Below are 57671 nucleotides of genomic sequence, written 5' to 3' on the forward strand. Positions count from 1 at the left end.
CTTTGAGAGACTGGGCTTATCCTGTGCATCAGGCACATTGCTGACTATGAAATAAGACTGGTTCGGTTGGAACCGCAGTTCGACCTGAGTCTTTGTTCCCACTCTTTTACCCTCGATCTTTGTATATTCGCAGGTCTCCTGGTCAAATATTGCGGCGTCTGGGTAATCCTTGAGCATAGCCATCACTTTGCGGTGCTTTTCGGACCTGTTGAGCAGGAATGTGATCTTGCGGCCGTCCTTCTCTCTACGATAGGCCATAATATCGTCCGATCCGCCGCCGGTTATCTGTATATCGTCGTTGAGCTGCTTGCGCAGGATTTCAACATACGAGACCAGCTCTTCCGACCGCACAAAACTCGCGCTCCCCATGCCGTTGGGCAGGTTCTGAGGCAGCGGCTCCATCGCAGTGTGGAAGAAAGTTGTGCTCACACCCGAGGCAGCAATTTTTCTTAGCAGTGTGGCCTCTTCCGGGCGCATATAGGGCGAGGACGGCACGATCAGCCCCATATACTCTTCATCAGCCAGCTTCATCCTGCCGTTTTCGATGTCGGCATTTGTGATCGCCTTAAAGTCGAGCAGGTCGAAGTCGATCTGGTTCTTGATCAGCTCAAGGCACAGCGAGTTCAGAAAGTTGTCTATCTGCGTGAAACCGGACGTAGCGGCGTCTGTCTGGTAGCTGGACCACAATCCGCTCAGCGGATACATTACCGCCACTTTGCATATATGCCTGCCGCCGCAGAGCATCTTCTCCATGTTGTGCAGATAGTCAGTAAAGTAATCGAAGTCGTCCCAGTGAGGGGACTGATAGAAAAAGCTCGGCGGCGATTCCCGCTTGCATGTGCTCGATATCGTATGAAAGATCGCATGCGGGATCATCAGGTTTATGCCGAGCGCGTACTGCCAGTCGGTGACACGCTTCAGGTTGGTGAAGGTGGTGTCCCAGTCCATAATTCCGAAGCTCTCGCTCATGCACCGCGCCTTGCCTGATATATGAGCCTCCGACGAGCATATCTTGTGGCCTATGATCGAGATGTACCAGTTGCCCAGGGTCTGTTTCGTGAGATGGTCGACACCCGGTATATCCTCATTGCGCATAGTATCGAACATATTGCCCTGGAAGCGTATCTGATAGCGCAGAGGCTCTTCATTGTTGTTGTGGCCGGTATAGATCACCCCATGCTCGCGGCACCACTTACCAAGATTGGCATGATACCTCTGATTAAACAAAAAGCCCGCATGGTCCCAGTAATCCGCCCTGAACGCGGTTCCTTCGCGCCCGGGGTAGAAGAGATACGGGATCATCGGGGCAGGGCTGTAGCCGAACCTTGATTCAAAACTCTCGAAGTAATCTTCAGTATAAGGCAGGTTCCAGTCGTCATAGCCCACGCTGACCCAGTATATTGACGGCTCGTCCGTAAAGACCGCGCGGATAGTTTTGCCGAACTCGTCGCCGAATCGCTTAAAATACTCTTCGTAGGTGATTTTCTTGAAGTAGTCGACCGCTGCGTAAGAGAGCGTGTCCACATAGAACCTGTCGTATTTGAGCGTGCAGTTGAATATCGTCCAGTCGCCAGTGAGCGCCTTGATGCCGTCTATATCGGTCAGCAGGCGGGTCTTGGTCACATTGCCGCCCTCTATGTTTGCCGCGACCATATACTTGCCCGGCTCGAAAGTATCCAAATCGATCTCACTCAGGGGTTTCGCGTCGACGTGCAGATACTTGCTCTGATAGTTTGGATCGTGTTTCTGGACGGTCATCCCGGCGGTTCCGCTCGGCCAGTTGAACTCGTCATATATCCAAACGTGCATATCGCGCTTTTTGGCTTCTCGCAGGCACGATCCGAAGAGGTCGAACCACTCATCTGATAGATATTCGCACTGCAGGCCGTAACGCGGGTGCACGATAACCTCGTTGATGCCCTTCTCATGCATCATCTCGAATTCCCGCGCCACATGCCATTCCTCCATATAGCCGTTTAGGAACCAGAACGGCACAGGCGAGGTTATTAATTTACTGCTATTGTTAAGTTCTTCAGAATTCAAATCAATTCACCACTTGTTGAGCCTTTATCCGCGCGACGCTCTCTTCAAACTCAGCCACTTCGTCCGCATTTGCAAGCGCGCCTATTTCTATGTGATATTCGCGTGTCTCGCCCGGCTTCAAAAACTGCAGCGTTCCGCGCTCGCGCTCCTTTGCTCGTCCTTCCACCAGACAGTTCGCCGGTTCCATCCCGACGACATATTCCCGCGTCCCGTTCATCTTCCATTGGGTGAAAAACGGCAGTTCGTTCTTGTTATACCGCACATAGAACCCAAACTGCTCGCCTGCGGGCATATTCTTGTTGACCAGCGCGGCCTGCACCCAACCGTCTGAGTCGGCAGCCATTTCGTGATAATAACATCGTTCGGCAAATTCAGCCGTCGGAGCGTCAGCACGATAATAATGCTCTTTGTCGACCTCCGCGTCGGTATCGCGAGGTGTCGAGTGCAGCGTGGGAGAAATAAACAGCGAACCCTCATCGACTGCCGGGAATCCGCCATTGATGTGATACAGGAACATATGCGGGACTCTGCGAGGGCCTTCATTGGTTACTATATCATGAATGGACAGTTTGTTTTCACCCATCAGCGCCGAGACTTTGCGCTTGAGAACTATGTTCTCGCCGAACAGTCGCGACTGGCGTACTTTGCCCATAGCCCACATCTTATATTCATCGCCGTACCACTCGCCGTCCACATATACGTTCGAGGCGGGGGTGTTGCCTACCCGCCCGTGAAGACCAAGGCTTTCGCCCATGTCCTCGCAGGGCGCGCCCGCATATGTCAGCCCGCATGTAGCGACAAGTCCACCGGGAAACGATCTGAGCCAGCCAAAACCGGGCTCTTCGAAAAGCGCAGGAGTGACTTCTCCCGCAGCCGACCGCCATGCCAACGGCCTGCCGTTATGCTCAGCTATCGTAATATCCATCCCTCTGCCCGGCGCGACCATAAAGCTCAGCCCACTGCCCGTGCGAAACTCGACCGCCTCGACGCCCTTGTGCGGGCCATCATCGAGCACGATCTTTCTCGCTCCGCCGATCTGGGATATGTCTCCGACTCTATCGATCAGTTCCTGTTTAGTGTACTTCCTTCCCCAAAGTATAGGCATCGGCCTCACCTCCACTAAATGGCTAATTAGCGATCAGGCGGTCACACTCCTACCCAAGCAGGCCAGTTTCGTGTAAAATATAAATGAAGTGCATTTACCGAAATGCTGCGCCTTCATCTACATAGAAAAATGCAAGACGTCCTTAGATGTCCGGGTTCTGACTTCGGACATCGGACGTCAGTTTATGGGGAGGACTTACCTTAATGGATGACTTTTTAGATAGCTTGCGATATGACGCAAACGGTCTGGTTCCTGCTGTGGTGCAGGACTGCGAAAACGGCGATGTACTTATGGTCGGTTATATGAACCGCGATGCGGTGAAGGCCACACTTACTACGGGCAGGACCACGTTCTGGAGCCGGTCCAGGCAGAAGTTCTGGATAAAAGGTGAGACATCAGGCAATATCCAAGCAGTTAAGAGTGTCTATGTCGACTGCGACAAGGACTGCCTGCTCGTCAAGGTCGATCAGAAGGGCGCGGCATGCCATGAGGGTTATAGAAGCTGCTTCTTCAGAAAAGCAGATTCGGATGGCAGTGAAGAAATAATCAGCGAAAAACTGATGGAGTCGTATTAGAGTGGAAAGCTGAAAGTGGAAAGCACAAACCAACTCATTCCGGACTTTCCACTTTCCACTATCAGCTTTCAGCATAAAACTATGGAACTATTCAATCCCTCCGGGTATCTTACCTGGAGGGTTTCAAAGGACTATGGAACTATTTGGACTTAACAGAGCCGAGCTGGAGTCATACTGCAAACAGCTCGGCCATTCTACTTTCAGGGGCAGGCAGATAGCGGACTGGCTCTATAAAAAGGGCGTCCGCCATTTTGACGAGATGACCAACCTGCCCGCCGCCCTGCGTGAGCAATTGGCAGGCTCCTGCACGATCTATCGTTCTCAGATTCTGCGCCGGTCAAAGTCACCTGACGGCACCACGAAATTCCTGCTCAAGCTCTCCGATGAAGAGACAATAGAAACGGTCCTCCTGCCCTATGTGGACCGGCTGAGCGTATGCGTGTCGAGTCAAGTCGGGTGCTCGGCAGGATGCAGGTTCTGCGCTACGGCTATGTGCGGCCTTGTCCGCAATCTTACGGCGGGTGAGATAGTCGACCAGGTGCTCACCCTGCAGGAGCAGGCCGGGTCCAGAGTGACGCATGTCGTCTTCATGGGCATGGGCGAGCCGCTCATGAATATGCCAAATGTGCTCAAGGCTGTTCATTTGCTTAACGATGAAATAGGGATATCCATGCGCAGGCTCACTATATCCACTGTCGGCATCACACCTGCCATCAGGAAACTCGCCGAAATGGACCTTCAGCTCACTCTTGCAATCTCACTGCATGCTCCCGACGATGAGATAAGACAGAGTCTGATCCCTCTGGCTAACAAATTTCCACTGCAGGATCTGATCAAAGCATGCAAGGATTATGCTGACCGCACCAGCCGCAGGGTTACGTTCGAATATCTATTGATATCCGGCATAAATGACGGCCCCGCGCACGCCGCAAAACTGGCGGCTCTGCTCAAGGGGATGCTCTGCCATGTAAACCTGATTCCATATAACGAAGTCCCCGGCAAGCCATATAAAAAGCCCTCAAAGAAATCGATTGCCGCGTTTCGCGATATTCTCGACAATAATGGCATTGACGTCACACAGCGCTTGGAGCGAGGACATTCGGTGTCCGCCGCCTGCGGTCAACTCCGTCGCTCCACGTCCTAAAACTATGCTGCCTGGCTGGTCACAAGTTTTCCGACATCGGTGCCCCTGCCGACAGTATGACGAGCCTGGACCTGTTCGAGATTACGAGACACATAACGCAGCAGGCAGCCCGGTGAACACAAGTCAAGATCGATATTCGAGCAGACAAGTTCCTCGTGTGTTCCCGCAGATCTTATTTCGATGCTCGACATTACAAGCCATGAGTCACCGTTCGTGGTCTGTTTTCCACATTCTTCGCAAACTTTTACCGTCCGTATCGACATCTTTGTTGCCACCTTTCAATAAGCGCTAGCTCTATAATACCCAAGAAAAGTTGCGCTAATCTTATTTTCATAAAACCCGGTAATAACCGTCTTTCCAAGAAAGCTCATACTTTACTGTCTTTAATTTTGAACTCAAAGACATTTGCATACGTATTAGTTGTGAGAACACCTACTCGAAAAGATGAGATTAAATGAGAGCAATATCAGTTTTTGTAATGATCGCGATAGTTGCAACTGCCGCATTCGCGTTCAGCGCTGCAAATAACGTTTCCTATCCATATCACTCTGAGCGTTTTACACGGTTTGTCAATGAGTCATACAGTGTAAATTGTGCAAAGGGCACCACCGACTTTTACACTTGGATGGAAAAAGCTTACAAGTCGTCGAACCGCGCCTATCCGGGTAAAGAGAAACTCGGCCTTGAAAGCCTTATGTATGCAAAGCGGCTTGATTTTGATCGCATTAAGAATGCTAACATAAAGACAACTGCACAGATCAACTTCGCCTCCTGGCTGCACCGGACAATCAAGACAATAATCCCCAGGTTCAGCCTGGATCGCGGTTTCGAGTTCTGCAATGTAGTCAGATATGGTGAGAGGCAGTGTTTCCTGCAATCCGTGCTGATAGCCGGGCTGCTGCAAAGGGCAGGAGTCAACGCCGGTGTGGTGATGGTCTATAAAAACATCCGAGGCGAGCAGACAAATAACGGTCATGCCGTGGTGCTGGTCAAACTGCCGGATAAAAAGGATATCATTGTCGACGCATCAGAGCCGGAGCCGTTCGCCCGTCAGCGCGGGCTTTTTGTCAGGACAATGGACTATCGTTACGTAGACCCCGTATATGAAGATAAATCCGACAAAATTCGCTGTTTCAAACCTTCATCGGGCAGCGGTAAGATCGAGACCGCTAGAGTAAAAACGCTCGATACGGCATTTCTTGATTCGCAGTTCTGGTATTACAGGGGCGAGCGCGCCAATGGAGGTCTGCTTGCGTCAAAGAAGACTCATGAAGGTCTGGAGAAATCAGCGAGGTGCTTCGAGACAAGCATGAAACGCTGCCCTCAAAACCCGCTCACTGTCTACATGCTTGGCCGGGTCTATCTGGATCAGGGACGCACCGCACTTGCGAGGCAAACGCTATACCGTGCGAAAAGCCTTTACATGAGGTTCGGCTGGGTACCCGAAGGGCTCAGAGTGTTCCTGGCTAAGGCTAGAGGCTGAATAATTCAGCGCAAATAACTCTTGTATTCCCTCTCCCACAGCGCTCTCCCCTTATGTGGGAGAGGGAATACACCTCAATTACTTAAAACGGCCACCGCTTAGACTTTGGCCTGCTGCTGTTTTTGCCTATCTCGATCAGCTCAGGCACGGTCACAAAGCGATAACCTTTCTTTCGCAGTTCCTCTATTATCAATGGTGTCGCCGCGACATCCTTCCACCTGCTGGGGAATGAACCGTCGTGCGCCAGTATCACGGCCCCTGGGCGTATATGTTGAATCACGCGCTTGGCCATTGCCTCGGGTGTCGGCGCATCATGATGGTCTGCGCATACTGTCCAGAGCACAGTGCGATAACCTTCCTCTTCAGCGATAGTAAAGACCATTCCGTCAATCATCCCGCGCGGCGGCCTGAATAGATGTGCGCGCTTGCCGGTCATTCGCTCAATTACATCCTCGCACTTTTCGAGTTCTTTTATTACCTGAGCCTGGGTATTGGCTTCTATGTTGCGCGGATGCGTATATGTGTGGTTTGCGATCACATCGCCCTGTTCGAGCACGTCCTTCACCACGTCGGGGTACTTCTCCATGTCCCGGCCTATCATAAAAAATGTAGCCTTGACATTATACCTTTTCAAAATAGCCAGTATCTCGGGAGTGTATTTGGGGTGCGGGCCGTCGTCATAAGTGAGAGCGCAGACCTTTTCCTTGGTCGGGACCCTGTATATTACCTCGCCTCGCCATGACTGCGTGCGCACTTCCTTGTGCGCGGTCGATATTACCAGCAGCACTATCAGTATAAGCTCGAAGATCGTGCGAAAGATGCCGATATTTCTCCTCATTTGCCCCTCATCATCTCGTCGATGGTCACAAACTCATAACCCTTGTCTTTCAGGGTTTGAATGACCTTCGGCAGGACATCTATAGTCTCCTTCACGCCGTCATGGATGAGAATAATCCCGCCCGGCTCTACCTTTTCTATAATGCGTTGTGTGATAACGTCAGCGCCGGGGCTCGCATAGTCGCCCGGGTCGTCAGTCCAGAGAATCAGCTTGTAACCCAGAGCCTCTGCCACTTGAGCCACGTTGTCATTATAGTCGCCGCCGGGTGGACGAAACAGATGCGGCGGCCTGCCGATTATCTTACTCAAGACAAGCCCGCAGGCCTTTATCTCCGTGGCTATGTATCCGCTGGGAATCTTGGTCAGATTGACATGATGATATGTGTGGTTACCCACATTATGGCCGCCGCCGACTTCGGCTTTGACCAGAGCAGGGTTACGTTCCGCCAACTCACCGACAAGAAAAAACGTTGCTTTTATGTTATATCGCCGCAGTATTTCGAGTATCTTGGGTGTGTATTTCGGATGCGGGCCGTCATCAAATGTAAGGGCAACCTGCTTTTTTGCCGGGTCGCCGCGCATCAGCAGCGTCCGCGCTATTCCTCTCGATAACTCCTCGTTGTGTTGAGCGATAAGCTCCGGCACACTTTTGTATGCCTCTGTGCGGGCATGGACCCAGTAAGTATCATGCTCCCTGGCATCTACCAGCAGCGGGTTCGCAACCACCGGGACAGCTTTCTTCTTGGCAAATGCATTTACATTCGACAAAACAAATAGCATGCATATAAACATGCATACTGCGGTCAATCTATTTCTCATTCTTTCTCCGTCAGACTCTCAGATATATACGCTTATGGTGCAGCCATAACAAAATCAGCCACCAGAATGCGAGGTAAGAGATCGTGTACAGCCATCCGCCCGCGATCTTGCCTGTATGCATGGTAAAGAAGCGAAGGAACGCCGTCTGTATTGAAAGCGTTGACCCATTGTGGCAGGTCCAGTGCCATTCCCACAATACAAACACTTTAACCATGATCGGCAGCACATACGCAACAATCGCGTTGGACCCATAGACAACAAGCGGGAATGCCCATGCTTTCCATTCAAGTACATCGATCATATAGTATAGCACACCCAGCACGCCACATGCCCATCCCGCTGTAAACAATATATATGATGGCGTCCACACAGGCTTGTTAAATGGCAGATCAATATTCCAGAGCAGCCCCAAACCCGCGAGAACCAACCCGCCGGCAAGCAGATATACTACTTTGCGCACAGGGCGAATATTCTCGCGGCGCAGCATGTCGCCGACTGCGGTGCCGATCAGCACCAACGCTGAGGTTGGTATAACTGAGATCAGACCACTCAGGTGATATGCTCCCAGATACACATCGTTTATGTGCTTGATGATATTCTGGCTCTCGCTGAAGACTCCCGAGCCCACACCCGGAATCGGCACAAACCTGATAAGCGCCCAGTGAGCCATCAGGAATGCGGCAGCAATGACAAGCCTCCAGACTGTCGGCAGCGAATATAACAGCGCCGCTGCGAAAAACGCCAGACCGATCAATTGCAGCACTCCAAGATCGAATAAGGGCGTCTTTGCAATGCTTGAGTCTATCAGGCAGCCGAGAAAGACCAATGCCAGCATTCGGTTACATGCCCTCATATAATAACGAACAGTAGAGAGGCCCTTTTTCTTGTGTGAAGCAAATGCATAGGGTATTGCTACCCCGACTATGAACAGAAACCATGGAAACACCATATCGGCGAAAGTCACACCGTTGTTCCAGCGCGCATGCTGAAGATGGCTTGGCGTAGCAGTATCCAGGGCAATGTTGTTAACCAGCAGCATGCCCAGTATAGTAAGTCCGCGAAATGCATCAAGTGATACAAGGCGTCTTTGTTGAGAGCCAATCTGTTGCTCCAACTTATGCAATATCCTCTCTAAATCGGATCACATTTATTTTACGTGTTTTTGCCCTTATGTGATCCTGTATTTTGAAAAAACCATGGAACGCCATGCATTTCATTAGTGTATTATTAGATAGGGGGTTTGTTTTGGATACATGCGCACAAAAACAAATTGGCGGCAGGTTTCTCGCGCTGGACGCTCTGCGCGGCCTGAGTGTTTTTTTAATGCTGCTGGTCAACAATTTCGGCGTCGGGCCGGATACGCCCAAATTTCTGATGCATGCACAGTGGTCGGGCGGCGTTCGACTTGCGGACTTCGTATTTCCCTGGTTTTTGTATTGTGTAGGAGTTGCGATACCGTTTTCAGTCGCATCTGCACGAAAACGGGCTGTGCCGGTGTGGAGATATGACTTACGCTCGGTCCGACGTGTTATATTGTTGATTGCATTGGGAGTGCTGGTAAGCAGCGCTGCTGAGCACGGCTTAGACTTCACACTCGGCACACTGGCCCTCATCGGACTCTCATATGCAGCCGGATCACTGCTTTATGATCTCCCTGCCCACAGAAGAGCGATTATTGCACTATTGATGCTGGCCGCATACTGGGTTGTGATCAAATTTTTGCCTAACCCGGGTGTGCATGCAGGCGCATTTGACGAAGGGCGCAACATCATCCACCACATCAACCAAAAATATCTCGCCCCGTTAAATCTCGATGGTCTTCCACTGGTGATCCCGACATCAGCTCTTGTGATGATCGGCAGTCTGATAGGTGACCTTACACGAACGGACAGAATCAGCCGGAATTGCAAGGCATCCGTTTTGGCCGGATGCGGTGCCGCGCTCGTCCTGGCTGGCTATCTCTGGAGCTTCAGCATACCGTTCAACAAGCCGCTGTGGACGTCATCATACGTGCTTTTTGCCGCAGGCACGGCGACTATTATGCTAGGCATCTTTCACTTTGCAATTGATATGCGGGGCAGGAAAATCTGGGCATACCCGCTTTTGGTTTTCGGATCAAATGCGATAGTAGTATATGTAGCGCCTATAGTTTTCAAATCGCTGGTGCTGCATCCCGTTCATATAAGCACAGGCGGCTGGCTGCGCTCCCTGGGCTATGCAGCATTCTGGTGGATCATACTATGGGTGCTTTATAGAAAGAGGCTCTTCCTGAAAGTATGAGCCAATTGCAAAATTGTCCGCTGTCTTTTTTCGCTTATTGTAGGAGCAGGAAAATCGGCGAAAAAGAAATCCCGTGCTACAATACAATCATAATGAGCGTATAACTGAACTCACTCGTAAATGCCGGTCGCACAAAATATTTACGGCGCGAGAGATGACCCTCGCGCCGTATTTGACTATTCACCCGCTGGAGGCTTTCATTAAGGGTAGTATGTCAGGTCCGATTTTGTCCTGGGTCTTACTGCTCTAAGCGTTGAACCTTTATCCGACACTATAGTAGATATACCAGTCACAACAGCCAGCTTTCCAATTGGCGGAGCAGGCGCATCATCCGGCAGATAGACCCTCACATCATTGAGAGACCCGTCATTGATCAGCATATATGGGCGATTACCTTGAATAACTTCTTTCACCTTTCCCCAAGTAGTCACCAGCAGACCAACGTTATTGAGCCCGCCAGCGGATTTCCATTTTTTTACATGCTTGCCGTCCGGACCGGTCACAAGTTCCCAACCCCATACTCCCGGCTGACCCTCAAATGTGCCTCCTCCAAGAGCCGAGTTGCTCATAGACAGCGGTTTTACCTCTGCGGCCACGGCTTTTAATACAGCCACTTTCGGGTTCATGATCTCGCGCTCTATGCCGGTAGTTGTAGTTATACCTTCGATATTTACCATCTGTCCCACGCTTACATTCGGAGAAGATGTCCTGACTTTAATCCCTGATATGCGATTAACGTCCTGCACATAGAATCCGTCGTCAAAGACAGCCGTCACCACCACTCCCGACACTTCTACAAGTACTCCGCTGCCGAGTTTTTTTGCCTCGCTGATGCTTACAGGCGGGTCTTCTTCCTGGAATGCTCCCATGTTTTGAGGACCGTCCGCAGGGTCACCCGCTCCAATCAAAGGCGAGCCGACGGCCAGCCTGTGATTGCAGTTAGTCCCGGGAGCCATAAACTGCGGGTCTAAAGCAATGTTGGTTAATGGACAAATGAGCGGAATTGGAGATGCGCTTGTCGGGTCAGGCAGACCCACAAACTGAGTTGCCGAGTTGCTGTAGAAATCTGAATATGTAATCCAGCACCATGGCTCGGTCGTCACGGGATCTGTCCCGCTGGTGAATATCGCTCCACCTTTTTGCGTCGAAACGGTATGTCCCGCGGTATTATTGGCCAGTATAGAGTTTCTTAATCTGAAGTTTGTGTCCGCCGCGTATATTCCGCCTCCCTGTCCTGTTGAGCCGTCGGCTCTATTTGATACTATGGTGAGTTTGTTCAATGCTGCATTCGATTCGCTATCCAGATATATTCCGCCGCCTTTGCCATCGCCGGTACCATTGCCTGCTGCGATATTTGGCTCCGACACACAGCCTATCAGGTTTTGGATTATCCTGGTAGCCGAACTGCGCGCTGCGATTCCGCCGCCATAAAACGCGTCGTTGCCCTGGATTCTATTTGCAAAAATATACGGTGAGCCCTGTTCGGCATATATTCCACCTCCGTAACCGGCATATGAAGCGACACCCGCAGCGGTATTGTCATATATGGTTGTGTCTCCGCTGAGGAGAGTCGCTGGAGGAGGTGTCAGGCCGTCACCTATAATCGAGGAGCTGTCATATATGTATACGCCTCCTCCCAGAGCAGCGGTGTTGTCGTTTATCCGACAAGTAGAGACATCGGCATATTCTTTGTATATACTAATGCCGCCGCCGAGTTCGGCCTTGCCGTTTGTTAGTCTAAACGTGTCGAGCACGGTGGAAGTGTTGTCGTAAGCGGTCTTTAGTGGCTCGACAAGATATCTGTCCTGCGGTAAATGCGCAATGACTGCGCACGAATCGAACCCGTTGCCGTCAATAGTCGTCTGATTATTATTGAAATCGCGCAGCGGATACGGGTTTGGCGAATCAGTGGGTGCAACAGGTTTGCCGGACCATGCCCCATATACCGCAACCCCATGCCAGATTAAAATATTCTGGTAATAGGTCTTGGTTGCCGGACCGCCGCGCACCCAGACAGCATAGTTTTGTGTCCATCCTGCCTGATTGTGGCTGTCAGCGGCGTCAATTGCTTCTTGAATTGTTTCGAATGCGGTATCCCATGTCGTGCCGTCACCACTTATCATATGGCTTGCGTCAACATAGTAAGCCAGAGGATTCGCGCCGGTTGAAAGCGGTGTGCAGGCGTCTCCTTTGCCATCGCCATTTGAGTCAAGCTGATCCGGGTTAGCAGCGGAAGGACAGTTGTCGTATATATCGGCAATTCCGTCGCCATCCAATGTGTCGCTTTCCGAAAAAACGGTCGGGTCAGAGTCGATGATGTCAGCGCCGCCGTCATTGTCCTGGTCACAGAACTCATCAGCGCCTATGTCTATAGCTCCACCTACTACTCTGGGTTCGCCGTCTATATCAGACGACCCCGCTGCAGATGTATTGTAGCCTGCGTTTTTGGCAGGAGAACCATAGGTGAGGTGCAAATCACCATCATATTTGTCGTAGTATTGCGGGTCTTTCATAATATTAAAGTCTTTATTGATCGCAGGGTTAGTGCTGTAGAACGGAAAACTCAACCCGAATATATCTCCACCCGCATTGTGCCAGAGCAGGTTATAATTGAAGCTGACCGACATCCCGTCATTAACGACCGCCGTCCCGCGAGATTGAGATATTATATTATTGAGGATGTTCGCAGGACCGGAACCTGAGAGGTATATCGCCGCCCCGAAGCCATATGGACGGTCGGTATCGGTGACCAGACCGGCATTGGGCGTGACTGAATTGCCGTAGAATGAATTGTTGATGATATTGGGAGTGCCCGGGTTTTCAAAAGCGATTGCTCCACCATAAGAGGTCTCAGCATCACCCGTGCCGAGAGCGCCGCAGTCGTAGAACATATTATTCCTGATCTGCGCATCAGCGCCTATGCTATATATTGCCCCTCCGTAGGAGTAGCATGTTGCAACGCTCCCCGCTTTTTTTGAATAGCATAAGCTAAATTTGGAACGCTGTATTGTAATGCCGGGGCCTCCTTGGGCATATATAGCGCCACCTTTTGCAGTCCCTGAGTTGACAGTATCGATTTTGGCGACGTTCAAATAAAAAGTGCAGTCCGATACTATGAGTGTGGATCCATTCACATAGATAGCGCCGCCGCTTGCGTTCGGATTACCTATAGAATCGATAGCATAATTGTTCGTGAATTTTGTATTGCCTACTGACAGATAGCCATCGTCCGCATAAATACATCCGCCATAATGTGAAACGTTGCTAACAAATTCGCAGTTTGCCACTATAAGGCTGGTGCCGGTGGCCGTTTTTATCGCTCCGCCAATCGACGCAAAACCGTTTGCAATCGTAAAACCGTCTATTCGGTTTGTACCGGAGGTTGTGAAAATACTGATGGTGGCGACAAGCGGATACACCCTTGTCGGCGGAGTGAACACTCGATTGTCCAAGTCAAAGGTATTCGGGTCTTCGTTTCCGTCAAATCCGCCGTAGACCTTCACACCGGCAGGCACAGTGATATTCTCCACATATGCCGGAACAGGGACTGTGTTCTTTGCAACCCAGACAGTCTTATCGCTCTGTGATGCAGCAAGCGTTGCTCCCGCTTGGATAGTGCGCTTTGCCTGCGCCCAACTCAAGCCTGTGTTTATGACGTCATTGCCTGTTGTTGAGACGAAGACAACCGCCCTGGCTGGCATGCAGCATGAGAGAATCAGAGCTGAGAAAATAAGGCGTACGTAAGCTTTCATCCTTTTCTTCCTCCATAATTAGCAATAAGCGGCCCGAAATTCTCAACCACAACCGTCTGCCGGGTTGTGACTTTTCCACCCGAGTGTTGAGCTTGTATTCGCCTGCATTTTCAGCATATAATGACTAGCAAGCATCTATATTGGTAACACCATACCCAGATTGCTATGGTCAGATAAACATGATGTTTTGTTGTTGACACCTGATGCACGCTTGGCTTAATAACTGTCACTTAAAGCGCAGGTGTGTAAAGCTTACGTTCAAGAGGGGTAGATCGCTTTCGGGTGTGCCTGCGTTTGATAGTTGACACCTTTCTACTTGTGCAACTATAATCTTTCCAAGAGATGTATAGAAGAGGAGTTGTGGATGCTTAGAGCACAGGACTTTTTCGACCTCGAAGATTTTGAGTTCAAATCGCTGTTTGACAATTGCGAGTTCGTATGGGAGGCACTCTCGAAAGTCGGCAGGATTGCGCTTGAACATATAATGAGTGTCGACGGCGACAACACGATCTTCGGCAGGGTTATGAGCGGGGCATTTGTTGATGACCGCAACGCTGTTGTGATAGGCGAGGGGACCGTGGTAGAGACCGGCGCGTTCGTGCAGGGTCCGGCCATCATAGGCAAAAACTGCCAGATCCGCCATGGAGCCTATATTCGCGGCGATGTCATCATCGGGAACAACTGCATTATAGGTCATACGTCCGAGCTTAAAAACGCGATTATGCTCGATTATTCGCAGTGCCCGCATTTCGCGTATGTCGGCGACAGCATCCTCGGCAAGAGAGTGAACCTTGGCGCTGGGACCGTGCTCTCTAACCTGCCTGTGGTGAGTGTAAAAGATCAGAAGAGCGGTAAGCGGCCGTCCATTAAAGTTGAGATCGACGGAAAAGTCTACGATACGGGTCTATCCAAGTTTGGAGCGATAATCGGCGACGGCAGTCAGACGGGCTGCAACGTAGTCACGAACCCCGCATGCCTCATCGGAAAAAATAACCTTATATACCCCGGTGTCTCACTCAAGAAAGGCTACTATCCAGACGGCAAGATAATCAAGCTGCAGCAGGACTTGACCATGGAAGATAGACACGCCTAAACGAATCAGGATACAAAAGCATGAAATGGCCAATTGTTAAGCCTGTTATATTTTGTATTCTCATAGTGTTCACAGGTATTTCAGCGTTTGGGCAAGTTACCTCTGGCAGCGATGGTTGGGTGCCTGTTGGTTCCGACAAAATGTTGCCGCTGCGCGCTTTGATGTCATATGCGGGCGGTAAATGTATCCATAACGGCAATCAGTTGATCTGCACGATAGGCAAGCAAGAGTTAAAGTTGCGAATCGCAAGCAAGAATATTTTCCTTGATGGGCAAATAAAGCAACTTGACTGTGAGACCACTGAAATCGATGGTATAACATATGTTGCCGACAGCATTTCTCATGCTATTGGATGGACATATATACCCACTACCACAGGCTTTGTTCTACATAACCCCTCCTTAAAAAAGAGTTTGGTAATTACTCGACGCCGATGGAGTGTCGAACCGATTGCCGGCAGTGATGCAACGAAAAAGGTTGGAGTATGGTATATCACTTCATTCTATCCGAAAGGTCAAGGGCCATACCACTGGGATGATGTTGTTGCCAGAGGAGCGGACATGCCTTTGGGTGGCCCATACATACTAAGTGACCCTGATGTTATTAAGCGGCAAATCAGTCAGATGCATGAGTGCGGTATTGATTTCATCTTGATGGATGATACTAACACTGTTTGGGTAGATAATAGCCTTGTTGATAAGAACATTCGCGCATGGTTTGATTATATGGATAAGTTGCCGGGCGATGAGCGCATTCCTATTGCTATTGCATCTGGTGGTGAATTGAACCAGCATACAGATAAAAACTCATGGCTAAAGGCAGTGGACTATTTGTATGATACATATGCAAAACGTCCCTCTTATTTATATGAGAATGGAAAACCTGTATTGCATTGGTATATCGAAAAAGATGTCTGGCCGGAATGGCATGATGAAAGGTGGAATATAAGGCGAACGTATCATTTCTTCCGGACACAGGATCAGGTTGCCAATGGTGGTTGGGGTTATGGTTCTGATGAATACCCCCGGTGTATAAAAGAGTGCCTGTCATTTCATCCTGGGTGGAACTTAAGTCCTCCCGGGCATAAGCGTGAAAGTGGAGATTTTTACAGGCAAAGATGGATGAACGCTTTGAGGTGTGAGCCGGAGCATGTTCTCCTTAGTGATTGGAATGGTTGGAACGAGGGTACGGCGCTGGAAGACTCGAATTCATGGAAAGACACATACGGCGACACTGCACCACCTTGGTACCGCTTACTGACTCAAGGATATGTTGCCGCATATAATGGAAATCTCGTAGACGGCTTTTACTATAGAGATGAGTCACAGCCACATATTGTATTGTGGACCAACGGTGAATTAGAACCTCAAAGTGAGTATCCTCACAAGATACCAGTTATTTCTCTTCCTTCAGGAATGCTCGATCGGTTGGCAAGATCGAATCTCAGCAAGTAGTATCCTTAGTCAGGTTGTTGGCAATGCTTTCTCTCGTCATCTCTACAAAATACTCATGCACACGGGTATCCGCCGTAAGTTCGGGGTGAAATGAGATAGCCAGGCAGTTATCCTGCCGCACCATTACAGCCTCACCAGATTCCAGACATGCCAGCGCCTGAGCATTCCCAGAGACCTTTGTTATTTGTGGAGCACGAATGAATATAGCACGTACCGGTCCGCCTTTGAGGCATTTTATATTGAGGTCGGTCTCGAAACTATCCAACTGCCGGCCATAAGCATTGCGGCGTACGGATGTGTCCATCAGACCCAGCCGGTGCTGGTCGCTGCCCTCGATATCCTTTGAAAGCAGGATCATGCCGGTGCATGTGCCGAATACGGTCATTCCGTCGGCGACGCGCTTCCGTATCGCCTTATCCACACCATAGCGGTCCATCAGCTTGCCGACAGTCGTGCTTTCGCCTCCTGGGATAATCAGTCCGTCGCACCAGTCATTGATGTCCTGGACTGTGCGGACGATCTTTGCTTCGACGCCGTCAATCATTTGCAGCATTTCGAGGTGTTTCTGATAGTCGCCCTGCAGCCCGAGCACACCTATGCGCACCGGGCTGGGGCTATATGAATCCTTGATGGTGGTTTTGCTATCCAATACTACCGAGCACATGACTTACCAGCCTCTATTTGCCATACGGTCCTTCTCATCGAGCTGGCGGATGTCCAAACCTTCCATTGCCTTGCCCAGGCCCTTGGAAAGCTCGGCGATAAGCTTGAAGTCCATGTAATGGGTAGTGGCGTCTACGATTGCCTTTGCGCGCGGCGCAGGGTCTTCGGACTTGAATATACCGGACCCGACAAACACCGCCTCGGCTCCAAGCTGCATCATAAGGGATGCGTCAGCCGGGGTTGCGATTCCGCCTGCCGAGAAGTTGGGCACGGGGAGCTTGCCTGTCTTGTGAATCTCTACGACCAGGTCATACGGCGCGCCCAGGTTCTTTGCCTCAGCCATCAGTTCGTCCTCGCGCATATTCTGGATCTTGCGCATGTGAGATGTTACTGTGCGCATATGCCGCACCGCTTCGACTATATTGCCCGAACCGGCCTCGCCCTTGGTGCGGATCATGGCAGCGCCCTCGCCGATGCGCCTCAAGGCCTCACCGAGGTCTCTGCATCCGCATACGAACGGCACTTTGAATAGATGCTTGTCGATGTGGAAAGACTCATCGGCTGGTGTGAGCACTTCGCTCTCGTCGATATAGTCGACACCCAGCGCTTCGAGGACCTGAGCCTCGGCAAAGTGGCCTATACGAGCCTTGGCCATCACAGGGATGGTGACGGCTTTCATAATTTCCTGGATCACGAGCGGGTCGGACATTCGAGCGACTCCGCCCTCTTTGCGTATGTCGGCAGGTACTCGTTCGAGAGCCATAACTGCTACAGCTCCGGCGTCTTCCGCGATTTTTGCCTGCTCTGCGTTGGTAACGTCCATTATTACGCCGCCCTTGAGCATTTCTGCCAGGCCGACTTTAGTTTGCCATGTGGATTTCTGCTGTTCACTCATCTGAGAATCACCTTTATTCTTTGTGTGGGAAATACACACACATTATAGCAGATGCATTTCACTGACGCCACCTGATATGACAATTGGTTTGATGGTTGGAGAGTTTGATCGTGTATCGCAGCAGCAGGTTTCTCGGTCTTTCGGGATTTGAGGAGTGCAGAATAGCCTATAGCCTAGAAAATAGGTGTTGAACCGCTCCGGAAATCCCGAAACAAGACCACCTATGAGTTTCAGGATTTCCGCTTCGCTCAAATCCTGAAACACCAACCGCCAACCCCCTCCGGTCCCTGACCCCCAACACCCGGCACCCAGAGAGAGTTCAGTTCTCCGGGCAACAAGCTTTATACTTCGCGGGCGAATGCCCCGAAGATTGGTCTTCTTTCAAGGCTGCCTAGGCACAATCGTATCCGAAGAATATTCGTGCGCAGAGAACTGAACTGATTCGGCACCCGTAAACTTTACAATCACCGCGCTCCACGATATACTTGACAAAAGCGGCGCGCTCAATATGCGCCGCTTCAATCACGTATATGGAGGATTGCGGTCGCGTTATGCGTCTGTTTAAGGGTATATTCGGCAAAGTCGATCAACTGCTCACCGGGCGGCGTCCGATCGATGATGAACTTTTTGACGATCTTGAGGAACTGTTGATCCAGGCGGATCTGAGTATTCACACGACCACAAAGCTTGTCGACTCTCTCAAGGATGTCACTCGCAAGGAGAAGCTCCACGAGTCCGACGAGATCAAGGACCATCTCAAGGCTCTGCTCGTCGATATTCTGGCCGAGGGGGACGGGCAGGGGCTCAGTCTTCCCGCGCACGTTCCGGCGGTATATATGTTTGTCGGGGTCAATGGAGTCGGCAAGACCACTACAATCGCGAAACTCGCAAACAGGTTCAAGAGCCAGGGCAAGCGTGTCGTACTTTCCGCGGCAGATACGTTTCGCGCCGCCGCTATAGACCAGTTGGAGATATGGGCGGACAGAATAGGTGTCGAGATCATCAAGCACCAGCCTGGAGCCGACCCGGGCGCTGTGGTCTTTGATTCGCTGCAGGCAGCAATTGCCCGCAAAGCCGATGTAGTGATAATCGATACTGCAGGCAGGCTCCATACAAAGACGAACTTAATGGAGGAGCTTAAGAAAGTCGGCAGGATAGTGAACAAGACCCTCGGTCGCGACGCGGACGAGACTCTGCTTGTTCTGGACGCGACGACAGGCCAGAATGCTGTCACTCAGGCCAGAGAGTTTATGAACATAGTCCCGTTGACGGGTATCGCGCTAGCCAAGATAGACGGCACTGCAAAGGGCGGCATCGTAGTTACGATCAAGGACGAGTTGGGGCTGCCGATCAAGCTTGCAGGCTCCGGCGAAGGTGTCGATGACCTGGAAGACTTCAATCCTCAGGCATTTGTGGAGGCACTGTTTGAATAGCGGCGCCGGTGACTCTAATATATATCTAAGCGTAATCATACCTGTATATAACGAGCAGAACAGGATCGGAGATTCGCTGATCGCTGTAGAGTCTTATCTCAAGAATTTCGGCAAGTCGTATGAGATAATTCTGGTCGATGACGGCAGCACGGATAGCACGCTCGATATTGTAAGACAGATAAGTAATAGCGGTAGATTGACCCGGATCGTCAGTTACCGGCAGAATATGGGCAAGGGCTATGCTGTCCGCCAGGGTGTGTCTGCCGCGCGCGGGGAGTATATAGCCTTTACCGATGTAGATTTATCCGCTCCAATAGACCAAATCCCCAAACTCTTTAGTGCCCTCAAAGATGGTTATGATGTCGCGATAGGGTCGCGCGCAGTCAAGGGCGCGGAAATTCCTGTCCACCAACCCTTATATCGCGAGCTTGGCGGCAAGACGTTAAATCTGATCATACGTATGCTTGCTGTTCGCGGAATCAAAGATACGCAGTGCGGATTCAAACTATTCAGGGGCGATGTCGCCCGCGACATTTTTTCGCGATGCTTCATAAACGGTTGGGGTTTTGATGTTGAGGCACTCTACCTCGCAAGAAAACTCGGCTATACGGTAGCTGAGGTCCCCGTAAAGTGGTCCCATATGGAAGGCTCCAAGCTTCACCCGTTCAAGGGAGCCCTAAGAGTGATCGCAGATGTTATCCGCATGCGCTTGCGAAGCTGATTCCGATATAACGGGACTTTCAAACACTGTTATTTGATCTGCTGAACTATTTAAGCAAAAGGCATATTTGTGATACAAACTGGGTCCACAAGGGTAAGTATGTTACCTGTAAATTAAGTATTTTCTTGTAAACTGCCGATATATATTGACAGAAGAAGACCGTGTGTGTGATAATACCAGCTAGTCTTAAGTTTTTGCGAAATTCCGAGGATGTGGTGAAGTAATGGGCATTGCCGGCAGATCGGTGCACTATGGGAGGGTAGGTTGGAGGTTTTACAGGATACTGCGGATTGTGGCATGGCGGAGGTTGCAGGAAACATGCCGAAGGCAGTGTGCGACATATGGTCCGGCATGGAAGACAAGATATGGGTGATTCATCCCGCATGCAATACCAACTTTATGGTGAAGGATCTGTATAATGCGGCGACAGACTCAAAAGGCGAGTTGGGAAAAAAGCTGGGCGGGCTGGCACTGAATGAACCGCAAGTCGAAGCTATTATCGATTTCATCACAAGGTCCGGCAGTCATGTAGTTGAGGGTGATGCTGCAGCGCGAATGCACATTTTGGCTACCCTCAGAAGTATATACAATCCCATTCAAGTGGGTGAAATCAATTCCTGGTCGTTAGGCAAGACCGATACCGAAATAGAAAATAACCGGCTATACAAACAAATCAGGCATCACAACATTGTGCTGATAGGCGGGCCTGAAGGCAATACCACCACCGATTTATTCCTCAACAAAGCAAAGCTCGATTGGTTGTTCCCTAAAGATGATCGTTTTCAAATTCGGCGCTGGCCGGATGATACTGAGCCGATGCGGCCTGAGGGTAAGCGGCCTACGCTGGCTAGTGACTGTGGTGTGTTCATCAAGACTACAAATCCCTTTAACGAAAGGCGTCGCCTGTACGCAGTGATGGGTGCATTTGCATGGGGAACTCAGGCAGCGGCTGCGGCTGCATGTGACGAAGCATCCGCATCAGAAGTGGAGAATGCAAAACGCAGCGATTTCTTTGATATCGGCGCTTGGGTGCGTGTGCTCCCCGGAGAGGGCAAGGATACTCTTGGTCGTTTTGACGATCCCAGTTGCCGTTACCTCATCGAGTATCCTGAACCCGTCCACTGCGAAGAAAGAAAGATACACAAAAATCCCAGAGGTATCAATGAGACCCTGGCAGCGCACAAAAAGCAGCTTGTTTCATCAGTCCTCAACAGAGTCACTCTTCACACCAGGTTTTCAGATATCAGTTGCTTTGGCATGTCGGTGTGCGCGTTAACCGCATCCGCGCTCGCGATACTGTTCCATACATGCTACCAGAACAAGCCGATACTAATAACGGCTGTCGGCGTATTTATTATTTCCGCGTTTACCAGCCTGATGTCTATGGTACGCTCACTGCATGGTTCAGTCAGTTGGAAAGACGTTTCCGATAATCGCAGCTCGAATACGGGTGGCAAAAAATGATAAACGGGTTGGATTTGCATCTTTTGCCGACTATTGTCGTTCTTGAGATAGTTGCTATGGCAATCGTCATATTGGCCGCTGCATTGTTTACTCTGTTAGTAAAAGACAAGTTTGACCTGCTTGAAATAATCCTCAAAATCGCAGGCTTCTTTTTCAGACCAGAGGTCATCAAAAAGATAAAAGCGTGGATCGATAATTTGTATTCCCGCCTGTCCGAACAAAAAATGCCGGCTAATCATTTCTTTGGGTGGTTGGTCGGGGAGGGTATATCTCTCGATATGTGCTGTCCCAAGAAGACCCCTCAGCGATATTTCAGGTTTACGGACAAGGATGAGGAAGGCAATGTGATACACACGGGCGTCAGATCATGCAAGAGAAGTGAGTGCCGGCTGGGGCCGGAAGTGAAAGAGCCGCCCAGAAGACTGCGGAATATGTTGAACAATAACGCTTTTAAGCCTATTGATATGTATCTTAAAATTCCTGATGTAAGAGACAGACAGGCTACGCGCTTTCAATCATTTGGTCCGGGAGAGGTTGTTGTCAGCACAAATATGGATGATAATATGATCCTGTACCCGCAGGAAGGGTATATTGCAATCAAGCAAAAACTTAAGCATCTACTATACCCTGTGACAGTAAAAGAATGCCGAAAAGAAGGAAAGATCATCTATATACGATGCAAATTTTACGGATGGAATAATCAATCGGATCATAATATGCAGAAACTGGATAGTGTCTGCGCCCACTATGATGCCGAAGGTCACAAGCCGCCTGGGTTGGTCCGGGAGAAGTACATTAATTGAGTTCGAGTATTGCCGGTAGACAATTGCTATAAGCGCCAAAACCCAGCAATTTTGTTGCTCGAATGCATTTCCTCTATCACAACACTTTCTTTCCCAACATTACCATTGACAAGCACCCAATCTTATGATATAAAGAACAAACTGATCATAAGTGTGATGCAAGCGTGGCGAATGGATGTGTTTCGCTGATCACAGCAAAGAAGGGAGGGGAGGAAATGAAACGAGTTTTGTTGTCGATCGTAATGCTTGTTCTTATTGTTGCGGCTGTCCCGGCATTTTCGTTTAGCGCTTCGGTCCTTTGCCAGGGCAACATCTGTGGAGGTATTGGGGTTCGGGATTACCAGTATGAAGTCACCGTGACTGATGGACTGATCTACCAGTTGCATGTGGGCACTTGCGACCCGAACCTGCAGGATTACTTCAACATTTTGATGCCTGCCGGCTGGAGTTTCAATATCTACAGCATTATTGAGGATCATGCAGACACATTTACGCCTCATGGTCAGATATCGACTCCTACCGGGTCCTGCCAATGGTGCGCGGTATGGACCGACACGACCGGCCAGGGTGTGGCAAACGCGGTGTTCGGCTTTGACAATCCCAACAGCCCGCATGATGTCGGCTGGTTTATCAATTCCAGCGCTGCGGTTGAGAACTGGTCAATGCCTGTAGGTTTGGGCGATGGTCCGGTTCATGGTCCCACGGTCCCGGAGCCGTCCGGCCTGCTTGCATTGTTAAGCGGCCTTGGCGTTCTCAGTGGGGCCGTCGTTCGCATGAAGAAGTAATATCTTTTTCGATCTAACTACCTCTTGATTGCCTCTGCGAGACCCTCTGCAGGGGCATTTTTATGAGAAGTTTTTCTTGTCGAACCCATGAGTCTTTTCCAGAGCCTTTATCCCCACCAGGCTGGCTCGTTTGACTGTGAACTCTCCATATCTGTCGTTGATCTCGTCGACCGCCTTCAAGAGGTTCTTGCCGCGGGGGTCCGTAAAGAGGTCCATCTGGTGCGCATTCTTCGCCAGACTTGAGACGCATACCCCTACCAGCCGGATAGCGCGCCTGTCGGAGTTCTTGTTGAAGATCGACATAGCCGCTCTATATATATCAAAGCCGTCATCGAAGTATTCGCCGAATGTCTTTCTATAGCTGGCAAAATGCATATCGGCGTATCTGATCACAAGCGTGATAGTCCTTCCGGCGAAACCCTGCTCCCTGAGCCTGCGCCCGACCATTTCCGAAAGCCTCAGCAGATGGCGGCCTACGAGGTCGAGGTTGCGAGTGTTGCGGCTGAGAGTATAGGAGTGGCTTACCGATTTAATATCCGGCTTGCCGTAGTAAGGGATTATCGCCGGGCTGTAGATGCCGTTGCCCATCTCGTGCAGCGCCTCGCCGAGCACTCCGAACTTTAGCTTGAGTATATTTTTCGGCGTTCGACCAAGCTGCCCCGCGGTCGTGATCCCCATCTTTTCAAGCTGGACCCTGAGCCTCTCGCCGATACCATGAAGCTTTTCAACAGGCAGGTTTTCAAGCAGGCCTTTGACGTCTTCGCGCGTGATCTCGACCAGCCCATCCGGCTTTTGTATATTGGCTGCAAGTTTGGCGAGCATGATATTAGGTGCGATACCGACGGAGCAGGTCAGCCCGAACTCCGCGCGAATACGCCGTTTGATCGCATGGCCGATGCTCCATGCGCCGCCGAATTGCTCCTGCGTGTGAGTGACGTCCAGGAAGCACTCATCAATGGAATATATCTCCATCATGTCCGTGTAATCGCCGCAGATATCGAATATACGGCGCGCGGTATCGGAATACTTCGTCGAGTCTCCGGTCACGATAATTGCGTCCGGGCACTTTTCTATTGCCTGGAAAGTCGCCATCCCCGAGTGGATTCCATACGGCCTGGCCTCATAGCTTGCTGCAGCCACGACAGAGCGCTTGGCAAGGCTCCCACCGACCAGCACGGGCTTGCCGCGCAGCGCCGGATTGCACCGCTGCTCTACATTGGCGAAAAATGCGTTCATGTCTACGAGTATGATCGTGCGGTCTTCCATATTTTCACCATGCTGCAATTACATCCCTCCAGGTATCCCTACCTGGAGGGTATCCACCCAGTCTTGCCTTCCAGTAAGATACCTGGAGGCATAAGAAGATTTTTAACCCGAGCATACTTTGCTGAGTGTCCACTCCAAAGTCAGCGAGTTGAAGCAAAGCTCGTACATATTTGATCCGACAGTCACGGAGTAATGCCTCAGCTTTGCCGAGCCGATGTTGCTGCTCCACGCGAAATTTATCGCGCCGATCTTGTAATACCGGCTGCGCCACAAAAACCAGACGGGTTTTGCCTTGCCCTTATCGAACGCCGCTCCCACGCGGATTTCTTCATCAACCGCCGCTGTTTCCACGCTCATTACCTCTGCGCAGTAGTTTGCTATATGGATTGTAGCGAACGCATGTTCGTTTGTCAAGTAGTATTTACCCAGGAGGAATCGGTTTAATACATGTCCAATGAGATTCAAAGCATAATACGGCGACGGAGGCAAAAATGACACACGATCAAACCGGGCATGCAGTGATTTTCGCGGTTTCGGACGCAAGCGGTGAGACAGCCGAGCGGATTGTCCAATCGGCGCTGGTGCAGTTTAAGGACGCGGATGCGACTATTATCCGCCGCAGTCAGGTCAATACGCCGGATCAGGTAAAGTCGGTGGTCCAGGAAGCAGCCAATAACAAGGCGCCCATCGTGCATACATTAGTCTCCAGCGACCTTCGCGCTCTCATACTTGACCAGGCGCGGCTATTTCATGTGGAGGCAGTGGACCTGATGGGTCCCGTTCTGGACCGCCTGGCAAACCTCTTGAAGCTCCACCCAATGCAGCAGCCTGGGCTTTTGAGCCAATTGATTGATGCCAGGACACGGGAGATCGAGGCTGTCGAATATGCATTTCGCCATGACGACGGTCAGCGTCCCGAGGGTCTTGACCGTGCGGATATAGTACTAGTCGGAATATCCCGCACCATGAAGACTCCTATTATGCTATATTTGGCATATCGCGGGTGGTTTGTGGCGAATGTGCCTATCGTGCCTGAGATTCCTCTGCCCGATGAGCTTTTTGATGTGCCCGCAGAGCGTGTGTTTTGCCTGTATATGTCTCCAAGTCGCCTTCAGGACCTCCGCCGTGTGCGTGCAGCCTCCTTGAAGCTGCCTGAGGAGCCATATGCGTCGGTTGAGTTTATCCGCCAGGAACTTCAACATGCCCGCATGCTCTGTGCAGAGCACGGCTGGCGAAAGGTCGATACGACTGATAAGTCCGTTGAGGAGGCGACCAGGGAGATACTCACTCTGCTTGCTGTGAATGGACTGGGGGCGAGGTGAGTCATAACGTCATAACGTCATAACGTCACAACGTCGGGTGTTTCTGGATTTGAGGAGCGGATGAAGAAGTAATTGCTTATGAAATTATGTATTGAACTGCTCCAGAAATCCCGAAACAGAAGGTTGCTAGTGTGCTATGATATCTCAAAGGAAGTTAGTCTCTTGGCACATACAAAGAAAACACCCCCGCAACAACCAAACCTCTGGCGCGAGCAATGGTCAGGCAAAGTCCGCGCGCCTGATGACATGGTCCGCTTTGTGGACTCAGTAGGCTGCTGCACAAGTAAAGAACTGCCCAAGTTTCCGCATTTTCCTAATCAAAGCGCAGTGATTGCCGAGGTCGACCCAAGTGTGTCGCACCCCTGGTTCTGGAAAGACGATCTGCATATCGAAAAGCGCATCTACTACACGCGAGTCTTCGGCGGCCAGCCTGGCTTCATCTCATACGCGATGCTGCCGGCATTCATGGCCACAAACGGCGCGGTTTACGATGAACTCCTCTTCAATGGTGTGCTCACACCGGAACATAGGCTGATTTACGACATCATCGAGGCGAGCGGCCCAATTCCCATAAAAGAATTGAAACGCCAACTTACTCCGAGCGCGAAAGCTGCCGCTGACCGCGTCCTCCACGATTTCGACAGGCAGTTCATCATCACAAAGACCGGTATTACAGGCCGGACCATGGGCACATACGGTTATATATGGGACTTGGTCGAGCGCTGGGTTCCGGATATGCTTACCGCCGCCGACCGCCTGGGTCGCGTCAAAGCTGAAGTTATGATACGCGAACACCTAACGTCATTCGGCATAGCACCGGACTCAGCAGTCTACTCAAAGATTCTGGGTTGGTCCCAGTAAGCGACATTTTATAACGATCCTTCTAGTCTGCACCTCCGAAAATTCCTGTGCTTTTGTTCGGACAGATTTAAAATCTGCGCCGAAAAGGGCAAAATGGCATCTCTGATGCCATCACCTAACGCTTATATGCAAACTTAGCAGCTAACCGGGATCACAGAGTCCGAAATTGCCCCAAAGGGGCCAGATTGCAAATCTGCCCCAACAGAATATTGACCTTGACCATCCCACCTCAGCGGACTAGAATATCGATGTAATCGGAGGTTGCAGTAATGGGTGTTGCGGAACGTATATCGATATTCGGCTCGGTCCTGGATGATGCGGCTGTCAGGCTGATGCTGGACATGCTCGATGATAATAAGACGGATGATGAGCGCGCCAGGGCATCTTTGTTTGCGATCCTGGCTGAGAGCGCCGAGATGGCGAGCCAGCCTGTTGTAGGAAACGCATGGCAGAATCACCTTATGAATGTGATCCTTGCCGATGACAATATATTCGCGCGCAAGGCCGAGATGGTCGGCATCGATGGGATGGGGGAGTCCCTGGTGAGCCAGGTCGGCACTGAACTCAAAGCCCTTAAGGATATGTATGATACCGATATCGACTCTATCCTGGCGGGCTACCCTTCTCTGGACACATTCAAGCCGATAGCCGCCTCACGGGTGGATGAACGCCTAATGGATATCAAGAGATTGCTGAGCGGATGCAGCGACTGGCCAGCGTGTCTCGAACGAATCGCCGGTTATTACTCTTCGAGCGGCACGGGACTTTTCGGCAAATATTATGCCTTCAGGTGGCTGAGAGCAGCAAGCGGAGGCAAACTCAAGGGCATAGAATCTCCCGACCCGATCCGCCTGGACGACCTGGTAGAATATGAATGGCAGCGCGAGGCTGTCTCTCGAAATACTCAGAAACTGCTGGCGGGTCTGCCGTCCAACAATATGCTCCTATACGGTGACCGCGGCACGGGCAAGTCCTCGACAGTTAAAGCCATGCTCAATGAGTATGCCCAGCGCAAGCTGCGACTGGTGGAAGTCGCTAAGGACGATCTCACCGAACTGCCGGACATCCTCTCGATCCTGCGCAAGCGTCCCGAGAAGTTCATACTCTTTATAGATGACCTCTCCTTTGAGGAGAATGAGACTCAGTATAAGGCGCTCAAGGCGGTGCTGGAGGGCGGTCTGGAAGCCAGACCGGTGAACGTGGCGCTGTATGCCACCTCGAACAGACGCAATATAGTGAAAGAGCGCTTCTCGGACCGCCAGAAGAATGACGATGAGGTGCATCCCGGCGACACTATGCAGGAGAAGCTCTCACTTTCAGACCGGTTCGGGATCAAGCTGCCGTTCCTCGCGCCTGACCAGGACGAGTTTTTGAAGATAGTCGAGACCCTTGCCTCACGCGCGGATATCGAGATGACCGAAGACCTGCGAAAGAGCGCACTTTCCTGGCAGCACGCGCGATCAGGCCGCAGCGCGCGCCAGTTTGTGGACTATTGGATCGGCGAGAAAGGGCTTATGAGGTAGTTGATGAACTCTGAACATATATCCAAAATTGCACATGAGCTCAATCTTAGACCCGGACAAGTCCAGGCTACGGCGGAGCTTCTGGAGCAGGATGCCACCGTGCCTTTTATAGCTCGATACCGCAAGGAGGTCACCGGCTCGCTCGACGAAGTGGAGATCGCTGCCATTCGCGACCGCCTGGCCCAGCTTGCCGAGCTAGACAAACGCCGCGAGGCCATTATCGACTCGCTGACTGAACGCGAACTGCTCACCGATGAATTGAGTGCTCAAATTCAAGCTGCCGAGACAATGGCCGAGCTTGAAGACATATACCTGCCGTATCGGCCCAAACGACGCACCCGCGCTACCATCGCCCGTGAAAAGGGGCTTGAGCCTTTTGCCGATCTCATATTTGCTCAGAAAGCCGTTGACCTGGAAAATGAAGCGGCTGCGTTTGTGTGCGAGGAGAAAGGGGTCGCGTCAGTTGACGAGGCGCTTGCCGGTGCCCGCGACATTATCGCTGAGAATGTCAGCGAGGACCAGCAGACCCGTGCGCATATGCGGGAGCTGTATTCGACCAAATCCATAATGACCTCCAGCGTTGTCAAGAATAAAGAGGAAGAGGGCGCCAAATTTAAGGACTATTTCGACTGGAAAGAGCCGGTCACTCAAGCTCCGTCGCATAGAATTCTCGCGATGATGCGCGGAGAAAACGAGGGCTTCCTGAAGCTCCGCATCGCGCCGTCCGAGCAGGAAGCCGCAACGATGCTGCACAGGTTTTTCGTGACGGGCAAGGGAGAATCGTCCGAGCAGGTTCAGATGGCTGTTGACGACAGTTACAAGCGGCTGCTCGGGCCGTCCATGGAGACTGAGATACGTAACGACCTCAAGCGCCGGGCCGATGAAGAAGCTATCCGGGTATTTGCCGCAAACCTTCGAGATCTGCTGCTTGCGCCGCCTCTGGGCCAGAAGAACGTGCTCGCGCTGGACCCGGGGTTCCGCACCGGCTGCAAAGTGGTCTGTCTGGATCGTCAGGGCAAGCTCGTCCACAACGACAATATATATCCGCACACCGGCGGGTCCAAAGCGATTGACGCGGGGAAGATCGTCATCGACCTGTGCAAAAAGTTCAGCATAGAGGTGATTGCGATCGGCAACGGCACCGCCAGCCGCGAGACCGAGACTTTCGTCAGAGCGCTGAATCTGCCCGGCTCGATCCCGATTGTGATGGTGAACGAGTCCGGGGCGTCGATCTACTCGGCGTCGGATGCGGCACGCGATGAGTTTTCCGATTATGATGTCACCGTGCGCGGGTCGGTCTCTATAGGCAGGCGGCTGATGGACCCTCTGGCTGAACTGGTCAAGATCGACCCGAAGTCGATAGGTGTAGGGCAGTACCAGCATGATGTCGACCAGGGCGCGCTTAAACGGAGCCTGGACGATGTGGTGATGAGCTGCGTGAACGGTGTCGGTGTGGACGTGAATACCGCCAGCAAGCAGCTCTTGACGTATGTATCCGGGCTTGGACCAAAGCTCGCGTCAAACATAGTCGAGCACCGTAATGAGAACGGCCCATTTGCCTCGCGCCAGCAGCTCAAGAAAATTAAGGGTCTCGGCCCCAAGGCATTTGAGCAGGCTGCGGGGTTCCTTCGGATCAGAGGCGGCAAGAACCCGCTCGACTCAAGCGCTGTCCATCCTGAAAGCTATCATATAGTCGACGAGATGAGTCGGGATTTGGGGCGGTCCGTGACTGAAATGATCGGCGATCAGGCGCTGGCTAGGCAGATAAGCCTGGACAAATATGTCAGCGATAAAGTTGGCCTGCCCACGCTGCACGATATTCTGGACGAACTAGCAAAGCCGGGCCGCGACCCGCGCGAAAAGTTCGAGCTTTTCCAGTTCGCCGATGGGGTCGAGAAGATGGAAGACCTCAAGGTCGGTATGAAGCTGCCGGGGATAGTCACCAATGTAACCGCATTCGGCGCATTCGTCGATATAGGCGTGCACCAGGACGGCCTTGTCCACATCAGCCATCTTGCCGATAAGTTTGTCAGAGACCCAAACGAGATTGTGAAAGTGCATCAGAAGGTGATGGTCACTGTGATCGACGTAGATATCCCTCGCAAAAGGATTGCGCTTTCTATGAAGGACAGCCGGGTCCAGCAAAATATGGTCGGGCGCGGTATCTGACTGCGCTCGAAACTGAATACGTAGAATACAGAATATTTGCAAAACGAACTGAGCGTGAAATTCGGATTATTGAGCGTGGGGAGTTCGTTTTGGCTTGTTTTTTTTATATCATTAATTCATTCCTCTTGCTAAGATGCTTCGCGAGCGTATGCTCCGAAGCGTCCACACGAGGCTTCGGGACATACGTCCGCGAAGCATTCTCTCCCATAATTATAAGACGGCTTCTAGGCCAAAATGTAGTTAACAGACCATGGTATTTCAACTAAATGTTGTTCACTATTTGTGAATACACCGGTTTGTGCCTTGTGGGAGGCGGCAAATCGACGCAAATGTACGATGATAGTCTCATAATGTTCGAGATTGATATTGACAAGCTGGTTGGTTGAGGATAGAATGCGGGTGAGGTTGTTGGCGTTAGGTCAGTTCGTTTCGGGAACAAGTTCCCGAAACACGAAAATTGGTGAATTAGATGGATAATGGATTATATTTTGGCAAATTATGTAATCTTCCACACAAATGTCGACGAGGTAGCAAGCCTCGGTGCCACCTTCTAACACACGGATCGGATGATAAAGTTACTGCAAGGTTAACTAAATTAATTTCTCCGTGGGGTGTAGTAAGCTCTGATGATAAATGGATGCCGAAAGGATTTGATGAAGTAGATGAAGCACAGCTTGATAAAGCTTCATATCTTCTACCTGATGATGTTTCCGAGAAGTTAAAATCATGGTGGACATACAAACCTGCGACAACTCCCAACTGGGACATCGCCAGCACATGTAGGATTGAAGGGAAGAATGGCTTATTACTGGTAGAGGCCAAGGCGCATGACCAGGAATTGATTTCTGAGAAGGTGGGCAAGAATATCGAAGCTGAGGCAACGGAGACTCAAAGGCTCAACCATGCACGGATTGGCGATGCTATTGAAGAAGCGAATATAGGTTTGAATCACATTATGGCGGGTTGGAAACTGTCTCGCGACAGTAATTATCAGATGTCTAATCGTTTTGCATGGGCTTGGAAGTTAACTGAGCTAGGTATTCCAGTAATACTGGTCTACCTCGGTTTTACTCACGCTGTCGATATGTGTGACCGCGGCAATCCGTTTATAGATGATACTGACTGGCAGCAGCTTGTGAGGTCTTACAGCGAAGCATTCGTTCCACCTCATATTTGGAACAGTAAATGGATTGTAAGCGATCAGCCATTCATACCACTAATACGAACTTTATAGCAAATATATCCTTATCTGTTTCTGTGCAATCCAATTTGGGTTGATTAGGAAACAGAAATTGTTCAAGTCAGGTGGTGTGCTTGGTGCCATTCCCGAAGCATAAAAGAAAATCAAGGCGTTGGAGCGACGACGAGAGGTTCGTCTGATACGCGCCAATGCTCAACACAAACAGATCAGGAGGAGGACGCATGATGAGAACGTACGCATTCAGACTTGGGCTAATAACCGCGGTTGCACTGGCGATGATTTTCCGGCTGCCGGATTGTGCTGTTAGCGAAGTCAAGATCATCGAAAAGGAGAGCCCATGGCCGGTCGCAATACGGACAATAGAGACTGACAGCTCTGTCTGTGTCAAATGGAAGGTCTGTATCAACGGAGTCACCGGAAATGAATTCGATGGAAAAAGCTACTCAAAAAGTATGCCCGCCACGGCCAAACTCACAGCCGACGGCAATTTCGTTTTTGTGGGCTACATGCAAGGCGATGAATACCCGAGTGGCGGATGGCTATTGGTTACCAATCCGGACGTTGACCCGTCAACTGATGCACTGGCGCTGAAGTGCGGCGAGTGGACCAACAACGCATACAATCTCACTCAGCGCGAACGCAAGTCGCTTGGTTATTCTGGTTTGGGCATATCCGTACCGGCAAGATCCGTCGACAGCATAAAGGATGGACCAGATCTCATCTACAGCAAGAACGGGTCGCGAGTAGCATACCGAGGAGAACAAGGCAGCAACTGGCGAGTAGCCGTAGACGGAGTAGAGGGACGCGCTTATGACTATGCCTCGGTTCCTTTCTTTAGTCCTGATGGTAAGAGAGTAGCATACGAAGCCAAGCGTGGAACAAAATGGCTTGTGGTGATGGACGGAATAGAAAGCAAAGAATACGATGACATAGAGACAGCAATGTTCAGTCCGGATTCCAAGAGATTTGTTTATGCGGCGAAGCGTGAAGGCAAGTGGTTTGCAGTCGTGGACGGAATAGAACAAAAGGAATATGACAAAGTCGTAAAGCCTTGGTTCGGTCATGACTCCAAGAATGTGAACTATGCTGCCTTTCGAGATAAGAAATGGTTCATCGTCTCTGATGGAACAGAGGGCAAGGAATATGATGAGGTAATTGCTCAGCAGAGCAACCCAGATGCAGGACAAATCGCCTACAAAGCCAGGCAAGACAAGAAATGGTTCGCTGTTTCTAATGGGACAGAAAGCAAAGATTACAGCGAAATCGGTCGCGTGGTGAATAGTGAGAACTGTCAACACGTGGCATATTCTGCCAAATACGGTAAGGGCTGGGTTGTTGTCCACGATGGCGTTGAGGGAAAGGCATACAAAGACGTGTGCACTCCTGTTCTGACTCCAGATGGGACCAGAGTGGCATATTGGGCCAAGCCCGGCAAGAGATGGTGTGTCATTGTTGATGGAGTACCCGGCCAGGAGACTGATGGCGACTGGTGTAAACGGCTTGATCCATCTTTGGCGCCAGTCTTCTCGGCTGATGGGAAGCGAATTGCATTCATGAATCAACGTGGCGATCAATGGCTCATTGTCGTGGACGGAACCCAAGGCAAGCTATATGATGATGTCACACAACCGGTTTTCAGCCCCGACGGCAATCGCATCGCCTACATAGCTCAGAGAGACTCAAAATGCTTTCTTGTTGTCGACGGGGTCGAGGGTTTGAAGTATGATCAGTATATGGACGGACTGGCTTTTGACGGCCCAGATAGACTTCATTTCACTGCAAAACACGGAAAGAATGTTGTCCGCATAGACGCAGAGATACAGCCGTAGACATCCCTGATGGTCCGGGATTTGAATCTCGGACCTCTGTATTTGGGATTTTAATCCCATGTATGTTCAAGCGAACAGAATTACTGGGACTTAAGTCCCACATACGTGCATCGAGGATTCAAATCCCCGACGATCTCCGAAACAACGCATAATGGGATTTCATATTCCAACATTAAGTTGGCTTGTTGCTGAATTCGCCTTTTCACTCTTTGCTGCCAAATAATTTAGAAAAGCAGAACAGGTAACAAGCATATAAAGTGCATCTTCCTGATTCAAATCAGGTTGTTCAAGCATTGCGTGTCGAATGCCGCCTTCATCACTTGTATAACCATAAAGGCTCTTAAAGCCAGATTTCAATGCACCATGGATTTTGAGTTTGTTATCCAACATGTCCAGAGCTTTACCGAGTTCTGCTTTATGGTCTCCTGTTATGACTCTGCATGCAGATTCTATTGCGCTTATTGATTCCTTTATAGAGTTTCTGTAGTCTGGATTTTCGCGATTGGATAGAAGCTCAAGAGCGGATTTGAGATGATGGCGTGCTCCTTCAAATAGAGGCTCATTTGAGAGCGCATTCTGTACGCTTGTAAGTTCTTCTTCATTTGTGATCGGTGCTATCTGTTTATCTACAAGTCGATAGCCTGCCATTTCTTTTTCCAATGCCTCGTTGCAGCGTTTTTGAAAGAGTAGAGAAGTTCGCAATGCTAATGCTTCTATGAGATCATAGATCTCATACCAACTGGCTCTTGAGAACCATTCGTTAAGTTCAAACCAAAACTGTTCTTCCCGTATAGGCATTTTGTTGGCAGGTTTGCAAAGGAAATCGCACCATAGCGATTTAATATGGTATAAACATTCTTTCTGTTTTTTTTGCGTATGAGGCGAATTGCCTGGCATTGTATGCCAAGTGGTAAGTTCGTTGTATATCACATTCCATAGTCGCGTTTTTAGTAACTCGTCCATTGTTTCTAACTGAAGAATATCCCTGACGGGTTTATAGCCATAACGCTCTGAAAATGATGTCATTTGATTTATCCCTTCAGCCCGGTCATCACAACTCCCTGCACAAAATACCTCTGCGCCAGGAAGAAGATAATGAGAACGGGCAGCAGGACTGCAGTTGACGCGGCCATAAGAGAGACTATATCCACTCCCCATACGTCCGAGAATGTGGCAAGGCCAAGGGCGAGTGTGCGCTTATCGACTGAGTTTAAATACAGGAGGGGCGTAAGGAAGTCATTCCAGTGCGCTACAAACGAGAACACGGCAACGCTTACTAAAACGGGTTTAGACAGGGGCATAATTATCTGCCAGAAGATTCGGAATGTTCCGCAGCCGTCTATTTTTGCGGCCTCTTCCAGTTCCACGGGGATAGTGAGGAAGAACTGCCGCATCAAAAAGATATAAAATGCATTGCCGAAGAATGCGGGCACAATCAGCGGCAGCAGTGTGTCATACCAGCCGAGGTTCTTGAAGATAATAAATAGCGGTATCATCGTGACCATCGCAGGCAGCATCATAGTGCTCAGCATCAGTATGAACAGAGTATCCTTGCCCGGAGCCTTGAGCCGGGCGAATGCAAACGCTACCATCGCGCTCGAAAGCATTCCGCCCAGGACCGCAAAGAATGTCACTATGATTGTGTTAGTCGCATATCTGCCGAAGGGCATAAGCGTGAGGGCAGTCTTGTAGTTGTCCCACTTGAACTGCGTCGGAAATAAGTGAATTCCCGGCTGGGCGACCTGCTCTGGCGTGCTCAGTGAGACTGTGACCATCCACAACAGCGGTATCAGAAACAGCGCCGCCCCGGCGAATATAAGCAGATATGTAAGTGCAATGCGAATATACTTCATTTTTGACTAGACCCCTCGTAATAGACCCATCGCTGCGACCCCTTGAGGTGGAACAGAGTGACCAGCAGCACGATCAGGAAAAGTATCCACGCCATGGCCGAGCCGTAGCCCATCTTCATCCACTCGAACGAGTTCTTCCAGAGGTAGAGTGCGTAGAAGAGCGTCGAGTCCTCAGGCCCGCCGTTCGTCATGATATAAGCCTGCGTGAACATCTGCAGTGAATACATCGTGCCCACTACGAGCTGGTAGAATATCGCAGGTGTGAGCAGCGGCAGTGTGACGTGCCTGAATACTTTCCAAGGACCTGCTCCGTCGAGCTTAGCAGCCTCGTATAGTTCCTCGGGGATTCCCTGGAGCGCGGCAAGGTAGACTATCATCGCACCGCCGACTCCCCAGAACCCCATTATGATGAACGCCGGCATCGACCATGCCGGGTCCAGCAGCCAGCTCGGCGGGTTCGCCCATATCGGCAGCCAGGCTAAGTGGCCGTTTGAGATGCCGGGAATGATATTGAGGGTTAAAAGTTTATTGAGAATGCCTGTAGTCGGGTTAAACACAAACAGCCAGAGCATGGACGTCGCGACGCCCGAGATCACCACCGGCAGATAATACATAGTGCGGAAAAGGCGTATCCCCAGGACTTTCTGGTTCATCAGGACCGATACTCCCAGCCCGCCCACGATCGCAAGCGGAATACTGAAGACCGCATAATAGCCTGTGACCCACAGGGCTTTGAAGAACCTTGAGTCTGCGGTGAACAGGTCTGAATAGTTGCGCAGCCCGATGAAGTGGGCTGGGGAAAGCGCGTCCCATTTGCTGAAGCTGATCACCAGCGACGCAAGCATTGCGCCTAGAGTGAAAACCAGAAAACCGACTATCCACGGTGAGGCGAACAGATAAAACGTCGCAGCTTCTTTTCGAGCCGACCTGCTTCCGTGCGTATGTTTGCGGACGTAGATTACAACCCCAACAAGTGTGATAGCCAGAGCGCTGAATGCAATGATTCCCAGTGTCTTCCATGGCACGACCGGGAACCGGGCCATGCTTTCTGTGGCCTTAGCCAGAATCTTGTCGGCAGACTTTGCGGATGCATCCAATGCAGCCCCCGGCGCTGCCTGGCCTTTCAGAGCTCTTTCGATATTTCGAGCGAGAGTGTCCGAAACTTCCTGCCAGCCCGGCACTATCGGGATGGTGCGGCCATAAGGTATCTGGTCTACAAATGCGCGTGTGATCGGGTCGGAATAGAACTCCGGCCTGTGCGCTACCGACACCCTTGCCGGTATTCGACCGGCCACTTTGCATATAGCGGCAAGCTGCTCCGGGCTGGATGCGAATTTTATGAATTTCCAGGCGGCCTCGCGGTGCTTGCTGCCCCTGGGGATTATGAGAGAGTTGCCTACCACTTCAATCGCCGGTTTGTCCTTATAAGGAATCCCGGCTACTCCGTAGTCAAGCTTAGGGAAATATTTTTTCAGGTCAGGTATGCGAAACGGGCTGTCTATGCGCATCGCGACCATTTCCTGGCCGAATGGGTCCTGTGTGGCTCCCTTGAAGTTTGCAGAAAAAGTCTGCAGCGCCTTTACTCCGCCTGCTTCGCGATCAAGGAAAGACTTCATCCATGTCAGCGCCCAGACGCCTTCCGGGCTGTTAAATATAGCTTTCTTGCCGTCTTTCGATAGCAGCTCACCATTGGACTGCCAGAGATACATGGTGAAGTTGTTTGGATTATATAGAAAGTCAGCATAGCCTATGCGCTCGATCCGGCCTTTGGAGTCACGCTTGGTGAGCTTCATTGCATAGTCTTCGAGTTGTGCCCATGTTTGTGGAGGTTTGTTAGGGTTTAGCCCGGCTATCTTGAACAGCCTCTTGTTATAAAAGAGCGCATTGGGGCTTAGGACCCAGGGCACACCATACAGCTTGCCTGCATAGGTGTTTTGTTCCAGTCCAACTTTGTAGAAATCTTTGAGGTCAAACTTATCCCGCCCTATCAGGTCATCGAGTGGCTCAAGGCCGCCGCGAGACATCAGCTCACCGCCAAGATGCGCGTAAAAACGCACCACATCCGGCGGCACTCCTCCCGCCACCGAGAGTATCAGCTTTTGCTCCACATACTTTTGCGGAACAAGCATCGCGTTGACCTTGATGTCCGGGTTTTGCTTCTCAAAGTCGGCGATCATCTTCTCGTATGCTGCGCGCTCGTCCTGTGAAGCTCCGTACCAGAAGACAATCGTCTCCTTCGCCTGCGCTGCAAGCGGGAGAGCAAATAAAAGGATAGTTGTGATAAGTAATAGTCGAGTTCTCATATAGTCATCCAATATAGTTGAAAATCTCATTTATGTAAACACTACGATGGGCCATATTGCCCAGTTCCCGGCGTCTACAATTGACAATGACGCAACTGCTGTGTTAGATTGGCCCTGCAATGAAACTGCGTATTAGCTTAATCCTCTGTATGTTATTATCGGCATATGCCGCCTCGTTTGCTCAGGATACTGTCGGCGAGCCGGATGTCGTGCGCCCGCAGCCAGTCTGCATCAGCGACCAGCCGGAGAAAATTAGCGTTGAAGCCCGAGAGTGGGGGCTGCTGGGGTCGAAGATATGGGCTGACGGCAATGTGCTTTTTCAGCGCGGTTCGACTCGACTGCGAGCATCAACGGCCGAGTATGACTATAACACTCGCACGGGCACGATGCGCGATGTTATTTTTACAACATGCACTGCAAAAAGGCCGGACTATCATCTTCGAGCAAGTGAAGTGACTCTGTTGCCGAACAGAAAACTTCGCGCCCGCAATGCATCTCTCTATTTGGGCAATTTAAGGGTGTTGACGCTGCCTTCGATAAAGCTCAGAACGGGTGGGGCGAGTGCGTCCACAAATGTCTTTCCCACTCCCGGGTTCAACAAGGATGAGGGTTTTACGCTCTCGCAGGTCCTGCGAATAATCGACAACGATCAGTTCCATACAACAGCGGACATACGCCTTACCACTAAAGACGGCGTGCAGGGGCAGTTGAACGGTGAATATGGCATAGACGGCAATTTGGACCATTTCCCTGGGCGTTTCCTGACCTATGATTCGCTTCGCTCCAATGTTCTGGACCTGCCGAAGCAGCCTGTCGGAGGGTCATGTCCGCCCGAGATGCTTGAACCAACAGATGCGGCTCGACTGAGAGGTTTCGGCAGTTTTACACTAAAGCAGCGGACCTATGACATTGAAAACGACAATCTAGTCGTATACAGGCAGCCTGAGCTTGGGCTTCGCTATATAGGCAGGCAGCTCAATTTCACCAAGACAAAACTCGACCCCAGACTGGACATTTATCCCGAGGTCATCGCATCATGGGGGCATTATAAAGAGGTGCCAAGTTCTGTCGGCTTTATTGATCGTGATCAGCTCGTAGCCACCGCGAGCTTGAACATAATTCCGCTTGGTCCGTCTACGACTCTTCAGCCGGTAATCTCGCATGCATGGTCGGCCTACAGCAATTCCGACAGCTATCAACAGTCTGCCTTCGCAGTTGATGCCAGCCATTTGTTTGTCAACTCATCGTTTGCGTCGATCAGATATATAGCCCGCAGCCAGAGCGGTGTGACACCCTTCCAGTTCGACGACGTGGATATCTATCACGAGTTTCAAGGCGCTTTTCAAGCCAACTTTAGTAAGCACACTATCGGATTGGTGCTGAGCTATGATATCGATAATGATGATTTCTATGACTGGGAGGCTGTGTATGGCTGGCGTAGTGATTGCCTGGCATCCTGGATTCGCTGGAGCAACAGAATACAGCGGCTTTCGTTCCACGTTACGCTGATCAATCTATAAAGCAAGTGCTCAGAAATAATGAATGCCTACGCGTAATGCGAAGTAGATTGAGTGTAAATAGCGTCCTTTTTTCAGTCGGCGCAGGCCGACTTCGTGTTTTTTGTGGCTGTGACTTTAATCGCTGGGTTTGGCGTTTATCGCAATTGCCTCATACACTTCCAGGATTCCATTTTTTACCGATTGATGCTAAAATGACTGGTCGATTGCTGAAACGAGAGGTTTAATGATGCACGTTCTAACTCAGGTGAGAAGTCGAAAACTGACAGGTTATCAGGCGTTGATCGCATCGCTTATCGGCGCTGCATTTACGGCTGTCTGCGCAAAGATTGTTTTTTATCTGCCGGTGAGCCCTGTGCCGGTGACCGGCCAGGTGTTTGCAGTTATATTCTGTGGAATGGTGCTTGGAAGCCGCCTTGGAGCGCTTTCGCAGATCGAGTATATTGCCATAGGGCTGATGGGCGCGCCTGTCTTTTGCGGCTCTTTGTCAGGCCCGATGATCCTTGCCGGGCCGACGGTCGGCTATCTTGTCGGGTTTGTCGCGGCTGCGTATATGGTCGGAAAGCTGATGGAGACACGTGTAGATGCATCCTTCAGATTTGCATGCGCGGCGGGGCTTATCGGAGTAGGGGTGATACATACACTCGGTGTCTGCTGGCTCGCTATATGGCCCGGACACCTGTTTGCCGGTTTGAGCGCATGGCTGGTCGGCGCAGTCCCATTTGTGGGCGTCGATATTGTCAAAGTTGTAATTGCGGCCAGGCTTTGTACTGTGAGGTCAAGGTAAACTTACTCCGATATGATAGAGCGAATCGCAAACGTTTCAAATATGTCATTCCGAACTTGTAATCCGAATTGCAGAATTTGTTTATCAATAAGATGTAGTTGCAATTCGGATTAGTGATGAATCTGCTTTGAACCCTACGCCGGGAAAAAGCAGATTTCAAAATTTACGATAGTCGGGGGTATTCCTGCCCTCGACTTACGTATATATGATTGTATTGATTATTGTTTTTTGTGTTTCGGGGCGCTGACCTTGAACCTTAAATAGACTGAAACCGTCAACTATGAAAAACATCGAACTTCTGGCTCCAGCAAAAGATCTTGAGTGCGGCCTCGCGGCGATAGACTGCGGTGCGGACGCAATATATATAGGCGCGCCGCGTTTCGGCGCAAGAGTGGCTGTCGGAAACAGCCTGGAAGACCTCGCGAGCCTTGCCGGACATGCGCACAAGTATTGGGCAAAGGTATATGTGACCGTCAACACTCTGCTGCGCGATGACGAGATAGACGAAGCCCTGGCTCTGATCTCGCAGCTCTACGATATCGGCATAGACGGACTCATCATACAAGACACCGGCCTGCTCGAGAGCGATCTACCTCCCATCCCGATCATCGCAAGCACGCAGATGCACAATAACACCCCGGAAAAAGTGTCATTCCTTGAAGATGTGGGCATAAACAGGGTGATCCTTGCGCGCGAGCTTGAGCTAGAGCAGATCAAAGCAATCCGTGCAGCGACAAATAACATTGAGCTGGAGTGCTTTGTGCATGGGGCGCTGTGTGTCTGTTACAGCGGTCAGTGCTACATGAGCTATGCCCTGGGCGGGCGAAGCGGCAATAGAGGCGAGTGCGCACAGCCTTGCCGGAAGTCATACAGCCTGGTCGATAACCGGGGAAAGACAATAATCCCCGACAAACATTTGCTCTCGCTCAAAGACCTTAACCTCTCCGAGCACTTATCGGGCCTTATAGAGGCTGGAGTGAGTTCTTTTAAGATCGAGGGCAGGCTCAAGGACAGGTCTTACGTTACCAATGTGGTCTCTTTTTATCGACATAAGCTGGATGAGCTTGGCGTGAAGAGGTCGTCATCTGGCACGAGTCGGATTGATATTCGGCCCGATGTGAACAAGACTTTCAATCGGGGTTACACGACTTACTTCCTGCACGGCCGCGATGAAGATATGGGTTCAATCGAAACGCCTAAGATGGTAGGCGAGCCTGTGGGCAAAGTGACATCGGTGAGCGCGCGCGGGGTGACAGTCGATGCGAATGTCTCTATGCACAACGGCGACGGCATCTGCTTTTTCGATCAATCAGGCGAGCTTCGTGGGAGCGTGATAAACGATGTCCGAGGCAGGACGATTATTCCGAACAAGCTCGACGGCATAGAAAAAGGCACTTATATCTATCGCAATCACGATCATGAATTTCTTATGCGACTGCAGAAGTCTAAGGCCGAAAGGCTTATTGAGGTCTCCATGACTTTGCATGAGACCGATGATGGCCTGAAACTGACTGTATCGGATGAGGGCGGCAACTCGGCTGAGTTTACAATGGCCTGCGAGAAGGTCATTGCGCAAAAGCCGGAACAGGCTGTGGATAATATTCATAAACAGCTCGGCAAGTCCGGTGGAACGATCTTTGCATGCAAGAACGTGAAGCTGGAGATTGACGATATTTACTTCATTCCGATATCGATTTTGAATGCTCTCCGGCGCGGCGTACTGGATGAACTTATCAAAGCGCGTGCGGCAAACAGTCCGATTGCTCACGGGGAAATCATCAGGAACGATGCGCCGTATCCGGGCACGTATTTATCTTATCTGGGCAATGTCCTGAACAGCCGCGCCAGGCAGTTTTATAATCGTCATGGAGTATCTTCTATCGAACCGGCAGCTGAATCCGGCTTGAATATGCATGGCCGCAAAGTTATGACTACTCGATATTGCATCAAACGTCAGGTCGGCCTTTGTGGTTCATCAAAGCGAGTGGTAGAGCCGATGTTTCTTGTCGATTCGGACGGGCATAAACTCGAACTGCGCTTTGACTGCTCCCGCTGCGAGATGGATATCTTGTTCTGCGGTTAAAACCGGTCCGTTCATTATAAGGGCAACGTGCTTATATATATTGTCATTCCGAACAAATGTGAGGAATCTGCTTTGAACCGGAGCGCGAATTGATAGACATAACCAAACTATATTGCGGCAAAGCCACCACCGGCGACGCATTGCGATACGGCAGGGCGAGCCAAAGCGCGATGGCCAGGAAGCCGATTGTGGTGTGGAACTGCACGCGCAGGTGCAACCTCAAGTGCATCCACTGCTATGCCGACTCCGACAACAAAATCTACCCGAATGAGCTTACTTTCGATGAATCTCAGGCTATGATCCACGCCCTTGCGGACTTCGGCGCGCCTGTATTGCTCTTTTCGGGCGGCGAGCCACTGATCAGGGAAGATATCTTCGAGCACGCTGCGCTGGCTAATGAGCTGGGTATGCGGTCCGTAATCTCGACTAACGGCACTCTCATCACGGAGAAGATGGCCAAGCGCATCAAGCAGACGGGGTTCGGCTATGTCGGGATCAGCCTGGACGGCATCGGCGAGCAAAACGATAACTTCAGAGGCAAATCAGGCGCATTCGAGGCGGCTATGCGCGGGTTCGACAACTGCGTGGCCGCCGGTCAGAAATGTGGCCTCAGACTAACGCTTACCCGGCACAACTATGAGCAGCTCGACGCTATATTTGACTTCATCGAGGAGCATCACATTCCAAGGGCGTGTTTCTATCACCTCGTCTACACAGGCCGCGGCAGCTCTATCAAGAAAGCAGACCTTACGCACGAGCAGACAAGATCAGCAGTCGATAAGATCATAGACCGCACTGCCGACTTTTCCCGCCGTGGGCTGAATATCGACATCCTTACTGTAGACAACCACTCCGACGGGCCATATCTGTATATGCGCATGCTCCGTGAAGGATCGAGCAGAGCCGAAGATGTCTTAAAGCTGTTGCGGACCAACGGCGGCAACAGTTCCGGGATAAGCATCGCCTGTGTGGACAACGAGGGCAATGTCCATGCCGATCAGTTCTGGCGGCATTACTCATTCGGCAATGTCCGCGAAAGGGCTTTCGGCGAGATCTGGCATGACACATCCGACACGCTTATGGCAGGTCTCAAAAATCGCAAGCCGCTGCTCACGGGCAGATGCGGCAAGTGCAAGTGGCTGGATATCTGCAACGGAAACTTCCGCGTCCGCGCAGAGGCTGTGCACAATAATACCTGGGCACCAGACCCGGCGTGCTATCTGACTGATGAAGAAACAGGCATTATAAATTAAGAGTTGCTGTTGAACCAAGCACATGGTAAAATCCATACCATGTAAAATCGACAGAGGTATGGCAATGAATGATGCGCAGTTGCTTGAGCGAATAGTAATTAATCCTAAGGTGATGCTGGGTAAGCCAGTTATTAAAGGAACCCGCTTGACGGTCGAGTACATTATCGACCGCCTTGCGCATGACGCATCAAAAGATGATCTGATCGAGGAATATGAAGGACTCGTCCCGGATGATATAAGCGCTTGCCTGCTGTTTGCACGTAAGTCTCTGTCCGAAACGGACTACCTGCCGCTGTTGGCAGAGGCATCATAATGCGGTTCATAGTGGATGAATGCACTGGGCCTGCAGTTGCACGCTGGTTGCGAGAAGAAGGCCACGATGTCTAACAGGCACGTGGAATAGATGACGACGTAGTGCTCGAAAAGGCACATGTCGAAGAAAGAATACTTGTTACCAACGACAAGGACTTTGGTGAAAAAATCTACAGGGATGGCAAGCTCCATAGCGGCATAATTTTGCTTAGGTTGCGCGATCAGAAAGCATCTGCAAAAGTTGCGGCTGTAATGGGACTTCTTACTTACCATTCAAAAAGGATTGAAAATGCATTTGTGATAGTCACTGAAAAAGAAGTGCGTTTCGCAAAACTGCATAATGCTAATCAGTAACCTTACCCAATTACCCCAATTCCACCCCTATCATCTTGCTGGTGTTATATGCCGAGTGTTAAGCGTTGCAATATCACCGATGTGAACAATAACTTGTAATTTCCTGTTGCCTTTCCAAGCTCAGCATGCTAAAGTAGTCAAAGCGCATGAGGTTGTAACTCCAGCCTCTCCGCCAGTGGAATTAATGGCATGTTTGTGTTCATGCCGGTTATTGAGGGGACGAAATGGACAAGCTGAGAATAGGCGTTATTGGAGTATGTGGGCGAGGAAACCTTGCCAACAATTGGAAAGAGAACAGCCGTGCCGAAGTCGTGGCCGGAGTTGATGTAAAAGAAGAAAATTTTGCCGACTTCAGATCACGTTTTGGGGATTCGGTCTTTACGACACTCGACTATCGCGAGATGCTGGACCGCAAGGATATCGATGCAGTAATGATCACCTCGCCTGACTTTATGCACGAGGAGCACGCGGTCGCGGCGCTTCAGGCAGGCAAGCATGTCTATCTTGAAAAGCCCATGGCTATCACCATAGAAGGCTGTGATCACATTATCCGCACAGAAAAAGAGACCGGCAAGAAACTGATGGTCGGGTTCAATATGCGGTGTATGAACATATACCGCACCATGAAAGATGTTGTGGACTCAGGAACAATCGGCGAGATTAAGACCGCATGGGTGCGTCACTTCGTATGGAGCGGCAGCCACTGGTATTTTCACGATTGGCATGCCACAAAAAAGAACTGCACTTCCCTTATGCTTCAGAAAGGCTCGCACGATATCGACATAATCCACTGGATATGCGGGTCATATGCCAAGCGTGTGACGGCATTCGGCGACATGGACTTCTTCGGAGGCGACAAACCCAACGACCTCAACTGCAGAATCTGTGATGAAAAAGATACTTGCTATGCCGAAACTCCGCATTCGGAAAGACTAATACAATGCGCTAAGCGCAAGGAAGTAGATATTGAGGACAACAACTTCCTGCTTATGCAGCTTGAATCGGGCGTAAAGGCAGCTTATCTGGAGTGTCACTTCACTCCGGATGACGAGCGCAACTATGTATTTATCGGGACCGAAGGCAGCGTGGAGTTGTCCGAAAGAGCCAATAAGGTCTGGGTCAAGATTCGCCGCACGAATGACTACCGTGAGCTTTCGGACCGCACATACAAGATCAAAGAAGCCAAGGGATCACACGGTGGAGCTGATCCGGTTATCACTGAAGGGTTCCTGGATTATGTCATCGATGGCAAGGCTCCAATAGCCTCGCCTATTGACGGGCGCATGAGTGTTGCGGCGGGCTGCTGTGGAGCGCAGTCTATGCGAAACGGCGGCATGCCTGTGGATATACCGAAGCTGAAAGTCTAAAAATTCAAACAGGCCCGGCTCATTTAATGGGCCGGGCCGAGCAAACAAACACTAATATTTATACCGTCGTGGGCTCAGCTTTGGACCTGCGACCTCAACTTCACAGATAACGTCTCTTATTCCGGGTTTGAGCCTTAATAATTTTACGATCATATGAAGCTCTGCATGGAGGTCCATATCATCCCCGCCTCTAAGCTTTTCCAGCCTGCCTCGAAGATAGATGATGCCGTGCATCACATGCACATCCAGGCTGCCTAAATCCAACGCCGACCGTTTTGAGATGTCTCGCATAACTTCTCTTGTCATTGCCGAATCGACTACCGTCATCCTGATCGCCCCCCTCCGCGGAAACCCCTGCGAGATAAGACAACTGACGCAAACCGACTCAAGAGCCTGATAGATATTGGAGTATACCACTATTTTCAATAAACGCAAGACATTGGACACATGTATTTTACTGACCAATCAGGATTATTTCTACTGTATAAGTCATTTCCAAGTTCGATGGTTACAAAACATCCGGATCAGGATTGATATGCTGCGGGAATTCCGCTGATTCGCAGCCTTACAACTCTGCACACAACGTCAATTCCCGCAGAATCATATAGTCTTCGTCAGTAAACCACGATATCGTCCTGTTCCCTCGGCAAAATCGCCCGGCATGTCGCACCGGAGATCAGCTCACATGAGACAATTCCGGTCACTGTCACATACTTGCCCAATGCAGGTTCCGATAACGAACCTGAAACGACTCGGATGCTAGTGCCGGACCGGCTATTGATATAGAAATATGTGGATGTCGTGGATGTAACCTTGCCCCATGTGGTCGCCAGCAACCCGATATTGTTAGGTCCGTATGCGCCGGTGATCCCCGGTGTTTGGGCGTTAAGAGCCGTGCCGCCCAGGAAATCGCCTCTTATCCCGAGGGGAGTGGGCGGATCATCCGCAATGCCCATCGGATATAGTTCGGTGCAGTTGATCTGGCGTTCACCATCCGATATCGATATAGGACCAATAACATGCACCAGGTTATCGCGTGTAACTGATGCATTAGATACAACCTTGATGCCGCTTATTCTATCAAGGTCCTCGATGTAGAAGTAACCCGAAAAGACCGCAGTCACGACCTTGCCTGATAGTCCGACCACAGTACCGGCAGACCGGCACTTCGCCTCTGCGACTGTTCCTACTTCCTGTGTCGGCTGATCGTGCAGAGTAACGGCGCATGCGCAGTCCGAGTAGTTGTAAAGTCGTGAATATGTCATCAAACCCTGGCTGCCTGTGTAGAATATTTTCGGAGATAACTGCGGCACAAGGTTGGAAACGAGGGCAATCTTTGGTGACGATGACACTATACCGCCGGCATCGACTGTCGTGTAATATATATCGGAGTTTGCTGAATCGGTTGAGCGGTAGTCTTCCCATACGACTCTGTAGACGGATCCGTCCCAGCATGCGCTCGGGCTGGACTTTGGCTTTGTGCCGCTGTCGATACATAAACCGGATGCATCGAGCAGCGAACCCGCCGTGGAGACGCGGCACCCCGAAATCCTGGTTGAGTCCGACCAAGTGACGAAGTAGTTTCCTCCGCCGTAGCATACACTCGGCGTAGTTTCACTGGTAGTAACCTGCGGCATGGCGATCCCGCCGGCATCCTGCACAGTCCCTGATGAGGTCACGCGCGCGCCGTATATTCGAGCCGAGGAGCGGTAGTCCTCCCACACCACAAAATAATTTGTTCCGTTTGATGCCGCCTGTGGTTTTAGCTGGTTGCCCGTGGCTGTGCTGATTGTCGCCGCAGCAGTGACCGCACCGCTCGATGAGACCACTGCGCCGTATATATCCGTATAGTAATTCGGCGAGACGGCCGATCTATAGTCTTCCCATGCCACAAGGAAGCTGCTCCCGTTTGACGCGGCGCATGGGTTTACCTGATCTTCGGCAGCCGTAGAGATTGACAACGGAGATATGCTTAATTTATTAAGGCCGGAATCAAGAAACCACCCGCGTATGTCCCAATCGGTGGTCGAAAATGTTTCATTGCCCGACCATACCACCAGGTATCTACTCCCATTCCAGGCTATAGACGGTTCAACCTGTTCGCCTAAATAATTTGAAGTGATATTTACCGGTTCATCACAGAGCGGCTCGCCGTCATGGGAAATTCTTGCTGCCATGATGTCGCTGCTTCCGTTTACTGTCTGCGACCACACGACGGCGTATTCGCTGCCGTTATCGGCAACGGAATAGTCATTTTCATCATCGAGCGCCATAGATGTCGTGACTCCGGCGGCATTTTGCACTGATCCGCTGTTTGTGACGAGTGTGGTCAAGGCATCCGAATCGGTTACACTGAAACTGCTCCAACCGGCAACAAATGCGCTGTTCGCGCCGGCCACACACCCGCACGTCGCGCCCGCCATGCCTGTGGATATCGCTATGCCCGACGTGTCGAGTACCGTGCCGCTGGTATTGAGCCTGGCTCCGCGCATTGTCCTGTCCGCGCCCTTTGCCCGCCATGCCGCCAGCAGCCTGCTGCCGTTGTACTCAATGCAGGGCATCTCCTCATCGTCGGTCTGTGTGGATATTGCGATGCCTCCTTTGTCTAAAACGGAAGCTGTGGAACTGATCCTTGCCCCGTAGACATCGGATTCAGACGAGTTTCTGTAATCTTCCCACACGACCATGCATGTAGTGCCCATGGAACAGATACGAGGGTTCATCTGCGCGCCCGGCGCTCCGATCGTGCCCGACGATGTGCATGAGACTAAAATGTCACCGGTCAGGCGGACACCCAGCCTGGACACCCTGCAGCCGTATATATCCGTGTCGCTTGTAGTGTAATTTCTATAATCACTCCACACGACTATATAATTGGTCCCGTTGTATGCCACATCCGGCATTTCGTCATTATTGGTGGTAGTGGAGATTCCGTATCTCTTGCTGATTGTGCTGTCCGAATTGACTTTGCAGCCGTACACATCCAGCGAAGTGCTGATCGTATCTTGCCAGACGACCAGCCAACTGCTCATATCCGACGCGACTTTCGGATAGTATTGACTTGCGGTCGATCCCGACAGGAGTATGCCCTGAGGGTCGAGCACTTCGCCGTTAGGCCGGACTCTGCAGCCGTATATGTGTTGCAGCGAGGAACGCTTATCTGCCCAGACCACAAGATATTCTGTCCCGTTCCAGGCGACATCCGGTGCAAGCTGTTTGCCCGATGACGTGGATATCGGTATGCCGAGCACATCGAGGATTTCGCCGGCCGAACTGATCCTGCAGCCGAATATATCAGAATCGCCCGAACTGCGCGTATCCGACCAGACCGCCAGATAACCATTAGAGCCTGCCGCGATACTTACGGAGTCCTGATTGCCCGGCGCAGCGCCGTATGTCGGGCATACAAGTGTTTCTGAGCCAACCACAGGATCGACCTGGATTGGAAATTTTGCACAAGCCACGAAACTGCATGGGATGCTTATGATTAGACGCCGCCCGCTTATTTTTGGAAGACACTCGAATTTCTTGCCTGCGCTGTCGATTACCGTGACTTTGCCGTATGTAAGGACCACGCGGCCACTGCCGTCGGTAAAGATAATCCCAAATGGAGAGGTCCGAGGAGTGTGTGGAGAATATATCTTGCCTTCTATTACAATATCACCCATGCGGGCTGGCGGTTTATTGATAACCCATGTCTGCTCCACGCCTTTATCCAAGGCGCTGTAGCTTTCGGATATGACGTCGCCATAGTAACAGCAGATTGCGTCATTCGCTGTTTTTACCTCGGGAGCGCGGTTGAATGTAATTCGCTTTTCGCCTAACTGAAGGCAATCGAGCTTATAGCCGAAATCGCTCGTGTGAGATGATTTGCAGAAGTATTGAAATTTATTGCCTGAAAACTCGGCTCTATAGCCGGTATGCCTGAGTGGTTCATTTGCCTGTGCCTGAATGCATAAACAGATAATAGCGGGAAGTAAGGCTAATCGTAACATGTGTTGGTTGTCCTCCTTTGCTGTTGGGCTTACAGGCGCGCGACATTGCGCCCGGCTGCCTGTAATCATATCGAAGTATACCCGTCTGGCTGCCGGGAAAACCCGAGCTATGAATAATTGTATTAATGTAAGAAATAAGCTCAACAATTATTGCGCATGAGTCTGTATTAAATGACGTTAATTATGCCAGCTCAGGCGATATATGGCACGTATCTTGCACGATACAGGGCGTGTGAGTAGGATGTATGACAGGTGCATTCGCTTATTGATGGGCCAGCACAAAATCGTTTGAATCCCTGACAGCTCAGCAGCTAAAGGAGGGCGAAGTCTGATGCGAGCGTTAATAATCGCCGCGATACTGATTGTCTGCTGTACCCCGATGATGTGCCTGCCAATTGGCGCGCAGCAATATAGCGCTCTTGTTCTTGGACAGCCTGTCGATGTCGGCGACCCCAGCGTATGGGCCTATACATTGACAAACTCAAGCACAAGCCTTAGCTATACCGCGTGGCTCTTGGCAATTGAAGTAGACGAATCCACGGATGTTCTCAATGTATCCTCGCCATCGGGATGGATATGTGACACCACGGTGCCGCACTTCATCAGTTGGATGTATTTGACGGACGAGCTTTCTGCCGGCGATACCGAGACCGGTTTTCAAGCCAGGTTCAGTAATGCGCCTGCTTATCAGTCGTGGACGGTGATGTTCAACAATACGGATAACCCGGGAGAAAGCCCGAGTGAGTCTGGTTCTGTGGATACCGCAGTGCCTGAACCGGCAAGCGTGATAGCGCTTATTGTGGGGGTCATATCCCTTGCGGGCGCAAAAATGCGAAGGCGAGTCTAATGTAATGATAGCCCGGTATCAACCGGGCTATCGATAAATTCCCCGGCGTTCTTAAGCAGCCAGTTGAAACCATACAAATTCCATTTCCATCCCTCCATTAATATGAAATGTCGCCGCACATTTAGCAGGATATTATTCGCTGTGGATTTCCTTTTTAGGAGGAGACTGGTAAACCTAACACCAAGGAGCATACAAGCCGATAATATATGTAGAACCCGGTAATCATACGGGCATGCAAAAGAATGAGGGAACTCTCATGCAGGCAATAATATTAGCGGGTGGAAGACCTACACAGCTTCATTGTTATACAACGGACTGTCCAAAGCCGATGGTGCCGTTGTTCGACAGGCCGGTGATGGAGCACACTATAAATCTGCTTCGCAAGCACGGCATAAAGGACATAATCGCTGCTCTTTCGCACGATGCGAAGGACATCATCGAATATTTCGGTGACGGCGCTCGCTGGGGCGTAAAGATGCGCTACTGCATCGAAAACGAGCCTTTAGGGACGGCAGGAGCCGTGAAACAGGCTCGGAATATGATCGACGGCAGGTTTCTGGTCATTCACGGCGATGTCGTGACCGATTTCAACCTTGCCGCCGCAGTCGAGGAGCATGAAAAGTCGTCCGCGATCGCTACAATCCTGCTTGCCGAGACGGATGAACCGACGCAGTATGGCATTGTCGGCTGCGATGAATCGGGAAATGTGATCCGCATTCTGGAAAAGCCCAAGTCTATCGATGCCTTTACGAACATGGTCTCGACAGGCATATATATACTCGAACCCGAAGTGATCAGCTGCATTCCATACGATGTGTCTCGTGATTTTTCCAGGCATGTCTTCCCGGCGATGCTGGCTAATCGCGAGCCGATTAAGGCCCTGACTATGGCGGGGTATTGGTGCGATGTAGGCGATCCGGGTCACTATAGAAATGCGCACTTCGATGCGCTGACGGGTAAATTGAAGCTCGATCTGCCCGCGACGCACATAGGCGAGGGGATATGGATCGGAGAGCGAGTTGTTGTGGACCCGTCAGTCGAGCTGTCGGCCCCTGTCTATATCGGGACGGGAGCCAATATCGGACGAGGCGCAATACTCGGCAAGCGCGTCGTTATCGGTGAAGGAAGCGTGGTCGATGAATACGCGCAGGTCTCACACAGCGTGATTGGGAGTATGTCGTTTGTCGGTCGCAACTGTCGCATCAGCAACTGCATTGTTGGAGGCGGCTACAGTATCACCGAAGGAAACGGTATCTCGGATAAGATGCTGATCTCCGATATCCATTACACGCAGCCGACAGTTGAAAGCTCTCCGACTATCCCGACGGCTCCGTTAAAGAGGAAAATGGAGAGCCGAAAGACAGAATCAGTAAACCAAGTGATTTACGATCTATGATACTTCACAAATTTGGGGCAGGATTTCCGAATCCTGCCCCAGATTTGTTGTTTACGATTCTTCTTTCCAGCACCCGGTTACCTGGTCCTTGCACTTGGCCAGGTCTTCCTCGCTGGAATTTGCGATCTCATGCCCGCGTTCGCATTCCCACCGCACAAACTTCTTTTCGGGAAATGGCAATTTGTGCGAGGTCTGCAGCTTATATCTTGCCCTCATGTGGCGGCATGCGCCTTGTACCGGTTCAATTTCTGTCTGTGCCATAAATGCCCTCCGTTGAGCAAACGTTTCCCGACAGCGTTCTCTAAAACTTGATTCCCAGGTTCAGTTCAGTCTTATATTCCGACTCTTCGGGTATCACAACCTGGTCCTGCATGTATCGCAAATAGTAGCCTGTCAGCGACAGACTAAAATCCGAACCAAGTGAGTGTTCATAGCCAAGAGAATATGTGTTGGATGAGATTTCGGACCCGCCCAATGTGCGCGCGATTTTATATCCCGTTTGCATCTTGCCATGGCCGAATGCCGGAACCTCCAATTTGACCTCGCGCTCATCCGAAAGTGTATCGTCCGAATATTTGTCTTTCGATGTATAATTGGTCATCAGTCCAACGCTGCCGACAGTAAACTTCATGCCCATAGTGGTTGCTTTGTACTTCTGCACACTTCCGCTTGTGTCCTCCGGATTTTCCTGATAGTCTCCGATCAGTTTGACAAAGCTGAACGGCGCCAGCGACAGATTGAGCTTTCTGGTATCGGGAGCGAAATCCTGCTCCATTTGGCGATCACGCAGGCTTCCTGCCATGCTTAAAAACTTCCATGGCGAGGTCATGGCTGCATAGTCGTGTATCGTCAGGATGCCGTCACTGCTCTCAACCTGTTTATATCCGGCAGACATTTTTACGTTGTCAAAAGGTGAGACCTCCAGCGCTGCGCCCTTTGTCTGGGCATCAGTTTCGTTTTCGCCCTTTTGGGAGAACTGTGCAGTGAGTTTAGCGTTCTTGATCGGAGCAGCGGACAGGCTGAAATCTCTCTGATAATTTTGAGCCTCGTTGGCGGTCTTGTTGACTATCTTCCCCTCGACTACGACGTTTTCCACCGGTTTTAGTTTTACACTGAGGTTTGTCGTCGCGCTCTGGCCGCTGGTTTCGGAGTCGGTCTCGGTATATGCCGCTTTGACGTCAACCTGTGAAATCGGAGCGAGAGTGACTGCAGCCGAGACGTCCTGCTGCGCACCGTTAGTTTGCGAATCCTTTTGCGTAACAGTCCCCTGAAGGCTTACACCCTGGACGGCATTTGTCGTCACCGAAGCCTGCTTTGTTTGTATCTGATCGGTCGTTTCGCCCGTCGTTTTGTTTGTGTTTGTCACGCTTAAGGCAGTGCTGGTTTTAGCGCCGATTTTCTGTTCGAGCTGCAGCTTGCTTGTCTCGACAGCGCTTTCATCGGAATCATCAGTCAGGGTGTTGCCGGTCTGAGTGGTAGAATGAGCCATCGAGACCTTTGTAGCGCCTGTCGGAGCATAAGTCATGGTCTGCTCATTGACTCGTGAATAGACGCCCTCGTTTGTACCGGCTGTCTGATCTGCATTTTGAAATTTGAAAGCAGTCTGAAGTTTCCCAAGCCCATAATTGCCGGAAAGACTCATGTTCTGTTGGCCTGATGTCAGTCCATACTGTTTGGAACCGGCAAAATCTTTACCTGCTTTAGCGTATGAGCCGGTCAGCTTTAGTCCGCCCAGATTAGTCGTGTTGCTGAGTTTGAGCGCGGAGCTGTCCATATTGGCGGCTCGATCCGACTCGGTGTCATCGCTCTTTTGACTCATAAGGAATGTCGATTCGACTTTGCCGCCCGACCAGGACTTGTCGCCGCCTACGCCCAAGACCGTGTCGCCGGCTTCGCTGTTGGTCGAGTCTTTTATATAGAGCCCCGTGACATTGAGGTTTGAACTGCCCCTCTGCAAAATGCCGACCGTGAGCGGGACGCTTGTGTTGGTCGAGTTCGATTTCGACTCACTTGTCTTACTATAGGAGACGCGCAAAATAGCATCGTTAAGCACATTTGCGTTGAACGATATCATACCGTTTGCGGAGTCGATATTATAATCGGCGCTTTTGCGCAGAGTCCTGCCGCTCAGGACTACGGTGACGGTATCGGAATTGATCCGGGTCCATGAGAGAAAATAAGGGCCCTTGTTGCCATGTCCGACAATGACGTCCGTTACTATGCCCAGAGCATCGGTCGTGGTGGTATCGGCATAAGAAGGCGTAATATAACATAGCGCCAGTGCCGTTATGGCTATTGCTATGCGCTTGAGGAAGATTATAATGCGAGTCATTCTCCTTCCGCCCTCCTACTTGTTCCTCTATTTTATAGACGCATGCCATGTGCGCATGTTCCCATTGTCATTCGACAATCGGAGGATGAACCGATGTAAAAGCCTCCTGTGCATAATAGATATCGGTTAGCTGCGCGAATGCATCCTTCAAGACCGGGTCGTGCAATTTACCACCTGTCTTATACATCTTGCAATCGATAAGCGCTCTAAGGTAGATAATGCGCCATCGCCAGGAACTCCTGACGCTATCGCGCAACCTCGCGTCCGCCTCCTTAATAAGCTCCCATGCCTTTACTGAGTTTTCACCTATCCGTTCGCGGCGATGGTTTGACTCTAGTATGTCAACTGCCTGCGCTACTTTTTCCACTACTTCCGGCGAGAACTCGCTGGATATGTATTCTTTGACAATATCTTTGGCAGGCCTGTTCTTGTCCCAGTATAATTGAAGACATATGACCTTGTTGATATCTTCATATATACCCTCGGAGTAAGGAAACCCACCGGAGAGCTTATTCGACGCCTGATTCCACAGCCTCTGAAACCTTTCCGGCAGTGGATTAGCCCCATAGCCTCCCCACGGTCCCTGCCCCCACATACTGATCTCAGGGAAATTGATCAGAGGCAGTTTACCTGGAACTTCATGATCGAGCGGGTAGCGGGGGAAATCTTCATGGGCATCAGCCATTATATAATCGACCCAGCTTTCATTGGTCATAGCCTTGGCAAGTCCTTCCCATTCGCCGGCATCAGGAGTATCATACATCCACGTTGACAGGATAAACTTGCCGCCCGCAAACTTGCTTCGAAACATACCGGCAATTTCCTTTGAGAGGCTGAGAAAGCCCTTTGCTCCCCACGGCCAGCACTGATCGCAGCCGCAGCCTCCCTCGTCATACGGCCAGGCTATAAAAAAGTCGAGCTTGGTATCTGAAAATTTGTTCATCAGCTCATCCCACTGATTTAGAAGATACTTTCTGCTTTCAGGCTTGCTGGGGCACAGCAGGGTCCCAAGATTTCCTCTTCTGTGCAGATCATCCGGGAATGGCTGATAATAATATTCCTTGGGGGCATTCTTGAAACCTATGTTCGGGCATTCGATCAACCCTACATCCAGCCCAAGGTGTTTTGCAGTCTGCATGAGTGCGCGTATTTTATCAATATTCCGTCTGGCTGACGGGTCATCGAACCCGTCGAACTGCTGCGGTGGAAAATGGAAAGCGACGCTGTTCATTCCCCACAGCGCCAGGTCTTCCAGATATTGCTCGATCTTGTCGGCGGGAGCCGCTTCATAGAAATTGTTGAAATGTACTGCCATATAAATGCCTCTGACTGGGCATGTTGGTTTGGAACTGCCGCGCCATTTGCTTGCGACAAAACCGCCGTCAAACCGGGAAGTCCTGAGGAATTTGCCCACTCCATAGAGCAGACCGCGCTCATCATTGCCGACGATATCTATTCCTCCATGGGGATCATCGGATATCGTGTAGCCTTCTGCACCCACGCCTCGCACTATTTTCAAAGTGATATTCACATCAGCAGCGCAGTCGGCAACTATCCGGGTATTTGATTGTTCTCTTATCCTTTTGGCCAGAATCCCCGCTATACTTTTCTCAATCTCGTTCGAACCACTAATAATGTTTATACTCGTCAAAGCTTTCTCCTCACCAGTGTTGCTAGTGTTTGACGTCCCGGTCTCTGAAACTCCGGCTGTCACCCGGCAAGTGGACACGGCAAAAACCAGCGCCGCTATTGCCATTGCTGCCGATATACTGCGAATATGTATCATTATGCTCTCCTGCTGATTCATGAGTCTGTGGATATGCAGTGCGTGCGCGTGCATCCACATAGTGTGCGCTCTGCTCAGTTTTGCACATGCCCAAACGTTTGTCAATAAATTTGCTTGACCGGTATAGATTTAAGTGTTACATTGTTGCAAAACTGAATATCCGTCAGGAGGGAACATCCAACATGAGCTTCTTCGAGACAGGTTTTCTGTCAAACGTCGCGAAGATAACGAACGCGAAAACACGCAGTATATGCGCAGAGAACCCCAAGGGCGAAAAAGGCAAAGGCGCGATGGATATCCCGCAGGCCGATAATGCCGGTTCAATGCTCGGCCAGGGCTGGAAAATTCGCCCATGCATTACTTTGGAGCCGAATTCTAAAACAACAATCGCCGACATCAAAGGCCCCGGGACCATACGTCATATCTGGATAACGGTCGCAGAAAAAGCTTACCGCAACTGCATTATCCGAATGTTTTGGGATGGTGAGAAGACTACGTCAGTGGAGGTGCCTCTGGGTGATTTCTTCTGCTGCGGTCATGCCTTGAGGACTAAAGTCAACTCTATCCCAATTGCGGTTAACCCCAGCGGCGGGTTTAATTCATATTGGCCGATGCCGTTTAGAAAGAGCGCGCGGATAGAAATTGAGAGCCAGTGGCATGAGGCGATAGGCGGTTTCTTCTATCAGGTCGATTACGAACTCGACGATGTGCCCAGTGATGCTGCATATTTTCATGCGCAGTGGAGGCGTGCCGTCACCCCAATCGATGCGCCGGAGCATGTTATCCTCGACGGCATCAAGGGCAAGGGTCAATATGTCGGGACATACCTCGCGTGGACTCAGCTTGCCAACGGCTGGTGGGGAGAGGGCGAAATCAAGTTCTTTATGGACGGCGATACCAAGTTCCCCACTATATGCGGCACCGGCACGGAAGATTACTTCTGCGGGGCATGGGGATTCTACGGACCAGACAGCCGCGAGGACCCTTACACAACAGTTTATACCGGCATGCCGTTAGTGCGGCACGTTGATAATGAGGTGCCGAAGTTCGGGTTATACCGTTGGCACATACAAGATCCTATCAGGTTTGAGAGCGACCTGAAGGTAACCATTCAGGCGCTGGGATGGTGGCCTAATGGCAAGTATCAGCCCCTCCAGGACGATATCGCTTCAACAGCATATTGGTATCAGGCTGAGCCGCATGCCAAGTTTCCCGAGATGCTGCCCGTCCACCTGAGATGGCCCAGATAATTGAGTAATTTATATTTTGTATTGAGTATTGTTTTGTGTGTATTATAATGCCGGCCTACTCCCTCTCCTGGGGGAGAGGGTTGGGGTGAGGGCGCTATCCGATTTAGTATTTGGGATTTTGTATTGAGTATTGCTTAAGATGGGTGCTGATGGGTGGCGGTCTCCGAATCGCCACCCTAATGCCAAGTTGGGGTCTCAGAACCCCGAGACTCCTGCTGTGGTCATTTATAGAGGCAAATCCTTGAATTTTGCGTAAGCCTTCTCAAGGCCAGCCGATTGCCTGGGAGTATATGTAGTCAACTCGAATGAGTTACGCACTATCTGCCTTGCTTCGTCCAGACTGGCGACCATACCCGTTCCCATAGCCTGAACCAGCACATTGCCGATAGCCGTAGCTTCCACCGGCCCCGCAATGACTGTGCGCCCTGTCGCATCCGCAGTGAGCTGCGAGAGCAGTTTGTTCTGTATGCCTCCGCCTACTATATGGATCGTATTGAGTCTCTTGCCCAGCAGATCGTCGAGGTCCTCCATTGTGGCGCGATAAGCCAGCGCAAGGCTGTCCAGTGCGCAACGGACAATCTCTCCCTTGGTCTCAGGGACCTTTTGGCCGCTATTACGGCAATAGTCCTGTATGCGCCTTGGCATGTCGCCATGTGTGAGAAACACAGACGCATTCGGGTTTACAACCGATACAAATCCCTCGCATTCGGCGGCCA

The 57671-nt window shown here is 50.8% G+C and carries 47 protein-coding genes (2 of these 47 cut by a window edge); 27 read left to right on the forward strand and 20 right to left on the reverse strand.

Annotation, left to right across the window (positions count from 1 at the left end):
• Positions 1-2043, reverse strand: the 5' portion of a protein-coding gene (locus ABFD83_08165; GenBank protein MEN6357040.1) for a glycosyl hydrolase. Its footprint begins 837 nt before the window's first position; the window shows 2043 of its 2880 coding nt (coding positions 1-2043); the start codon lies at positions 2041-2043; the stop codon falls past the left edge of the window.
• 1 nt (position 2044) lies between these two features.
• Entirely contained in the window at positions 2045-3148 is a 1104-nt protein-coding gene (locus tag ABFD83_08170) for an aldose 1-epimerase family protein (GenBank protein ID MEN6357041.1), read from the reverse strand.
• Between the two features lie 203 nt (positions 3149-3351).
• On the opposite strand from ABFD83_08170, the gene hisI reads away from it, so the two are divergent.
• Together hisI and rlmN are read left to right on the forward strand one after the other, a co-directional pair.
• Complete coding sequence (gene hisI / locus ABFD83_08175) at positions 3352-3723, forward strand: phosphoribosyl-AMP cyclohydrolase (GenBank protein MEN6357042.1); 372 nt, start codon at positions 3352-3354, stop codon at positions 3721-3723.
• 133 nt (positions 3724-3856) lie between these two features.
• On the forward strand, positions 3857-4867 hold the full coding sequence (rlmN, locus tag ABFD83_08180) for a 23S rRNA (adenine(2503)-C(2))-methyltransferase RlmN (protein ID MEN6357043.1): 1011 nt from the start codon (positions 3857-3859) through the stop codon (positions 4865-4867).
• A 2-nt stretch (positions 4868-4869) separates the two neighbouring features.
• Here rlmN and ABFD83_08185 read toward each other — a convergent pair whose 3' ends face one another.
• Positions 4870-5130 (reverse strand): hypothetical protein, encoded by a 261-nt coding sequence (locus ABFD83_08185; protein MEN6357044.1) that lies wholly within the window; start codon positions 5128-5130, stop codon positions 4870-4872.
• A 191-nt stretch (positions 5131-5321) separates the two neighbouring features.
• Between ABFD83_08185 and ABFD83_08190 the strand changes: the two genes are divergently transcribed.
• Positions 5322-6350, forward strand: coding sequence for a tetratricopeptide repeat protein (locus tag ABFD83_08190; protein ID MEN6357045.1), 1029 nt, complete (start codon positions 5322-5324; stop codon positions 6348-6350).
• Positions 6351-6432: 82 nt separating this feature from the next.
• Here ABFD83_08190 and ABFD83_08195 read toward each other — a convergent pair whose 3' ends face one another.
• From ABFD83_08195 to ABFD83_08205, 3 genes are read right to left on the reverse strand one after another with little or no spacing between them, the layout of a single operon-like run.
• Positions 6433-7188 carry a polysaccharide deacetylase family protein gene (locus tag ABFD83_08195; GenBank protein ID MEN6357046.1) on the reverse strand — a complete coding sequence of 252 codons (756 nt, stop codon included), beginning with the start codon at positions 7186-7188 and terminating at the stop codon, positions 6433-6435.
• On the reverse strand, positions 7185-8006 hold the full coding sequence (locus ABFD83_08200) for a polysaccharide deacetylase family protein (protein ID MEN6357047.1): 822 nt from the start codon (positions 8004-8006) through the stop codon (positions 7185-7187). Before ABFD83_08200 ends, ABFD83_08195 begins: the two co-directional genes overlap by 4 nt.
• Positions 8007-8016: 10 nt before the next feature.
• Entirely contained in the window at positions 8017-9120 is a 1104-nt protein-coding gene (locus ABFD83_08205) for a DUF5009 domain-containing protein (GenBank protein MEN6357048.1), read from the reverse strand.
• A 131-nt stretch (positions 9121-9251) separates the two neighbouring features.
• Here ABFD83_08205 and ABFD83_08210 point away from each other — a divergent pair, with 131 nt between their 5' ends.
• The gene (locus tag ABFD83_08210) at positions 9252-10286 is read left to right on the forward strand and encodes a DUF5009 domain-containing protein (GenBank protein MEN6357049.1); all 1035 of its coding nucleotides are present in this window, start codon (positions 9252-9254) and stop codon (positions 10284-10286) included.
• A gap of 200 nt (positions 10287-10486) precedes the next feature.
• Here ABFD83_08210 and ABFD83_08215 read toward each other — a convergent pair whose 3' ends face one another.
• The gene (locus tag ABFD83_08215) at positions 10487-14038 is read right to left on the reverse strand and encodes a choice-of-anchor Q domain-containing protein (protein MEN6357050.1); all 3552 of its coding nucleotides are present in this window, start codon (positions 14036-14038) and stop codon (positions 10487-10489) included.
• 364 nt (positions 14039-14402) lie between these two features.
• On the opposite strand from ABFD83_08215, the gene ABFD83_08220 reads away from it, so the two are divergent.
• Positions 14403-15131 (forward strand): glucose-1-phosphate thymidylyltransferase, encoded by a 729-nt coding sequence (locus ABFD83_08220; protein ID MEN6357051.1) that lies wholly within the window; start codon positions 14403-14405, stop codon positions 15129-15131.
• 20 nt (positions 15132-15151) lie between these two features.
• Positions 15152-16585 carry a stalk domain-containing protein gene (locus ABFD83_08225; GenBank protein ID MEN6357052.1) on the forward strand — a complete coding sequence of 478 codons (1434 nt, stop codon included), beginning with the start codon at positions 15152-15154 and terminating at the stop codon, positions 16583-16585.
• Here ABFD83_08225 and pdxT read toward each other — a convergent pair.
• Together pdxT and pdxS are read right to left on the reverse strand one after the other, a co-directional pair.
• Positions 16575-17234 (reverse strand): pyridoxal 5'-phosphate synthase glutaminase subunit PdxT, encoded by a 660-nt coding sequence (gene pdxT / locus ABFD83_08230; GenBank protein ID MEN6357053.1) that lies wholly within the window; start codon positions 17232-17234, stop codon positions 16575-16577. The genes ABFD83_08225 and pdxT overlap by 11 nt on opposite strands.
• Positions 17235-17252: 18 nt before the next feature.
• Entirely contained in the window at positions 17253-18143 is an 891-nt protein-coding gene (gene pdxS / locus ABFD83_08235) for a pyridoxal 5'-phosphate synthase lyase subunit PdxS (GenBank protein MEN6357054.1), read from the reverse strand.
• A gap of 551 nt (positions 18144-18694) precedes the next feature.
• On the opposite strand from pdxS, the gene ftsY reads away from it, so the two are divergent.
• The 5 genes from ftsY to ABFD83_08260 all read left to right on the forward strand — a co-directional run bounded on the left by ftsY (position 18695) and on the right by ABFD83_08260 (position 23349).
• A complete protein-coding gene (ftsY, locus tag ABFD83_08240) occupies positions 18695-19576 on the forward strand; it encodes a signal recognition particle-docking protein FtsY (protein MEN6357055.1) in 882 nt (293 codons plus the stop codon).
• Positions 19569-20297 carry a dolichyl-phosphate beta-glucosyltransferase gene (locus ABFD83_08245; protein ID MEN6357056.1) on the forward strand — a complete coding sequence of 243 codons (729 nt, stop codon included), beginning with the start codon at positions 19569-19571 and terminating at the stop codon, positions 20295-20297. The genes ftsY and ABFD83_08245 overlap by 8 nt, the downstream gene beginning before the upstream one ends.
• 318 nt (positions 20298-20615) lie before the next feature.
• Positions 20616-21761: a hypothetical protein gene (locus tag ABFD83_08250; protein MEN6357057.1), complete on the forward strand. Its 1146-nt coding sequence runs from the start codon at positions 20616-20618 to the stop codon at positions 21759-21761.
• On the forward strand, positions 21758-22564 hold the full coding sequence (locus tag ABFD83_08255) for a hypothetical protein (protein MEN6357058.1): 807 nt from the start codon (positions 21758-21760) through the stop codon (positions 22562-22564). Before ABFD83_08250 ends, ABFD83_08255 begins: the two co-directional genes overlap by 4 nt.
• Before the next feature lie 215 nt (positions 22565-22779).
• A complete protein-coding gene (locus ABFD83_08260) occupies positions 22780-23349 on the forward strand; it encodes a PEP-CTERM sorting domain-containing protein (GenBank protein MEN6357059.1) in 570 nt (189 codons plus the stop codon).
• Positions 23350-23409: 60 nt separating this feature from the next.
• On the opposite strand, the gene dinB is transcribed toward ABFD83_08260, so the two are convergent.
• Together dinB and ABFD83_08270 are read right to left on the reverse strand one after the other, a co-directional pair.
• Positions 23410-24633 carry a DNA polymerase IV gene (gene dinB / locus ABFD83_08265; protein MEN6357060.1) on the reverse strand — a complete coding sequence of 408 codons (1224 nt, stop codon included), beginning with the start codon at positions 24631-24633 and terminating at the stop codon, positions 23410-23412.
• An 84-nt stretch (positions 24634-24717) separates the two neighbouring features.
• Complete coding sequence (locus tag ABFD83_08270) at positions 24718-24972, reverse strand: hypothetical protein (protein ID MEN6357061.1); 255 nt, start codon at positions 24970-24972, stop codon at positions 24718-24720.
• Positions 24973-25106: 134 nt separating this feature from the next.
• On the opposite strand from ABFD83_08270, the gene ABFD83_08275 reads away from it, so the two are divergent.
• From ABFD83_08275 to ABFD83_08300, 6 genes are all read left to right on the forward strand, one after another.
• On the forward strand, positions 25107-25937 hold the full coding sequence (locus ABFD83_08275; GenBank protein ID MEN6357062.1) for a pyruvate, water dikinase regulatory protein: 831 nt from the start codon (positions 25107-25109) through the stop codon (positions 25935-25937).
• A gap of 162 nt (positions 25938-26099) precedes the next feature.
• Entirely contained in the window at positions 26100-26798 is a 699-nt protein-coding gene (locus tag ABFD83_08280; protein ID MEN6357063.1) for a hypothetical protein, read from the forward strand.
• A 269-nt stretch (positions 26799-27067) separates the two neighbouring features.
• The gene (locus ABFD83_08285; protein MEN6357064.1) at positions 27068-28321 is read left to right on the forward strand and encodes an ATP-binding protein; all 1254 of its coding nucleotides are present in this window, start codon (positions 27068-27070) and stop codon (positions 28319-28321) included.
• A 3-nt stretch (positions 28322-28324) separates the two neighbouring features.
• Positions 28325-30490, forward strand: a complete 2166-nt coding sequence (locus ABFD83_08290) for a Tex family protein (protein ID MEN6357065.1) — start codon at positions 28325-28327, stop codon at positions 30488-30490.
• Positions 30491-31127: 637 nt separating this feature from the next.
• Complete coding sequence (locus ABFD83_08295; protein MEN6357066.1) at positions 31128-31724, forward strand: hypothetical protein; 597 nt, start codon at positions 31128-31130, stop codon at positions 31722-31724.
• Positions 31725-31912: 188 nt separating this feature from the next.
• Positions 31913-33520, forward strand: coding sequence for a hypothetical protein (locus ABFD83_08300; GenBank protein MEN6357067.1), 1608 nt, complete (start codon positions 31913-31915; stop codon positions 33518-33520).
• A 159-nt stretch (positions 33521-33679) separates the two neighbouring features.
• On the opposite strand, the gene ABFD83_08305 is transcribed toward ABFD83_08300, so the two are convergent.
• From ABFD83_08305 to ABFD83_08315, 3 genes are read right to left on the reverse strand one after another with little or no spacing between them, the layout of a single operon-like run.
• On the reverse strand, positions 33680-34546 hold the full coding sequence (locus ABFD83_08305) for a hypothetical protein (protein MEN6357068.1): 867 nt from the start codon (positions 34544-34546) through the stop codon (positions 33680-33682).
• Positions 34547-34551: 5 nt separating this feature from the next.
• A complete protein-coding gene (locus tag ABFD83_08310) occupies positions 34552-35373 on the reverse strand; it encodes a carbohydrate ABC transporter permease (GenBank protein ID MEN6357069.1) in 822 nt (273 codons plus the stop codon).
• A complete protein-coding gene (locus ABFD83_08315; GenBank protein ID MEN6357070.1) occupies positions 35370-37676 on the reverse strand; it encodes an extracellular solute-binding protein in 2307 nt (768 codons plus the stop codon). Before ABFD83_08315 ends, ABFD83_08310 begins: the two co-directional genes overlap by 4 nt.
• A gap of 119 nt (positions 37677-37795) precedes the next feature.
• Between ABFD83_08315 and ABFD83_08320 the strand changes: the two genes are divergently transcribed.
• The 7 genes from ABFD83_08320 (at position 37796) to ABFD83_08350 (ending at position 45349) form a co-directional block, all read left to right on the forward strand.
• Positions 37796-39196, forward strand: coding sequence for a hypothetical protein (locus ABFD83_08320; protein ID MEN6357071.1), 1401 nt, complete (start codon positions 37796-37798; stop codon positions 39194-39196).
• Between the two features lie 223 nt (positions 39197-39419).
• Positions 39420-39980 carry a biotin transporter BioY gene (locus tag ABFD83_08325; protein ID MEN6357072.1) on the forward strand — a complete coding sequence of 187 codons (561 nt, stop codon included), beginning with the start codon at positions 39420-39422 and terminating at the stop codon, positions 39978-39980.
• A 280-nt stretch (positions 39981-40260) separates the two neighbouring features.
• Positions 40261-42063 (forward strand): U32 family peptidase, encoded by a 1803-nt coding sequence (locus ABFD83_08330; GenBank protein MEN6357073.1) that lies wholly within the window; start codon positions 40261-40263, stop codon positions 42061-42063.
• An 89-nt stretch (positions 42064-42152) separates the two neighbouring features.
• Positions 42153-43316, forward strand: coding sequence for a radical SAM protein (locus ABFD83_08335; protein MEN6357074.1), 1164 nt, complete (start codon positions 42153-42155; stop codon positions 43314-43316).
• Between the two features lie 64 nt (positions 43317-43380).
• Positions 43381-43629, forward strand: coding sequence for a DUF433 domain-containing protein (locus tag ABFD83_08340; GenBank protein MEN6357075.1), 249 nt, complete (start codon positions 43381-43383; stop codon positions 43627-43629).
• A gap of 86 nt (positions 43630-43715) precedes the next feature.
• Positions 43716-43982: a DUF5615 family PIN-like protein gene (locus tag ABFD83_08345; GenBank protein ID MEN6357076.1), complete on the forward strand. Its 267-nt coding sequence runs from the start codon at positions 43716-43718 to the stop codon at positions 43980-43982.
• A gap of 224 nt (positions 43983-44206) precedes the next feature.
• Positions 44207-45349 carry a Gfo/Idh/MocA family oxidoreductase gene (locus ABFD83_08350; protein ID MEN6357077.1) on the forward strand — a complete coding sequence of 381 codons (1143 nt, stop codon included), beginning with the start codon at positions 44207-44209 and terminating at the stop codon, positions 45347-45349.
• Between the two features lie 51 nt (positions 45350-45400).
• Here ABFD83_08350 and ABFD83_08355 read toward each other — a convergent pair whose 3' ends face one another.
• Positions 45401-45676, reverse strand: coding sequence for a hypothetical protein (locus ABFD83_08355; GenBank protein MEN6357078.1), 276 nt, complete (start codon positions 45674-45676; stop codon positions 45401-45403).
• A 287-nt stretch (positions 45677-45963) separates the two neighbouring features.
• A complete protein-coding gene (locus ABFD83_08360; GenBank protein ID MEN6357079.1) occupies positions 45964-49344 on the reverse strand; it encodes a hypothetical protein in 3381 nt (1126 codons plus the stop codon).
• 331 nt (positions 49345-49675) lie between these two features.
• Between ABFD83_08360 and ABFD83_08365 the strand changes: the two genes are divergently transcribed.
• Together ABFD83_08365 and ABFD83_08370 are read left to right on the forward strand one after the other, a co-directional pair.
• Positions 49676-50191, forward strand: coding sequence for a PEP-CTERM sorting domain-containing protein (locus tag ABFD83_08365; GenBank protein MEN6357080.1), 516 nt, complete (start codon positions 49676-49678; stop codon positions 50189-50191).
• Between the two features lie 256 nt (positions 50192-50447).
• Positions 50448-51587 carry an NDP-sugar synthase gene (locus ABFD83_08370; protein ID MEN6357081.1) on the forward strand — a complete coding sequence of 380 codons (1140 nt, stop codon included), beginning with the start codon at positions 50448-50450 and terminating at the stop codon, positions 51585-51587.
• 51 nt (positions 51588-51638) lie between these two features.
• Here the strand turns inward: ABFD83_08370 and ABFD83_08375 are convergent, their stop codons facing one another.
• The 3 genes from ABFD83_08375 to ABFD83_08385 all read right to left on the reverse strand — a co-directional run bounded on the left by ABFD83_08375 (position 51639) and on the right by ABFD83_08385 (position 55705).
• Positions 51639-51848 carry a hypothetical protein gene (locus ABFD83_08375; protein ID MEN6357082.1) on the reverse strand — a complete coding sequence of 70 codons (210 nt, stop codon included), beginning with the start codon at positions 51846-51848 and terminating at the stop codon, positions 51639-51641.
• Between the two features lie 40 nt (positions 51849-51888).
• Positions 51889-53919 carry a hypothetical protein gene (locus ABFD83_08380; GenBank protein ID MEN6357083.1) on the reverse strand — a complete coding sequence of 677 codons (2031 nt, stop codon included), beginning with the start codon at positions 53917-53919 and terminating at the stop codon, positions 51889-51891.
• Positions 53920-53986: 67 nt separating this feature from the next.
• The gene (locus ABFD83_08385) at positions 53987-55705 is read right to left on the reverse strand and encodes a hypothetical protein (GenBank protein MEN6357084.1); all 1719 of its coding nucleotides are present in this window, start codon (positions 55703-55705) and stop codon (positions 53987-53989) included.
• Between the two features lie 182 nt (positions 55706-55887).
• On the opposite strand from ABFD83_08385, the gene ABFD83_08390 reads away from it, so the two are divergent.
• On the forward strand, positions 55888-56955 hold the full coding sequence (locus ABFD83_08390; GenBank protein MEN6357085.1) for a glycoside hydrolase family 172 protein: 1068 nt from the start codon (positions 55888-55890) through the stop codon (positions 56953-56955).
• A gap of 225 nt (positions 56956-57180) precedes the next feature.
• On the opposite strand, the gene ABFD83_08395 is transcribed toward ABFD83_08390, so the two are convergent.
• On the reverse strand, positions 57181-57671 hold the end of the coding sequence (locus ABFD83_08395; GenBank protein ID MEN6357086.1) for a rhamnulokinase family protein. Its footprint extends 991 nt past the window's final position; 491 of the gene's 1482 nt are visible here — the last part of the coding sequence; its start codon lies off the right edge, out of view; it ends in the stop codon at positions 57181-57183.

The sequence above is a fragment of the Armatimonadota bacterium genome, assembly GCA_039679645.1.
Classification (GTDB): domain Bacteria; phylum Armatimonadota; class UBA5829; order UBA5829; family UBA5829; genus UBA5829.

Coding starts and splice junctions, on each gene's coding strand:
- ABFD83_08275 (MEN6357062.1), top strand. CDS start 25,107: ATGACACACGATCAAACCGGGCATGCAGTGATTTTCGCGGTTTCGGAC.
- ABFD83_08350 (MEN6357077.1), top strand. CDS start 44,207: ATGGACAAGCTGAGAATAGGCGTTATTGGAGTATGTGGGCGAGGAAAC.
- ABFD83_08295 (MEN6357066.1), top strand. CDS start 31,128: ATGCCGAAAGGATTTGATGAAGTAGATGAAGCACAGCTTGATAAAGCT.
- rlmN (MEN6357043.1), top strand. CDS start 3,857: ATGGAACTATTTGGACTTAACAGAGCCGAGCTGGAGTCATACTGCAAA.
- ABFD83_08340 (MEN6357075.1), top strand. CDS start 43,381: ATGAATGATGCGCAGTTGCTTGAGCGAATAGTAATTAATCCTAAGGTG.
- ftsY (MEN6357055.1), top strand. CDS start 18,695: ATGCGTCTGTTTAAGGGTATATTCGGCAAAGTCGATCAACTGCTCACC.
- ABFD83_08370 (MEN6357081.1), top strand. CDS start 50,448: ATGCAGGCAATAATATTAGCGGGTGGAAGACCTACACAGCTTCATTGT.
- ABFD83_08390 (MEN6357085.1), top strand. CDS start 55,888: ATGAGCTTCTTCGAGACAGGTTTTCTGTCAAACGTCGCGAAGATAACG.
- ABFD83_08250 (MEN6357057.1), top strand. CDS start 20,616: ATGCCGAAGGCAGTGTGCGACATATGGTCCGGCATGGAAGACAAGATA.
- ABFD83_08270 (MEN6357061.1), bottom strand. CDS start 24,972: ATGAGCGTGGAAACAGCGGCGGTTGATGAAGAAATCCGCGTGGGAGCG.
- ABFD83_08190 (MEN6357045.1), top strand. CDS start 5,322: ATGAGAGCAATATCAGTTTTTGTAATGATCGCGATAGTTGCAACTGCC.
- ABFD83_08320 (MEN6357071.1), top strand. CDS start 37,796: ATGAAACTGCGTATTAGCTTAATCCTCTGTATGTTATTATCGGCATAT.
- ABFD83_08360 (MEN6357079.1), bottom strand. CDS start 49,344: ATGTTACGATTAGCCTTACTTCCCGCTATTATCTGTTTATGCATTCAG.
- ABFD83_08290 (MEN6357065.1), top strand. CDS start 28,325: ATGAACTCTGAACATATATCCAAAATTGCACATGAGCTCAATCTTAGA.
- ABFD83_08375 (MEN6357082.1), bottom strand. CDS start 51,848: ATGGCACAGACAGAAATTGAACCGGTACAAGGCGCATGCCGCCACATG.
- ABFD83_08200 (MEN6357047.1), bottom strand. CDS start 8,006: ATGAGAAATAGATTGACCGCAGTATGCATGTTTATATGCATGCTATTT.
- ABFD83_08300 (MEN6357067.1), top strand. CDS start 31,913: ATGATGAGAACGTACGCATTCAGACTTGGGCTAATAACCGCGGTTGCA.
- ABFD83_08325 (MEN6357072.1), top strand. CDS start 39,420: ATGATGCACGTTCTAACTCAGGTGAGAAGTCGAAAACTGACAGGTTAT.
- ABFD83_08185 (MEN6357044.1), bottom strand. CDS start 5,130: ATGTCGATACGGACGGTAAAAGTTTGCGAAGAATGTGGAAAACAGACC.
- ABFD83_08305 (MEN6357068.1), bottom strand. CDS start 34,546: ATGACATCATTTTCAGAGCGTTATGGCTATAAACCCGTCAGGGATATT.
- ABFD83_08380 (MEN6357083.1), bottom strand. CDS start 53,919: ATGACTCGCATTATAATCTTCCTCAAGCGCATAGCAATAGCCATAACG.
- ABFD83_08255 (MEN6357058.1), top strand. CDS start 21,758: ATGATAAACGGGTTGGATTTGCATCTTTTGCCGACTATTGTCGTTCTT.
- ABFD83_08225 (MEN6357052.1), top strand. CDS start 15,152: ATGAAATGGCCAATTGTTAAGCCTGTTATATTTTGTATTCTCATAGTG.
- ABFD83_08260 (MEN6357059.1), top strand. CDS start 22,780: ATGAAACGAGTTTTGTTGTCGATCGTAATGCTTGTTCTTATTGTTGCG.
- pdxS (MEN6357054.1), bottom strand. CDS start 18,143: ATGAGTGAACAGCAGAAATCCACATGGCAAACTAAAGTCGGCCTGGCA.
- ABFD83_08310 (MEN6357069.1), bottom strand. CDS start 35,373: ATGAAGTATATTCGCATTGCACTTACATATCTGCTTATATTCGCCGGG.
- ABFD83_08285 (MEN6357064.1), top strand. CDS start 27,068: ATGGGTGTTGCGGAACGTATATCGATATTCGGCTCGGTCCTGGATGAT.
- ABFD83_08355 (MEN6357078.1), bottom strand. CDS start 45,676: ATGACGGTAGTCGATTCGGCAATGACAAGAGAAGTTATGCGAGACATC.
- ABFD83_08170 (MEN6357041.1), bottom strand. CDS start 3,148: ATGCCTATACTTTGGGGAAGGAAGTACACTAAACAGGAACTGATCGAT.
- ABFD83_08330 (MEN6357073.1), top strand. CDS start 40,261: ATGAAAAACATCGAACTTCTGGCTCCAGCAAAAGATCTTGAGTGCGGC.
- ABFD83_08215 (MEN6357050.1), bottom strand. CDS start 14,038: ATGAAAGCTTACGTACGCCTTATTTTCTCAGCTCTGATTCTCTCATGC.
- ABFD83_08315 (MEN6357070.1), bottom strand. CDS start 37,676: ATGAGAACTCGACTATTACTTATCACAACTATCCTTTTATTTGCTCTC.
- ABFD83_08195 (MEN6357046.1), bottom strand. CDS start 7,188: ATGAGGAGAAATATCGGCATCTTTCGCACGATCTTCGAGCTTATACTG.
- ABFD83_08385 (MEN6357084.1), bottom strand. CDS start 55,705: ATGATACATATTCGCAGTATATCGGCAGCAATGGCAATAGCGGCGCTG.
- hisI (MEN6357042.1), top strand. CDS start 3,352: ATGGATGACTTTTTAGATAGCTTGCGATATGACGCAAACGGTCTGGTT.
- ABFD83_08220 (MEN6357051.1), top strand. CDS start 14,403: ATGCTTAGAGCACAGGACTTTTTCGACCTCGAAGATTTTGAGTTCAAA.
- ABFD83_08365 (MEN6357080.1), top strand. CDS start 49,676: ATGCGAGCGTTAATAATCGCCGCGATACTGATTGTCTGCTGTACCCCG.